This window comes from Oceanobacillus sp. FSL K6-2867, assembly GCF_037963145.1.
Classification (GTDB): domain Bacteria; phylum Bacillota; class Bacilli; order Bacillales; family Amphibacillaceae; genus Oceanobacillus.
The window spans coordinates 4,035,099-4,092,769 of sequence record NZ_CP150144.1 but is presented as its reverse complement, the minus strand read 5'-3'; the positions used below and the strand labels follow the sequence as shown (position 1 = coordinate 4,092,769).

The window sequence follows — 57,671 nt, the reverse complement described above, 5'->3', positions numbered from 1 at the left end:
TAATTACGTCGCCAGTCAATCCATTAAGGCACTTGATAGTATTAACAGTAGTATTATACTGCTGTGCAATACCCCACAACGTCTCCCCAGATTTCACTGTGTGGTATACAGCTCCTACACAACTGAAAATTAAAACACATCATCTTTGCTGGACTTAGAATCGATATTCATTTTCATGCTATCAATATCCTTCTCATTTTCCTTAGATCGATTTTCAGCACCTTTAGCAATCTCTTACGTTTCATTCTTTCATATCCAACAAGCTATCTAATTTGCCATTGTGATCAGCAAGCGAAACCTTAACTTCCATAAGGATCGTCATGAACTTTTCCATTTCCACTCTTCCTTATTGTCTGGCATGCTCGACCCCCTAACTATATTTTTCTGCATAAAAAAAGACACCTGTTAAGATGCCTTTTTTTGATCCACTAAGATATCTATTAAGCTTATAATTAATGAATCTAGCTTAGCAGTATTTAGTATTTTTCCTTTATCTAAATAATATCCGTATTCTCCAAGACAAATTAAAAGAACAGTAAATGCCATAGACAAGAAAGGTTATTTAGGTAGAACTGTTATGGATAATTGAAATAGATAAGCGAGCATTGCGGTATAAAATATAACTGTAAAGAGATTAGTATTATTACTTTCCTTGATTGATAAAATCTGTGCTTTTAAAATTTATAATTCAATATCCAATACGATGAATACATGAATAAAATACTAAAATGAAAAAATTTGGGGCATATCTGGAGCACAGGTGTTTTACGTTTTCTATTTATGATCCGTGCCCCAAGCGTAAACCCCAAGAATTTTCAATTCGTTTCAATCATTTATTGGGTGATTATTTCGTGGGTACATGCCAAACATCAAGCATTGAGCTTCATTAAATATTTAACCGCACTCACCAAATAAACACGCTTAATAATTTGTTAAATACTGCTCTCTTTCCCAAGGGTGAACAGTTGTTCTAAACATATCCCATTCGATTTCCTTCGCTTCAATAAAATGTTCAAATAAATGCTCACCTAGCGCCTCTACAAGTACATCATCTTTCTTTAATTCACTCAAAGCATCCATTAATGTCGCAGGCAAATCTTTGATTCCATTTGCTTCGCGCTCAGCTTTATCCATAACATAAATATTACGGTCAATCGATACTGGCGGCTCCATTTCATTCTTAATACCATTTAATCCGGCTGCCAACAATACAGAAAGCGCCATATATGGATTTGCAGATGGATCAACACTTCGAACTTCAATACGAGTGCTTAAACCTCTAGATGTCGGGATTCGAATTAATGGACTTCGGTTTGAACCAGACCAAGCAACATAACAAGGTGCTTCGTAGCCAGGCACTAATCGTTTATATGAATTTACAGTTGGATTGGTAATGGCAGTAAAATTCGTAGCATGCTCTAAGATGCCAGCAAGGAAATGAAATGCTGTGCCACTTAATTCCATATCACCATTTTTATCGAAGAACGAATTCTCTTTACCAGAGAATAAGGACATATTCACATGCATTCCTGAACCATTTACCCCGAAAAGTGGTTTTGGCATAAATGTAGCATGCAGGTTATGCTTTCTTGCAATGGTTTTAACAACCAATTTAAAGGTTTGAATATCGTCAGCATGTTTGATGGCATCAGAGTATTTAAAATCAATTTCATGCTGTCCTGGAGCAACCTCGTGGTGTGAAGCTTCAATTTCAAAGCCCATTTCTTCCAGTTCGAGAACAATATCTCTGCGACAGTTTTCCCCCAAGTCTGTAGGTGCTAAATCAAAATATCCACCATGGTCATTTAATTCAAGTGTAGGGTCACCATTTTCATCCAGTTTGAATAAAAAGAATTCAGGTTCAGTCCCAATATTAAACGCAGTGAATCCCAGCTCTTCCATTTTCTTTAAATTACGTTTCAGATTGTATCTAGGGCATCCAGAAAATGGTGTGCCATCCGGGTTATAAATATCACAGATAAAACGTGCAACTTTTCCTTTTTCTGATGTCCACGGGAAAACTACAAACGTGTCTAGATCCGGATGTAATCGCATATCCGATTCTTCAATCCGTACAAATCCTTCAATTGAAGAGCCATCAAACATCATCTTATTATCTAAAGCTTTATCTAGTTGACTTAATGGAATTTCCACGTTTTTGATTGTTCCAAGCATATCCGTAAATTGCAAACGAATAAACTTAACATTTTCCTCTTTGATTTGCTTTTTGATGGATTCCTTCGTAAACCTTTCTCCCATTATCATATCTCCTCCTAAAAAAATATATTGTAAGTATGCATTTGGGAAGCTTTTGCAAAATGCTTCCCATACATACTTAGCACCTGTTCCAGTGAAGCTTATACATTGGAATGAAATGTATGCTTCTTGATGAATGGCTTAGCTGCATCTATACAGTTGGGTAAATTGTTATATAAACTTAACTGCGAAAAAATCTTGAAAGCTCGCCTTGTCGTAAACTTGTTCTTCCTAGTCTGCCAACTTCATTTAATTCATTTTTTAATATTTTTCGAAGTTCTTTATCAGATATATCCGATTTCTTCTCAATCCTATCTTCTACGATTACCTCTCCATCAAGCAAAAGTTTTATCCCTGCTAAATTCAATCCTCTATCAAGAAGATTTTTAATTTCTAAAAGTTTATCAACATCATTGAAGGAAAACAAACGCTGATTACCAGAGGTTCGTTCTGGAGCGATTAAACGATTCTCTTCATAATATCTGATTTGTCTCGCTGTTAGTTCCGTTAGTTTCATAACAATTCCAATTGAGAACAAGGGCATCGAACGACGATCTTGATCATTCACAAGATAACCCCCTAAGCTTTTATGAAACCAGTATAAATTATGTAAGATACCATGTCAAACAAATGTGAGGAAACCTAACAAAAGCTTAAAAACAACCTTTCACACTCTTTTCTTCCCTATTCTGCAGATAAAAAACCTTTTTGGTGTAATACTTTTACAGATTCTTTTAAGGCAATTTTCACGTGAGAATAGGTTAGTCCACCTTGAACAAATGCTGTAAACGGCTCTCGAATCGGTCCATCCGCTGACAACTCAATGCTCGCACCTTGTATAAATGTACCAGCCGCCATAATGACTTGATCCTCATATCCAGGCATTTCACTGGGATATGGCGTAACAAAGGAATTTACTGGTGAATGTTGCTGGATTGCTTGACAAAAGGCTATCATTTGACTTGCATCTTTGAATGTAACTGACTGAATTAAATCTGTTCGTTTATCTTCATAGCCTGGTGATGTTTGAAATCCTGCTAGGTCCAAAAAACGCGCGGTTAACACCGCTCCCTTTAACGCTTCCCCAACGATATGCGGAGCAAGGAAGAAACCTTGGTACATTTCCTGAAGCATATTCATCGTTGCACCAGTTTCTTTACCAAGACCAGGAGCTGTTAATCGATTCGCACATTGATGAATTAAATCAGCTCGTCCAACAATATACCCTCCAGCTCGCACGATCCCGCCGCCCGGATTTTTTATTAATGAACCAGCCATGATGTCCGCCCCTACCTGAAGCGGTTCTTTATCTTCCACAAATTCACCATAGCAATTATCAACAAAAATAATTATGTTCTCATTGATTTCTTTTATAAAGCGAACCATGTCACCAATTTCGTCCACTGTAAAAGATGGCCTTTCATCATACCCCTTTGACCGTTGTATTCCGATAACCTTTGTTTTTTCGTTAATTGATTCTTTTACTTTTACATAATCGATTGAACCATTTTCTGTTAGGGAAACTTCATTATAATTAATATGGAATTCTATTAATGAACCCGCATTATTTCCTCGCTTACCAATCACTTCTTCTAATGTATCGTATGGTTTTCCAGTTATATAAACTAATTCATCATTTGGACGCAATAATCCAAATAAAGCTGTTGAAATCGCATGTGTTCCAGAGACGATTTGCGGGCGAACCAGTGCATCTTCGCCGCCAAAAACATTTGCATAGACTGCTTCTAAACCTTCTCGTCCTAAATCATCATACCCATAGCCACTTGTTGAATTAAAATGACTATCGCTAATTCGATTTTGAATAAAAGCATCGAGCACTTTTTTTTGATTTATTTCTACAGTCTTATTAATTTCTTTAAAGCGTTCGCTGCACTCATTTTCCGCTTGTGTTATCCATTTTTCTATCATATTTTGTTTCTCCTCTTCCAGCTGTTCGTTGTTCATCAAAAGCAAGTTTGCTTTTGATTATTGCAGGTAATGATTTAATGCATGATCTTTTCTTATATATCCTTGAATAAGATAGCTATTTTTCTCTTCTTCAAATAGTTTGCGTGTAATAATTGTTTCTTGGATCAGTTTATTAATTAAGCTCCCTTGATCGGGTTTTAATTCTACCGAATAGTGCTGCCATTGTTCTTTAAGCATATCTTCTACTTTTTGCAGCACTTGCTCATTATCATTTTGATTATAAGCACTTATAAAAAGGTATGGATGATTATCCGGTATAAAATCCCCGCTCACCATGTCTTTTTTATTATACAGTGTCAGCATTGGTAAGTGTTCTGCACCAAGTTCTTCAAGCAAGTGATTTACAGTATCCTGCTGCTCCACTCGGTTCGGATGGGATGCATCTACCACATGCAACAAAAAATCTGACTCAACTACTTCTTCTAAAGTTGACCGAAAAGATGCGATTAATGCCGTTGGAAGTTCCTGAAGAAACCCAACCGTATCTGTCATAAGCAGTTCGAATCCTGATGGCAAACGCACTTTTCTCGTCAAAGGGTCTAATGTTGCGAAAAGAAGATCCTCTTCAAGTGAATTACTCATCGTTAATCGGTTAAATAACGTTGATTTTCCTGCGTTTGTATACCCTACGATTGCAATTTGGAGAATCGCGTTATTTTTTCTTCTTTTGCGGTACTGGGTTCTTTGATTAACAACGAGCTTCAATCTTCGCTTAATATCATCAATTCGCTTATTGATATGCCTGCGGTCCGTTTCCAGTTTTGTTTCCCCTGGACCTCTTGTACCAATTCCGCCTCCAAGCCTTGACATGGCAACACCTTGACCGTGTAATCTTGGCAGCATATATTCTAGCTGAGCAAGCTCAACCTGCAGTTTACCTTCCTTGGTCCTTGCCCGCATTGCAAATATATCAAGAATAAGCTGGCTGCGATCAATAATTCTTACTCCAAGAAGATCCGTTAAATTTCTTAATTGTCCTGCCGAAAGTTCATCATTCGACAGGACGAGATCAATTTCTGTTTCTTCCATTACTGCAAGCATTTCATGCACTTTTCCCTCGCCTATATATGTAGCAGGATGGATACGGTTTCTATTTTGTGTCATTACCTTTTCTACCGTTCCGCCTGCAGTTTTACTAAGTGAGATTAATTCTTCTAATGTGGATTGAAATTGATCATCATTTTGTGTCTTTTGTTTGACTGCAATAATTAGTATTTTTTCTTTAGACATTTGTAACCTCTTTCTTTTGTCTCCTGCTTTTTAATCCCATCATATCAAAGAACGTAACTGAGATAAAATCACTATTCATTAATCTGTCTCTAACTGCAGATCATTTCCAGTAAGCTGAATCAAATCTTTTGTTGTATACGTACCTTGCTCTAAAACCCGCACTGCTTGTAATCGAATGGCCCGCTCAATTACATTTCTGACATACCTTGCATTAGAAAAGTTCCTATTCTTTTCATAGAGCTTTTTATAAAGATGATTTCGCAGTTCTCTTTCTGCTTCCATTGTAAGTTTGTATTCTCTGATGGAAGCCATTTGTTTTGCGATCTCCATTAATTGATTGACTTCATAATTTGCAAACTCAAGGATAAAAGGAAATCTCGATTCTAAACCAGGGTTAAACGTCAAAAAGCGGTCCATCTCATAGGGATAACCAGCTAAAATAAGTACAAAATCATCATGATTGTCCTCCATATGCTTTACTAATGTGTCAATTGCTTCTTTGCCAAAATCCTTTTCACCGCCCCGTGCCAAGGAGTAAGCTTCATCAATGAACAATACGCCCCCCATTGCTTTTTGAATGATTGCCCGGGTTTTTTGTGCGGTTTGACCAATATACTCCCCAACCAAGTCCGCTCTTTCAGCTTCTATAAAATGTCCTTTTGAAAGAATATTCATTTCATAATACATTTTAGCCAGTTTTCTAGCTACCGTCGTTTTACCTGTCCCAGGGTTTCCTTTGAAAAGCATATGCAATACTTGCCTTGAACTTTTTAGTCCCATTTCTTTTCGTTTTTCATTCATTAAGATGGTTGCATAAATTTCTTTAACTGTCTGTTTCAAATTATTCATTCCTACAAAGGAAGAAAAAGCTGTATCCACTTTGCTGAACGGACTATTTTCAATAGATAGTGGTTTTGAGTTAAGTTCAGTATCTTTTCGATCCTGCAAAACTATATTGATTTTTCCATTTTTATATCCCTGCATCTGTGTCACTGTGAAATCACCCCTTATTCAATCCCATTATACGCAAACAGGGAGATTTGCGTGACAATAGCCCATGATGAGGAATTCGAAATGCATTTGCAGATGTTTGAATATTATTTCAACCATATAATCAGGAAAACGGACGCTGCAATTAGCGTCCGTTTGAATAGCTATTCTTTATCCAATGTTACATTTTTAACTGGAGCAAAGGTTGAGATAGCATGTTTAAAAATAAGCTGCTGTTTACCATCCGTTTCAACTAAAACTGTAAAATTGTCAAATGCTTTAACTATACCCCTTAATTGAAAGCCATTTGTTAAGATTACAGTCACTGAGATATGATTTTTTCTCAATTGATTTAAGTATTGATCCTGAATATTGACTGATTGAGCCATCAAACTTCCTCCTCTTTTCTATCTGTATGTATTAATTCTATCATTTTTTCAAAATTCCTGCTAATTCCTTGAAAATTAATGAAAAATCTTTATCGATTGTAGAGGGTGTTACAGAATACCAAGAGATATTCATTTTATTTTTAAACCAGGTATATTGTCTTTTGGCATATCTTCTGGAATTTCGTTTTAATAATTCTATGGTTTCGTCCAAGCTTTGTTCGCCTTTAAAATAGCTGATCCATTCTTTATAGCCAATCGCTTTCATCGATTGACAATCAGCATATCCTTTATCGTATAGCTTTTTTACTTCTGTAAGCAAACCTTCTTCAATCATCTGGTCTACCCGCTTGTTTATTCGTTCATACAGTAACGTTCTTGACATTTCTAATCCAAGTAATATGGGATTATATGGAGACTCCATTACTTGATTTTTTTCATAATCGCTCATTGTCATTCCAGTTGTTTCATAGATTTCTATTGCTCGAATGACACGACGATGATTATTTGGATGAATTTTTTTTGCTTGCTCTGAATCGATTCGCTCCAGCTGCTGATATAGTGACATAATTCCTTCTGTTTGTGCTCTTTCCTCCAGCTTTTTCGAGAGTATCGGGTTCCTCTTGCGTTCGGAAAAATTATAGTCATAAAGTGCTGCTTGTATATACAATCCACTGCCGCCAACAATAATTGGCAGTTTTCCACGTGCTGTAATATCTGTTATGTATTGCTGCACCAGCTCCTTAAAATCAGCTGCAGAGAATTCCTCATCCGGTTCTCTTATATCAAGCATGAAATGCGGAATACTTTGCATTTCCTCCTGCTTAATTTTCGCTGTACCTATATCTAGCCCTTTATATACTTGCATGGAGTCTCCGCTGATAATTTCACCATTAAATCGCTTAGCAAGCTCAATACTCAATTTCGTTTTACCAACAGCGGTCGGTCCCATAATTGCAACTACATTTTTTTTCATAGTATTCCCCTACATTACATTTTTATTCATAGGCTGTATATGCCTTTAACATCCATACTTCTTTCTCTAGCTGTCCTTGTAGTGTTATTAACAAATCTGATGTTGGTTCATCATTTGAATCCTCAGCAAGCGGGATTCCTGCTTGTTTAATTTCGGATATGATTTGAGTGAAATCATGAATTAATTGTTGAATGATCTCCTTCTCTTTATCATCTGCATTCGCTTCCTCCAATGTTGATTCTTTTAAATACTTGCTCATTGTAGCAAGCGGCTTTCCCTCAATCATTAAAATCCGTTCCGCGATTTCATCCATATCTGCCGCAAATCGAGTGTACAATTCCTCCATCTTTTCATGCAGCTGAAAAAAATGTCTCCCTTGAACAAACCAATGGTAGCGATGTAATTTAACATACATAACAAAGTAGTTTGACAGTAATTGATTTAAAAAATTCACTAGCTTTTGATTATCCAATTTACCCACACCTAAATTGTATTTGCATTGATGCATAGTATTAGCTTTGTCAAGGAGTGGGCAAATTATACATTTTAAATATAATCCTGTACGGATATAGCAGTATGGAATATTAATTCGAAAACCATAATATATTGACTCAATTTACTTACCAAACTATGCTAATATCCAAGTATGTTGGACTTCACTTTTTTCATATGAACAATATATAGACTTCTAACTAACTGCTAAGGTATGAGTAAGTCCCGCCGTCCGGGATTGCTTCGGGCAGATGCTTTCCGTGGGCACGGCCTCAGCCGAAAACCACTTCCTGCGAGTCTTCAGACACGTGCTATTCCCACAGGACAAGGAATGCTTCGTCAGCATTTAGATCCTATTTTCAAGGAGTCACCGCCCTACGCTCACCCCGACTGGTTAGAATGAAAACTTTGTTTATGTTGCTGCTGTGGAAGGTAGCAAAGCAAAAGTGTGTTTCCGGAGCGGGCATACGCACAACCCGTAATTGCACAATCCGAAGTTTCTTTCAAATACGGCGAACTAAATTTGGGTTAGTTACATAACTCGCTTGAACATTTTTTCCAATTCATACGTTGAAAAGTGAACGATGATTGGTCTGCCGTGTGGACATGTGAATGGATCGGTTGTTGTCCGCAAATCTTCCAGGAGTCGAAACATTTCTTCTTGCTTTAGATAATGGTTTGCCTTGATGGAACGTTTGCAGGACATTAAAATTGCTGCTTCCTCACGAATCGATTCAATATTTAATTTCTCTTCATTCATAATTTGCTCGACCATCTCACGTATAATCTCTTCCTCAAATCCTTTCGGAAACCAATTCGGATGTGAGCGGATTACATAGGTTTGATTCCCAAAAGCTTCGAAAAATAAACCTACTTTTTCAAAGCTCTCTTTATGTTGTTCAATAAATATTGTTTCTGGTTTTGAGAATTCAAAGGTCATTGGTATGAGCAGTTCCTGAGATTCATTGATGGGCTTACCTAATTTCCCTTTAAAGAATTCATATTTGATTCTTTCCTGTGCAGCATGCTGATCAATCATATATAGCCCGTTTTCATTTTGTGCCAAAATGTAAGTGCCTTGCAGCTGTCCAATTGGATACATAGTGGGTACACGTTGTTTGGCCTCTTCTCCTGGTTGTACTTCATCTACTTCCTGTTGTAATTCCTTTATTTCTGGAATAGGAGAGCTACTCTGTTCAGCTTCTTTTTCGCTTGTTGTATATTTTTCCACGTTTTCTGAAGAAAGAGTTTCCGGATCTCTAATCTCCTGGACTGTCGGATTAAAAGTTATTTCCTGTTCTTTTGACTGCCAGCCACGACTTTCAGACTCTTTATCGACTATAGGTTTATCAAAATTTATTACATGCTGAATCGAGTGCTCTTTCGGCTTCACTTTTCTTTCCATTTCTGGAATTAACGTGATTTCCCGAAACTTTTGCTTAATCGTTTCTTCTATCGCTGTAAAGAGTTCCCTGTCTTTACTAAATCGCACCTCTAGCTTCGTTGGATGAACATTCACATCAACAAGTATTGGATCCATTTTAATTGATAAAACAACAATAGGTGACCGCCCTATTGGCAGAAGCGTGTGATAGGCACGAATAACCGCTTGGTTCAATGCTGCGCTTCGTATATAGCGTCCATTAATTATTGTAGAAACATAGGCCCTAGAAGCTCTTGTTACTTCAGGCTTTGCAATATAGCCCTCTATTGAAAAATCGAGTGTCTCATGCTTAATTCGAAGCATCTTCTTAGCAATATTCATTCCATAAATTTGCGAAATTACTTGCAGAACATCGCCGGTTCCAGCTGTTCTGAATAAGCCTTTTCCATTATGAGTAGCCTCAAATCGTATTTCTGGATGAGAAAGTGCTAATCGATTCAGCAGGTCTGTTATATGGCCTAATTCCGTATGCAAGCTCTTCATATATTTCAGTCTAGCCGGCGTGTTGAAGAAAAGGTCCTCCACTGTAATTTCAGTTCCCTTGCGAGCATCTGATTTTTTCTTTTCCAGTAACTTGCCACCCTCTAGTGACAAAAATGTACTTGCAGCATCACCTTGTGAGGTTTTAATGGTTAGTCTGCTGACAGATGCTATACTTGCTAAAGCTTCTCCACGAAATCCCAAAGTTTTCACATGAAATAAATCCGTCTCGTTTCTTATTTTACTTGTAGCATGCCGGAGGAACGCTTTTGTTGAGTCTTCTTCGGACATCCCGTCACCATTATCCCTAATTTTAATCTGCTGTAAGCCAGCTTCCACGATATCAATTCTAATCCATGTACTGTTTGCATCAATGCTATTTTCGACGAGCTCTTTGACGACAGAAGCCGGCCGTTCAACAACCTCTCCTGCAGCGATTTTATTCGCGAGGTTCTCAGACATTTGTATAATCGTCATGCAAACAATCCTTTCTTATTGCTTCACCATTTTTTGCAGTCTGTACAATTCATTCATTGCTTCCATTGGTGTCATTTCAAATAAATTCAAGTCTTTTAATTCTGTTGCAACCGTATGCTGCTTAACAGGCTGTCTTTCCTTATTCACAGGTGTCTTCTCCTCAACAAAGAAGCTTAATTGACCAGCTTCTATTTTTTCTGTATTCGGTGTTGGATTAACATCACTTTTTTCCAACTGCTCTAAAATAACAGTAGCCCTCTCGATCAAAGCATCTGGCAGCTCTGCAAGCTTCGCAACATGGATACCATAGCTTTGATCTGCTGCACCTTCTTTAATCTGATGAAGAAATACAACTTTTCCTTCATTTTCTTCTGCACGAACATGAATATTTTTAAGATTCGATAATGAATTTTCCAGTTCCGTCAGTTCATGATAATGGGTTGAAAATAATGTTTTGGCATGAATATTATTATGGATATATTCGACAATCGCTTGTGCTAGAGCCATCCCATCATATGTACTCGTGCCACGTCCGATTTCATCCAATAGGATAAGACTTCGTTCTGTTGCATTGGCAATGGCATGATTCGCTTCAAGCATCTCAACCATGAATGTGCTTTGTCCTGAAACCAAATCATCTGCTGCACCTATCCGTGTAAATATTTGATCAAATATGATTAAATCTGCTTCTTCGCAAGGCACGAAACAACCGATCTGCCCCATAATAGCAGTTAATGCCAGCTGTCGCATATATGTGCTTTTACCAGACATATTAGGTCCAGTAATTAACAATATATGCTTATCCTCATCCAATGTAATATCGTTCGGTACAAACGAGCCTTCCTTCATGACCTGCTCCACAACTGGATGTCTTCCACTTTTAATCATTAAACTTTTATTTCCAAATGTTGGACGCTTATAGTTATTTTCTTCACTAACTGTTGCAAACGCTTGTAGAACATCAATTTTACTTACAACATCTGCGAGCTGTTGAAGCTCAGGAATATGTGCTTTTATTTTCTCTCTAATTTCAATAAACAACGTATATTCAAGATCTACACTTTTTTCCTCTGCTTCCAGAATAAGAACCTCTTTTTCCTTCAGTTCAGGAGTGATGTACCGTTCTGCATTTGTTAATGTTTGTTTTCGTTCATATCTTCCTTCAGGCAATAGAGGAATATTGGCCTTTGTCACCTCGATATAATAACCAAATACACGATTATAGCCTATTTTTAGAGATTTAATATTGGTTTCTTCTCTTTCCTTTTGTTCAAGTTCCGCAATCCAGGTTTTCCCGTTTTTAGATGCATCACGGTAAGAATCTAATGTTTCATTATAGCCATGCTTAATAATCGATCCTTCTTTAATGGATATTGGCGGATTATCTACAAGACTAGCATCTAATAATTTGACAAGATACTCTGGGTAGACAAGCTGTTCTGCAAGTTTGCTAAGCTCCTTTACTTGAAATTGCTCTAATGTATTTTTTAACTCTGGAATCTTTTGCAGTGACACTTTTAATTGAATTAAATCTTTAGCATTTACGTTGCCGAATGCAATTCTTCCAGCTAAACGTTCAAGGTCATAAACAGACTTTAAGACCTCGCGCAATGTATCACGCTCCATAAACCCTCGATAAAATCCCTCAACCGCTTCAAGCCGTGCTTCGATTTTATTACGATCAAGCAACGGCCGCTCCAGCCATTTTTTTAGCATTCGTGATCCCATTGCGGTTGCAGTTTTATCTAATACCCAAAGCAGGCTTCCTTGTTTGCCTTTTTTCATAATTGTTTCCGTTAATTCCAAATTTCGTTTGGAATACATATCAAGAGACAGATGGTCCTTTAATTTAATAACTTCTGCAGGCTGAAGATGGTCAAGAGATCTTTTTTGTGTATTTTGGATATAATTCAAAAGACGACTAAATGCTTTCATTAAACGTTCATCATTTAGGTTCTCACTTAGATTGCGATATTCCGCACTAAATGTTACTTCATTTTGATAGGAAAGCGTAACATTTAATCTTTCCTTCAACTGGTTCTGCATTTCTTCCGGTAAATTTGAAGAAATAACAATCTCTCGAATCGGCTGGTTATACAGTTCATGGATAACCGAATCCCATCCACCTGTTATTAAAGCAAGGTGATTTTCCCCTGTTGATAAATCATTATAGGCAATTACAAACGATCCATCCTTAAAGTGGGATAGACTGGCAATATAATTGTTTTCTCCTTCTTTTAGCATGTTGCTTTCCATTACCGTACCTGGTGTAATGAGTTGTACAACCTCTCTTTTCACTACACCCTTTGCGGTTTTTGGATCTTCTACTTGTTCGCAAATAGCCACTTTATAGCCTTTTTCAATTAGTGTTTTTATATAATTTTCAGCGGAATGATGGGGAACCCCACACATCGGAATCTCTGCTTCGCTTTTTCCGCCACCTCGTTTTGTAAGTGTTATTTCAAGCTCTCTAGCAGCAGATATTGCATCCTCATAAAACATCTCATAAAAATCACCCAACCGGTAAAATAGGAATGCATCTTTATACTCTGCTTTTATTTTCAAGTATTGTTCCATCATCGGTGTAACCTTAGCCATCGTAAATCCTCCAACTGCCCAAAAATATTCTTCTGCAATTATAGCATAAATTAAGCACGATAGTTGAAATGAAAAATTTATAACTGTTCATCTAACGTCGTTAATCGATTACATTATTTTTATCCTTATAAAACTGTAATGTATCACATCCTATAATAAAACAACAAAAAAAGCGAGAGTATTATCCCTCGCAATTTTTTAATCCTTCTTATGGAAAAAATCTGGCTTAACATCCTTCGCTTCATCTTCCGTCATTTCGAATTCCCATGCTTCATCATCATCGTCATCCAACTTATCCCAATTTGGATTTACCTTTACATATACTTTTGTATCGCCAATAATTTGGACAATAAATTCACGCTCAACTTCAACTGTGACTTTATTTCCTTTACTAGCGATCTTGCATTCCAAACAATTTGGCTGTTGAATGACTTTAGCAATCACATCATATTCGTCATTGATTGATTTCTCATCTTTAATAGACAGTGGGATGATATCACTATACGTCACTCTTTCGGTAACCACTTCCGTTTTCGTGTTGTCATTGTAAGAATACCAAACATTTATATCGTAGCTTCCGTTAATTTCTACCGTGTCCTCCGATTTTTTCTTCGCATTATATAAATGATTGATAACCCAGCAGCCTAGAATGCTTGAAGGGCTATGCGATGGAGAAATAGAATGGTTATCCTGCGTGAACTTTCTTCCTTTTCCACAGACTGCTTTTGTTATGATTTCTCTATATTCTTTATCAAGAAAAGTCATGATTACTCTTACCTCCTCTTTTTTCATAGTCATTTTATGCAAGACAAATACCTAAAGTGCATAGCATTTCATGAAAAGCAGGATTAGTAGGGCTTTAAGTGCTTTATTTATTATTTTTTTACGTTCTGGATTGTTTCATTAGTCTATTCCATTTCCGTATACTTTGTGAACTTTACAATCTAATCCCATATAAAAACCAGGCATAAAATTTTGCCTGGTTTTTTAATTAATAGCTGCAACCGGAGTTATCTTTTATTTTAGATCCTGTTTCGCCTGCAAGGACATCCCCACCGGTGGATTCTATAACGTTATTCGTCACTTCACGTGCAATTGTTTTTGAAACGAGCTGTAAAACATCGTTAACAACAATTTGCGTTTCTTTAAATTCCTGTACAACTGGTATGCTGTCAATCTCTTCTTGAAGGCGATCAATCTCAGCTTCAATTCGTTTTAATGCTTCTCTTTTTTCATATGCTTGAAAATTAACAGCCTGTTTCTGCAAGGTTTTGATTTTTTGAATTAGCTTTTGAACCTTTTGATTTCCATTAAGCTTTGCTTCCACCTGCTTGAAACGATCAATTTCTTCAGTATTGGCCAGCATTGATGCTAGCTTTTTTGCCTCATCTAGTACTTCCTTGCGATTATATTCAGCCATTTTAATTCACCTCAACTGTGTTTTCAACCATTACGCCATCTAATGACCATGTTTTTGCTTCTGTAATGTTAACTTCAACAATTTTACCAATGGATGATCTTGGTCCTTTAAAGTTTACAAGCTTATTTTTCTCTGTATATCCTGCAAGAACATCTGGATCTTTCTTACTCTCGCCTTCTACAAGCACTTTAACCGTTTTCCCTTTATACTGTTTCATCGACTCAGCAGACTGTTTATTAACGAGCTCATTCAAACGATAGAGACGTTGTTTTTTAACCCCTTCAGGAACATCGTCTTTCTTCCTTGCTGCTGGAGTACCTTCCCGTGGTGAATAAATATAGGTATAGGCTGCTTCAAAGCCTACTTCCTCCATCAATGTCATTGTCTCTTCAAATTGCTCTTCTGTTTCATTAGGGAAACCAACAATAATATCCGTTGTTAGTGTTACATTCGGAATTGCTTTACGAATTTTGCGGACTAATTCAAGATATTCTTCTCTCGTATATTTACGATTCATTTTTTTAAGAATTTCACTGCTTCCAGATTGTACAGGAAGGTGAATGTGATCCAATAAGTTACCGCCTTGTGCTAACACTTCGATTAAGCGGTCATCAAAGTCTCTAGGGTGAGAAGTTGTAAAGCGCACCCTTGGGATATCAATTTTGTGAATGTCATTCATTAGGTCACCAAGACCGTATTCAATATCCTCGAAATCTTTTCCATACGCGTTTACATTTTGACCTAGCAATGTTACTTCCTGATAGCCTTGTGCAACTAAATGGCGCACCTCTTGAATGATATCCTGCGGACGACGACTTCTTTCTTTGCCGCGTGTCATCGGAACAATACAGTAAGTACAGAATTTATCACAGCCATACATAATGTTTACCCATGCTTTAATCTTACCATTACGTACCTTTGGAAGGTTTTCAATAACATCCCCTTCTTTGGACCATACTTCTACAATCATTTCTTTTCCAAACAGCGCCTCTTTCACTAGCTGTGGCAGACGGTGGATATTATGAGTTCCGAAAATAAGATCAATATGCTGGTGTTTCTTTAAAATTCGATTTACTACAGATTCTTCTTGAGACATACACCCGCAGACTCCTATAATCAGGTCAGGTTTTTCTAATTTCAGCGGTTTTAAATGCCCGATTTCACCAAATACTTTATTCTCTGCGTTTTCACGAATTGCACACGTATTTAACAAAATAATGTCAGCTTCATTCGTGTCTGCGGTAGCCTCATAGCCCATTTCAGTTAAAATACCAGCCATTACTTCCGTATCGTGTTCATTCATTTGGCAGCCATAGGTACGAATTAAAAATTTCTTCCCTTTTCCAATATCGGCTACATCTTCTGGAATAGCAAAATCATAATGAATTTGTACCTCTTCATTCCGACGCTTTCTCGCCTTCTTAATATCAGGAGATTGTGGTTCATAACTTGTCTGGAAATATTTTGAGATCATTTCATCACTTGACGTATTTTTAATCCGTTCTATGTTAGTATCTACTTGATTAATTTGAGCTTGTTGTTTACGTTGTTCTTCGTTCATCAAGAAACTCCTTTCAGGTCAATTTCACATTATGTATAGGTATACAATAGTAAAGTATAAAGCTTCTAACTAAATTTAACAATACTTCTAACTAGAGAGCAAATAAAAACCTTCCTAACAATAATAGGAAGGTTACTAAATTCGTCACACTATCTTGGTTCAACTATTAACTTAATGGCCGTACGTTCTTCATTGTCAATTAAAATATCCGTAAATGCTGGGATACAAATTAAATCCACTCCGCTTGGTGCGACAAACCCTCTTGCAATGGCTACTGCTTTTACAGATTGATTAAGTGCTCCTGCACCAATCGCCTGAATTTCTGCTGTGCCACGCTCCCTTAAGACATTCGCAAGTGCGCCTGCTACTGAATTTGGATTTGATTTAGCTGAAACTTTTAATACTTCCATTACTAGTACCTCCTTCATGCGCTAATGTAGTTATATTGCTACTATATTCGTGGAGATGTTAGCTTATTCCCTATTATGCATCTAAGATTCTAAGAATTCAATTAATCAACCGAAGAATGGGTGATCTTCATTGATAATAATCCGTTCTATCTTAATTGCTTTACCCGAATTATCATCAATTGTAACAACTATTCCATTTAATTGTGTTCTACCCGTCTTTGTTATTTCGAAACGTACTGGAAGAGATGTTAAAAACCGTTTAAGTACCGCTTCCCGGTCCACTCCTAAAATTCCATCATAAGGGCCAGTCATCCCGACATCTGATATATATGCAGTTCCGCCTGGTAAAATTCGTTCGTCCGCAGTTTGAGTATGTGTATGTGTACCGACAACTGCACTTACTTTTCCATTTAAGTACCATCCGATTGCCTGCTTTTCGCTTGTTGCTTCTCCATGAAAATCAACAAAAATAAGATTCGTTCTTTTTTTAGCTTCTTCAATTAATTTATCTGCTTTTTTGAACGGATCATCAATTGCCGGAAGAAATGTTCTTCCTTGAAGATTGATAACAGCTACTTCTTTTCCATTAATATTAATATAGACGATTCCTTTTCCCGGATTATTTTCCGGAAAATTAGCTGGCCGAATCATGTATTTCGCATCATCAATAAATTCAAAGATTTCTTTTTTATCCCAAGTATGATTACCCATCGTAATTACTTGAGCTCCCCATTCCAAAAATTGTTTATAAATCTTTTCTGTAATTCCTTTACCAGAAGCAGCGTTTTCGCCGTTAATAATTGTCATATTCGGGCGATATTTTTCCTTCAATCGAGGCAAATATTCTTGAACCATGTCACGCCCTGGTGAACCAACAACATCACCAATAAATAAAATTTTCATCGTTCTATCATCCTATCGTTTATAATAGTATAAGTTTTTCACATTGAAAGCTGATTGTCAAAAAATAGCACGAGTATTAAGCGTCTGAACTACACTAGCTGATGTTTTATTTCATTGCATTAGGCACGTAAAAGAGCACAGATACCGTTTAAGATATCTGTGCTCTTTTTTCTTATTTCGCATATTCAACTGCTCTTGTTTCCCGAATAACTGTCACTTTAATATGACCAGGATAATCGAGCTCTGATTCTATCCGTTTTCGTATATCACGTGCTACGCGAACAGATTCAATATCATCAATTTCATCAGGCCTTACCATAATTCGAATTTCTCTACCAGCCTGTATAGCGAATGATTTCTCTACTCCTTCAAAGGACTCGGAAATTTCTTCAAGCTTTTCTAAACGTTTGATGTAATTTTCAAGTGTCTCACTTCTTGCACCTGGTCTTGCAGCAGACAACGCATCGGCTGCGGCTACCAGTACTGCAATAACTGAAGTAGCTTCTTCATCGCCATGGTGGGATGCAATCGAATTAATGACAACCTCATGCTCTTTGTACTTGATTGCCAGCTCTTTCCCAATTTCAACGTGACTGCCTTCCACTTCGTGATCAATCGCCTTACCAATATCATGAAGCAATCCAGCTCTTTTCGCTAATGTCACGTCCTCACCAAGTTCTGCAGCGAGCAATCCAGACAAGTAAGCAACCTCAGTTGAGTGTTTCAGTACATTCTGTCCATAGCTTGTACGATATTTTAGACGACCAAGTATTTTTACTAGATCTGGGTGTAATCCATGTATTCCAACTTCAAACGTTGTCTCTTCTCCAACTTCGCGTATATATTCGTCAACTTCTCTTCTGGCTTTATCGACCATCTCTTCGATTCTTGCTGGATGAATACGACCATCCTGTACCAGCTTCTCTAATGCCATTCGAGCTGTTTCTCGCCTTATTGGATCGAAACCAGATAATATAACCGCTTCTGGTGTATCATCAATAATCAAGTCAATACCTGTTAACGTTTCTAAAGTTCGTATGTTACGACCTTCCCGACCAATAATACGACCCTTCATTTCATCATTCGGAAGGTTAACGACAGAAACGGTTGTCTCTGCAACGTGATCAGCCGCACAACGCTGTAAAGCTAGAGAAAGGAGGCTTTTCGCCTTCTTGTCCGACTCTTCTTTCGCTCTATTTTCAGCTTCCTTAATCATTACAGCAGCTTCATGTTTTGTTTCTTTTTCGATTCGTTCTAAAATAATCTGCCTAGCCTGGTCCGTTGTATATCCTGAAATGCGCTCAAGCTCAGTTTGCTGCTCTTGTTTCATAGCTTCCACTTTGCTTTCCATTTCTTCAATTTGTTGTTGTCTGTCTGTCAGAGATTGTTCTTTCTTCTCTAACATTAATTCACGCTTGTCTAATGTTTCACTTTTTCTGTCCAGGTTTTCTTCTTTTTGCATCAGACGGTTTTCCTGTTTTTGAGCTTCCATTCGACGCTCACGTAACTCTTCTTCTGTCTGCTGACGAAGCTTGTGATTTTCATCCTTTGCTTCAAGAAGCGCTTCTTTTTTAATCGCATCTGCATTTCTGCGAGCTTCTTCCATCTTTTGTTTTGCGAAGGTTTCCGCACTGGAAATTTTAGCTTCTGCAATAGATTTACGTATCAGATAACCAACAACAATACCGACGATCAGAGCAAGCAAAATGGAGATGATTAAAAGAATAATGTCCATGATTTCACCTCCTATTGCTATAAAGTTGTACAATTCATATTGTCGGCATGTAACATTCTGAATGCATTAAACATTAAAGTAACTTTATAATAGAATTATAAAATTATACATCTTTAATTTTAATTGTGAAAACAGCTAATGTCAAGAAAACCCATGGCTATATGTATAAAAACTTTCCAAATTGTGGTTCGGTCTCTGAAATTATGAATAAATCGGTATAATAATGCTGATTCTATTTTTCACTTTTCCAGCAAAATAAAAAACCTTGATCATGCGATAAACAACCGATCAAGGTTTTATATGCTTACATATCCAAAGTTTCCTGCTCAGTTGTTTCTTTGCTGTCACTCGATTTCTCTTCTGCTTCTGTACCATCATCGTCCAAGTTATAGTGCTTACGAATTTCGCCATGAATTTCATTCGTGATTGCTTCATTTTCTAATAGGAACTGCTTTGAGTTTTCACGGCCTTGTCCCAGTCTTTCTCCCTTGTAGGAATACCATGCACCACTCTTAAGCACTACATCCAGTTCAGAACCGATATCAAGAATTTCTCCTTCTTTCGAAATTCCTTTACCATACATAATATCGACTTCAGCTTGTTTGAATGGTGGTGCTACTTTATTTTTAACAACCTTAATTCTAGCTCTATTTCCAACTGCATCATTTCCAGCTTTCAATGTTTCTGCACGACGTACCTCTAAACGAACAGAAGAATAGAACTTAAGTGCACGTCCACCTGGCGTTGTCTCCGGGTTTCCGAACATAACGCCTACTTTTTCGCGAATTTGGTTAATGAAAATCGCCGTTGTTTTTGACTTATTAATTGCTCCGGAAAGTTTTCTTAACGCTTGTGACATTAATCGTGCTTGCAACCCAACATGTGAGTCCCCCATGTCACCCTCAATTTCTGCTTTTGGCACAAGTGCAGCTACTGAGTCAACAACAATAATATCTACAGCACCGCTTCGTACAAGTGCCTCTGCGATTTCCAGTGCTTGCTCACCTGTGTCAGGCTGCGATAAAAGCAATTCATCGATATTTACACCTAAGGCTCTCGCATAAATTGGATCCAACGCATGCTCAGCATCAATAAAAGCAGCTTGTCCGCCTTGTCTTTGTGCTTCAGCAATTGCATGGAGTGCAACGGTTGTTTTACCTGATGACTCCGGTCCATATATTTCAATAACTCTTCCACGCGGGTATCCACCAATACCTAATGCGACATCCAACGCTAGCGATCCACTAGGGATGGTTGCTATTTTCTGTGCTTCATTTTCACCGAGTTTCATAATGGAGCCTTTACCAAATTGTTTCTCTATTTGTCTCAAAGCCATATCTAAAGCTTGTTTTCTATCACTCAACGAAACTACCTCCTTGATTTATCTATATTCATCATACATGTTTTTTCGGCATTTGCCAAGCAAAAAACGAATAGATGTTCCTATATTTTCGAAGTAAAAATTATCCATGATTCGTATTTTTAACACATTCAAACAGCTAAACTATTATTTCTCACTAAAAACTGCTCTATTTTATGATTTTAAATAATTAAATAAAAGCTCCAAACCTTTCAAACTTGCTCTTTTCCGAATGGCAGAACGTGCGCCATTAAACAAAAATGATTCTACTTCTTTAAAACCATTCACATCAGAAATAGCAATATAAACTTTCCCTGCTGGCTGGCCTTCTATTTCATCAGGTCCTGCTACACCTGTAAAACTGATTCCAATTTGTGAAGCAAACTTCTTTCGAATCTGTTCTGCCATCTCAACTGCACACGCTTCACTGACAGTGCCATTCTCCTGAATCGTTTGCTCAGCTACACCGAGAATATTTTGTTTGATTGCTGCATCATAACATACTAGCCCACCAGGGCACACACATGATGCTCCGCTTACAGATATAATTTTTTCGGTAAACATCCCACCAGTTAAACTTTCAGCAGCGGCAATTTTTTTATTTTCACTCTGCAGCAGCTGCACAATGACTTGTTCGATTGTCTGATCATTTTCCCCAAAGAAGTGATCACCGACCCTTGCTAAAATCTGCTCTTTTGTTTTTCCGAGCAGTTCATCAAGCAGCTTCTCAGATGCCCCTTTTGCTGTTAATCGGATAACGACTCCGTCATCCTGAGCAAGCGGTGCAATGGTTGGATTAGTTTGTTCAAGAATTAAATCTTTTAATTCATGCTCCAATGTTGACTCGCCAATACCAATAAATTTCAGCACTAGTGACTTTATCATCTGCTCATCACCAGTCAAATTACGCAAGAACGGCACAATTTCGTCCGTTGTAATCCGTTTCATTTCTCTTGGAACTCCCGGAAGGAAATACCATACCTTTCCTTCCAGCTCTATTTTCATTCCCGGTGCCATTCCTGCATTATTTTCCAATACAGTGCATCCTTTAAAAATTCGTGCTTGCTTGCGATTGTTTGGAGTCATCTTTGAAGTATGATTCTTAAAATACCTTTCAATTTTATCGAGTGTTGCTTGATGCTCCACCATTTCCAGCTTACTTACCTGCTGGAAAGCCTCTCTTGTTAAATCATCATCGGTTGGGCCGAGACCGCCAGTAACAATAATAATATCGGATCTATTTTGTGCTTGCAAAAACGCCTCTTCAACACGGTTTAAATTGTCTCCTACGACAGTATGATTATAGACATTGATCCCATACTGTGCCAGTTGCTGGGATAACCATTGTGCATTCGTGTTCGCAATTTGTCCAAGCAACAACTCTGTACCAACTGCCACAATTTCTGCTTTTAATTGTTTCATTCGTTCGACTCCTTCATCACATGCCAGTTTTTAACGAAATAATCAACACCGGATATTACTGTAAAGAACAATGCGATATATAACATAATCATACCAAACGGAAAATCAATATATGCAAAGGGAAAGTTATGGAGCAATAAAACTGCAATAGCTATCATTTGTGTGGCTGTTTTCAATTTACCCATTTTTCCTGCAGCAAGTACAATTCCTTCACCCGCAGCAACGAGGCGTAATCCAGTTACTGCAAATTCCCTGCTTATAATAATGATAACAACCCAAGCTGGTGCTAACCCCATCTCAATTAACAAAATAAGCGCAGCTGAAACAAGCAATTTATCTGCTAAGGGGTCCATAAACTTTCCTAAATTGGTAACTAAATTATATTTTCTTGCATAATAACCATCAATCCAATCCGTGCCCGCTGCGATAATAAAAATTAAGGCAGCTACAAAATGTGCAACCGGTAAATCTGCAGCTCCGATATCCCATGTCCCCCAGTCCAAAGGCAAGCTAAGTAAAAGGATAAAAATTGGTATCATCATAATACGTGATAATGTGAGTCGATTTGGTAAATTCATTTGTTTGTTTCCTCCTAAATTTTTAAATTGATTGATAAAACTGATATAAAAACCCTTCCACATAGGTAAAGGGAAGGGTTTTATCACACATTAGCGGGGCTGTAATACCTCACATCTAAAATACGAGGGAACCAATAGAAGTGATGGTGTGGGGGAATAAAACAGCCCGTAAATTCCTGATTTTGTTCAAGGGCCAGCGTATCTCCCTTGTTGCAATAACATTCAGTGAGCCAAAAGGACGCCTAACTGAAAGTGGTTTCACTTTGTCTATGGTATTCAGTTTCTACAACAACCTGCCATATAAACTTTAACGCGCAATATTTAAATTCAAGCGCTGATGTACATACTGTTCAGCATCAGCAGGGTACTCCAGCTCAACACCATTAATAGAGATTTTTAAAGCAGGAGCGTACCCCACATTAAAGGAAATTGTTTCTGCATCACTGATATCAATTTCTTCCGGCGATTCGTCAGCTGAAAAACTGCTATTATAAAATGACTCTCCACCTTCTTCTCGGATTTCTAACCATGTATGATGTTCAGAATCAGCAGATTCCAATGTAAGAATTATTTCGTCACCGCCATTTGTCATTTCGATTGTAGAAACCGGCTGAGAACCAGTTCCTTCCTCTGTAACATTAAACTCAGGCTCTGTTTGAGCATCTGATTCTTCCTGAGAGTCCTCTTCGTTTTCTTCTTTATTTGCATTTTCAGCTGAACCATCTGCTTTGTTTTCAGCATCATCATTCCCTGAACCTGTATCATTCGGATTTGTAATAATCACATTATCATCTGGTTCCTCTACTGGATTTGCTGAATCCCCAGCCATATTTTCCCGAATAAACCACCAAGCAACAAAGACAATACCTATAATCAATAAAACTACAATAATAGTGGGGATTAGGGAAGCTATGCCACCGGAATTCTTCTCAGTATGATTTTCTTTCCTTGTCCGCTGCATTCTTGTATATTGTACATTCTCTTCTTCTGTACTTGGAATTTCTTCTTTATGTTCTTCTAGTAATTCATTGGGATTTAACCCTACTGCATTTGCATATTCTTTAATAAATGCTCTTGCATAGAACTTGCCAGGCAAAATATGCAAGTTTCCTTCTTCGATTGCCACTAAATATCTTTTTTGAATTTTTGTCGTTTCCTGCAGACTATCCAAAGATAACCCACTAGCAAGACGTGCCTCTTTCAGCTTCGCCCCTACATCCATATATAACACCTTCCATTTTATAGGTAGTTCAAAAAGTCTGGCACAAAGGACACCTCAGTTGAACTTCGACCAAACTGCCGACACGTCCAGTGCCGAACGTCGAAGTTATCACATCCTTGGAAGCTCCAATACTCAAAACCTCGCTGCCTTGAGTTTTTGGTCCTTTTTATCCAACTTTTTCAACATGAACTTTTAGAAATCAAACATTGAAAAGCCATTATTATTACTGAACTGATCTCGCTCTACCGGTTCATATGTAATCTCTTCATTTACATCTGTGCGTAACTCAATAATATAATCAAAGTCGTCCATACTATACTCTGTAGACTGCACAAAGACATCTGGATGCTCAACTACTTTAACCGTGGGCAGCTGCATAATTTCGCGGATTAATTGCCAATGTTTCTCATTAGCCATTCTTTTGGAGAGAACCCCATCAATAATATATACATTATCTTGATTATATTCTCCCTCAATTAATTGATTACGAACTGTTTGTTTAATCATTGTACTTGATACAAACAACCAGCGTTTACTTGCACAAACACTAGCAGCTACAATAGATTCCGTCTTGCCCACTCGGGGCATTCCGCGAATCCCGATTAGCTTATGACCATCTTGCTTATATAGCTCTGCCATAAAATCAACAAGAAGTCCCAATTCATCTCTAACAAATCGAATCGTTTTCCTGTCGTCGTGGTCAGTATGTATATATTTCCCATGACGAACTGCCATTTTATCTTTAAGCTTAGGTTTCCGTAATTTAAATAATTTAATCGTATCCATTGTTTGCAGAATGGACTTTAAACGCATTATATTTTCATCGTGTTTGGATAAGAGCAGCATACCTCTTCGGGCATTCTCAACACCATTTATTGTAATTATGTTAATCGAAAGCATCCCTAATAAAGAAGAAATATCCCCAAGTAAACCAGGACGGTTAATTTGAATTTCGTATTCAAGATACCATTCTGTCCTATCCATAATAAGCCCCTTTATTTTACATACTTTATTTATATTAAGCAATTGATAGCTCGGATAATAATTTATTACATATATTCCACATTAGTAACAGTTAAAACATTAAGCTTGATACACCACATTGATAACCTTTAAACCTCTATAAGTAATATAACATTATTTTCATTTTTTCTAAATAGCAATTACCATAGTTTTCATATAATTTTTAGCTTATACATAAAAAAGCCATATAGTAGATACTATATAGCCCTTTATTCTATAAGATTTACAATCGCCGGCTTCTTATTGCTGTTTTTGGACAAGCTTAATCATTATATTTGCAATAGCTTGCTGCTCTTGTTCAGTTGCAGCGTTCCATAGCTCTTTTAAAACCGCTTCCTCGCTGTTTTTAGCATCAACGCTCTGAGCAAGATAATCACCTACTTCAGCAGCGACCGCTGACATTGTTTGCTGATCCATACCTTGCTGCTGCGCTTGCTGAATTCGATTGGCCAAAAAACCTTTCCACGTATCAAAATTATCTAATACAGACATTAGTGAGCCTCCTTCATTCATAATATCTTGCATAGTATATGAAGGTTGGCGTAATTTATACAGCCAAATGAACAAACAAACAACACATAAAATAAAATGTCTAACACCTGGACGCCCTACCAGCCTCCATTTATATTAATAATTTCTCCCTGAATATAGGCTGACCTTTCATCAAGCAAAAAACTGACCGTTTGAGCTACCTCGCTGGGCTGGCCTGCTCTGCTCATTGGAATTTCATCTATAATTGCTTGCTTTTCTTCTTCCGTTAAATGATGATTCATCTTCGTTTCAATGTAACCTGGACTTATCCCATTAACAGAAATCCCAGAAGGGGCTACTTCCTTCGCCAAGGCCTTTATAAAGCTGTTTTGCGCACCCTTAACAGAAGAATAGATGACTTCATAACTAGCACCAACATTTCCCCAGATTGAAGTAATCATAATGATATTTCCTTTCCTGCTTGCTATCATTGGCGGCAAAAGATGTTTGGTAATCATCCATGGTGCTTTCACATGTAATGCTAACAGCGTATCCATAGCCTCTTCTGAAGTATCCTGCAATAATCCGTAATAAGCAGTGCCGCCTGCAAAGATAATACCATCCACTGGAAAGACCAGCTTTGTTAAGAAATGCTTAATCTCATCTTGATTGCTTAAATCTGCCTGAATCACAGCAAGCACTGATTCATTCGTTAGACGTTCCCGCAGCAAATCAATGCCAGTTCTATTTTTATGATAATGCAACAATAATCGGTAGCCATCCAGAGCAAGACGTTCAGCGATTGCGTATCCAATATCACCGCTTGCTCCGATAATTAATATATTTTTCCCCATCGTCTCTTCCTATCCTTATGAGGCACTTATTGTACATACTGCTAGTCGTTCCTCAGCAATCCATACTTTTAAGAAATCCTGTGCATCTTTTAGTGATAGTGCCTGAATTGCAGGAATAACTTCAAACAAATTAATTCCCAGTGTATGGTAATGGATATATTTATTCGCAATAAATTCAAGTGAATTCATCGCACGCAACAATTGACCGATTTTTTTCTTTTTCATACGTTCAAACACTTCATCTGTTAACACATAATTTTTCGTTGATAATAATTGTTCCTTTACTTTAGCTGCAAATTCCTCCGGTTGAGCTGCATTACTGCCAATCATCGAATATCCAAAATTCCTCTCAAGGTTTGTTTCAAAATAAAAACTATCGTCGATTAAATCTGCCTTGTACAATTCTTGATAAAATTCCCCTCCAGTAGAAAAGAAATGACTTAGCATCATGCTTCCTAGTAGATCTTTTCTTAAAAATTCAGCTTTGTCGAGGTGAGAATTGGAATCTTTAATCCCAATTGTACATTTGGGAATCGATACTGGCATTTGAATCGTATTTTCCTTCATTGCAACTTCTCGCGGCTCCGCAGGAAAATCTCGCCTCAATTCAGCCATTTTTTCAAAAGTCTTTTTCTGCTGGTTTGATGTTATCATTTCCATCATCGGCTCCACTTCAAAATTTCCCACAACGAATAGCGTCATATTTTCCGGATGATAAAACGTATGATAGCACGTATACAGATCCTCTTTTGTTATAGAAGTAATGGAGTCCACTGTACCTGCAATATCGACTTTTACAGGATGATTTTGAAACATGCTTTTAATTGTACCCATAAAGGCCTGCCAATCCGGTTGATCATCATACATTTTAATCTCCTGTGCAATAATCCCCTTTTCCTTTTCCACTGACTGATCAGAGAAGTATGGATCCTGTACAAAGTCTATTAGTGTTTCCACATTCTTCTCGATTTGACTTGTTGCTGAAAATAAATAGGCGGTCTTCGTAAATGATGTATAGGCATTTGGCGATGCACCTTGTTTGCCGAAATCAGCAAAAACGTCTCGGTCTTCTTTTTCAAATAGCTTGTGCTCTAAAAAATGTGCTACTCCTTCTGGAACAGTAACTTCATCTGTTTCACCTAAAGGAACGAACGTTTGATCAATGGAACCATAATTCGTTGAAAAAATGCCAAATGATTTAGTCATTTCTGGCTTCGGCAGTAAGAACACTGTTAATCCATTAGCGAGTTTTTCTGAATAAAGTGTTTCTCCAATACTTTCATAGGTTTCTTTATTCATCCTGATCCCCTCCTTCATTCGTTAATAAGTACACAGTATCTTCTTCGATTTTGCTTGCAACATGAACGATTTCTTCTTTCGTGACATTTTTAATGCCTTCAAGCAATTCATCTGGTGTCATCAGACGATTTCCAATAACTTGCTGATATAGTATTTCAATTAAGCCTTGCGGATGGTCCATCGTTTCTTTTAACTGATTAATAATTAAATCCTTTGTCTCATTCAATTCTTGTTCTGTAAAATCACCGTCTTTCATTGCTTGCACTTGCAATCGAATGATATCTCTTGCTTTTTCAAAATCATTTGGGGCGATTCCACTAAAAACAAATAATAATCCTTTATGACTTTCCAGCCTTGAAGAAGCATAATAGGCCAGACTATTTTTTTCTCTGACATTTATAAATAATTTCGAGCTTGGAAAGCCTCCGAACAGCCCATTAAAAACTTGCAAGGCAAAGTAAGCATCATCTTGATATGTCGTATTCGTACGATAACCAATATGCAGTTTTGCTTGCTGTACTTTTTGCTTCTCGATTATTTCCTGCTGCTCTTCCACCGATTTTCTGACAGGCGTTGCCGATTCGGCTCTAACTACCTGCTCCGTTCTTTGCATTGTATCCATGATTAAATGCTTCACTTTTTCTTCAGCAAAATCTCCAAGTACATAGATATCCATCTTATCTTGTTCAAGCATTTGCTTATAATAGCTGAACAAATCTTCATTAGTTAAGGTATTTAAATCTTCTTCATAGCCATGTACATGCAACTGATAAGCCTCTTCACTGCACATTTCATCAATCAGGCGCATATTCGCATAACTCATTTTATCATCTTGAATCGCATTTATTTTTTGTTTTAATGTACCGATTTCACGTTTAAAAACGGCATCATCGAACCCATTTGCGCCTGCATTGGGATGAAAGAGCACTTCGCTGAATAGCTGAATTGCTTCATCCATCACGTTCGATGCGTCAGGGACGAATTTTTCATTTGCAAACTCAAGACGAACGGTAATAATGTGATTTTCTCCCTTTTTACTACCATCTGCAGTTAAAACTGCGCCATATAAATCAGCTAACTTTAACTGCATTGAACTTCTATCTGGATAAGTTTTTGTTCCTTGCTTCAGAATATAAGGAAGCAACGCTCGCTTTGTAATCGTCTCCTTCTCCAATTTAGCTTTAATTTTCGCTACAATATTAATCGTTTTAAACTTTTTCGTTTGAATAAAATGAAGCTTAAGACCTTGTTCGTCAAAGCGATTCTCTTGAATTGTATCCATTGGCACCCTCCGATAATACATATTCTTATATCTCCTCAAATATCTTGCACAAATTTACCATTTATCATCCATTATACGGTAAAAAAAACTGACTTGCTATGCTAAGCAAGTCAGTTACTGTTATAACATTTATATTCTTATCTGCTGCCTTTAATGTATGGCTCACCATTCGCTCGTGGAGCATCAGCACGTCCAATAAAACCTGCCAAAGCAAGAATTGTTAGCACGTATGGTGCGATTAACAAGAATATTTGGGGTACATCCTGTAAAATTGGAATGTTCGATCCAATAACACTCAGACTTTGAGCGAAACCAAAGAATAATGCTGCTCCCATCGCTCCAAGAGGATGCCATTTTCCGAAAATAACAGCTGCAAGTGCCATAAATCCTTGGCCAACAATTGTAGAATGAGAGAAATTAGATGCGATTGTAAGTGCAAATACCGATCCTCCTAATCCTCCTAGAGCTCCAGAAAGAATAACTGCGATATAACGCATTTTACTGACATTAATTCCGTTTGTATCAGCTGCCATTGGGTGTTCCCCAACAGCACGCAGCCTTAAGCCAAATGGTGTTTTGTACAATACAAACCAAGCAACAAAAGCTAAAATAATAGCCAAATAAGATGTAATATAAATCCCTTGGAATAAGATTGAACCAAGTACTGGTATTTTTGATAGTAAAGGTATGTCTGTTGTATAAAATGGTTGAGCAACCATATCTGTTTGCCCTTTCCCATACCATTGTTTTGTCAGATAAACCCCTATACCGAGTGCGAGCATATTAATCGCTACACCACTAACAACTTGGCTTGCGTGGAAAGAGACCGATGCTACGGCATGAATAATAGAAAAAACAGCTGAAACGGCCATCGCTACGAGAATAGATACCCAAGGCGTCCATACTCCAAGTACATCTGAAAAAGTTAAATTAAATACAATTCCAACAAATGCACCCATCACCATTAAACCTTCAAGACCAATATTTACAACACCAGAACGTTCACTAAAAACGCCGCCTAATGCCGTTAAGATTAAAGGAGCTGAATAAAATAACGCTGTAGGGATAACAGATTGCAGTATTTCAATCATTTATTTCCCCTCCTTTTTAAAGCGGACGATTACCCATCTAATAATGTAACTAGATGCTACAAAGAAAATGATTAGCGCAATGATAATATCTACAAGCTCTGTCGGAATTCCAGCTCCTGTTGGCATTTCACCAGCTCCTTCTTTAAGTGCACCAAACAAGAAAGCTGCAAAAACAACTCCGATCGCAGTGTTGGCTCCTAAAAGCGCAACAGCAATTCCATCAAACCCTAAATTAGAAAATCCTGCCGTTACGGATATGTTTCCATAGGTTCCTAGCCCTTCCATTGCCCCCGCTAAGCCTGCAAACATACCAGCAATAACCATCGACAATATAATATTTTTACTTACATTCATCCCAGCATAGCGTGAAGCATGCTGATTAAATCCAACTGATTTTAGTTCATAACCAATCGTTGTTCGTTGAATAATAAACCACATAATGACAGCTGCAAATAATGCGATTAAAATACCATAATGAACACGTGAATAGAAAGTAAGGCTTTGCATCCACTCGGAAGCAAGTGTTGCTGACGGAGCAATTGAATCAGTTGTCGTAAGTCCATCTGTTAATACTTTTCTTATAATTTCATTCGTTGTAAATAAAGCAATATAGTTCATCATAATTGTTACGATTACTTCGTGAACCCCAAGTTTCGCCTTTAAAATTCCTGGGACAAAAGCCCATAAACCACCAGCAACTGCTGCTGCAAGAATTGCAAGCGGTAAATGAATATACATTGGCGCATCAATTGCTATTCCTACCCAAACTGCTGCTAACCAGCCTACAATAACCTGTCCCTCTGCACCGATATTAAACAACCCGGTACGAAATGCGAATGCGATAGAAAGCCCTGTAAGAATATAAGGAGCAGTTCTTCTAATCGTTTCGCCAATAGTATAGGAATCTCCAAATGCGCCATTCCATAATGCAGTATAGCCATCAATCGGATTAAAACCAGAAACCAGCATGATGATTGCACCAGCAATCAATCCCATTAAAACAGAAACGATTGGTACCAGCAGTGTAAACAATTTATTGGATGGCATTTGAATCACCTTCCTTAACCTGACTTCCAGCCATCAACAGTCCAAGCTCCTGTTCAGTCGTTTCTTCTGGCTTCACTTCAGCAACAATTTTCCCATCAAACATAACTGCAATTCGATCACTGACGTTCATAATTTCATCTAGTTCAAAAGAAATTAATAGAATTGCCTTTCCTTTATCACGTTCTTCAATTAATTTTTTATGAATAAATTCAATAGCACCTACATCCAGTCCTCGTGTCGGCTGGGCAGCAATCAATAAATCAGGTGATCGATCCACTTCGCGACCAATAATTGCTTTTTGCTGATTACCGCCAGAAAGAGCCCTTGCCTTCGTGAGGACGCTCGGCGTACGAACATCATATTCTTTAATAATCTTTTCTGCTTTCTCATAGATTGCTTTGTAATTCAATACTTTTGCCTTCGAATAAGGCTTCTTATAATAGGTTTGCAGCACAATATTTTCACCAATAGAATAATCCAGCACAAGTCCAAATCGATGCCTGTCCTGTGGTATATGACCAACACCACTCTCTGTTACCTTTCTCGGACTCTTATTGGTAATGTTTTTATTTTTAAGCTTAATACTTCCCGATACTGCTTGGCGCAGTCCCGTTATTGCCTCAATCAATTCTGATTGTCCATTACCGTCTACACCGGCAATTCCGACAATCTCTCCAGCACGAAGCTCAAGATTCAGGCCTTTAACTAATTCTACTTTTCTTGAATCTTTTACAACTAGATTTTCTATCGTTAAAACAGTTCCCTGAGGCTCCGCTTGCTTCTTCTCTGTTTTGAAATGTACTTCTCTACCAACCATAAGTGATGCCAATTCATTTGTGTTTGTCTCCGCAACATTTACAGTGCCGATTCCTTTTCCTTTGCGAATAACCGTACACCTGTCACAAACTTCCATTATTTCCTTAAGTTTATGTGTTATAAGAATAATAGATTTACCTTCCTTAATAAGTGAACGCATAATCTCCATTAGTTCATTTATCTCTTGAGGTGTTAATACTGCAGTTGGTTCATCAAAAATAAGTACTTCGGCTCCACGATACAAAGTTTTTAAAATTTCTACACGCTGTTGCATACCGACTGAAATATCACTTACTTTTGCATCTGGATCGACCTTCAGTCCGTAGCGGTCGGAAATTTCCTTAATATCTTTCCTGGCTTTTTCAACATTAATAACACCCGTTTTTTTAGTTGGTTCACTTCCGAGAACTATGTTTTGAGTCACTGTAAATGGCTCAACAAGCATAAAATGTTGGTGCACCATCCCAATTCCAAGATCATTCGCAATATTCGGGTTCGTAATATTTACCTTTTTACCTTTAACACGAATTTCTCCTTGTTCCGGCTGGTATAAACCAAATAACACATTCATCAATGTGGATTTTCCAGCACCATTCTCTCCTAGCAGTGCATGAATTTCACCTTGTTTGAGCTGGACTGTAATATTATCATTTGCTACGATTCCAGGAAATTCCTTGCGTATATTCAACATTTCAATTACATATTCCACCGGTTCTCACCCCTTTGTTAACCTTATTATCTTGGCTGCTCACTTTGTTATAAAATTATCAAATAAAAAGGACTATTAGTACAACCTCTATTAATAATTAATATTAATCCTCTTTAGTTGAAAATTTTATTTAACATGATTGAAGAAGGCTAAAAGCGATTAGCCTTCTTCTTTATTTATTAAAGTGCATCTAAAAATGATTCTAATTCTTCACGTGTCTGAGGTACTTCTACATCTCCGTTAAGAATTTTTTCTTGCCATTCATTAACAGCATTCTTAATATCTTCAGTAAATGCATCTGCATTTGTTTCAGCAATTGAAATACCGTCTTCTTCTATCCCGAATTCTAAGTGTTCTCCACCAGGGAATTCGCCTGCTTGCAGCATTTTACCAACATCCTGTACAGCAACATCCACTCGCTTTACCATGGAAGTTAATGTTACGTTATGGTCGCCAATTTGGCCTTCTTCATGCTGGTCAGCGTCTACACCGATTACCCAGATTTCACGATCAGCGTCATTTTGTTTAATATCTTTTGCTTGGTTAAATACACCGTTTCCAGTTCCACCAGATGCATGGTAAATAACGTCAACATCATTACTGTACATATTGGATGCAATTAATTTACCCTTTGCTGCATCATCAAATGTTTCAGCATACTGAACATCTACTTCAATATCAGGATTTACAGATTTTGCGCCTGCAATAAAGCCTGCTTCAAATTTTGTGATTAGAGGGGAATCAATTCCGCCAACAAATCCAAGTTTATTTGATTTTGTTTTATTGGCTGCTGCAACACCAGCTAAGAAAGAGCCTTCGTGCTCTTTAAATGTAACACTAAGTGCATTTGGAGCTTCTACAACATCATCTACAATTGCAAAATACGTATCCGGAAATTGTTCCGCGGCTTTTTGAATATCCTCTTTTAAAAGGAAACCAGTCCCGAAAATTAAGTTGTACTCATCCCTAACAAGTCGCGTGATGTTTGGCATAAAATCTGCTTGGGATGCGGATTGCGCATAATTGAATCCACTACCTTTTGATAATCCATTCTCTTCTCCCCATGCTTGGATACCTTCCCACGCAGACTGGTTAAATGATTTATCATCTACCCCACCTTGGTCTGTTACCATTGCAATACTGTAATCCTCTTCAGATGATGCATTATCTGCATTATCCTTATTGTCGTCTGAGCCCGTTGTGTTGTCCTCATTTGAACCGCTTCCACATGCAGCTAAAACAATTCCAAGACTAAGCAATAAAGTAAACAATAGAATAAACTTACGATTCTTCAATTTAATGCCCCCTAAATAATTGAGATAGGTAAAACTAAAATTCGAACAAAAATCACCGTAAACCCTTCCTATTCCTGCCCACCACCTCCTAAAAATTCAGTTTTTTCCAGGTGTTATACACGCTTTCTCAGAACATGAAAGCTGAAAATGTCTGAACGAAAATAATTGGCTGAATATAGGATGGCTTCATCTTTGCTTGTATAATGAATCTGTTTCAGCAAAAGAAGTGATTGATCTGGTACACAGTCTAAAATACTATAGATTCGGTCATGATAGCTGATTGGTTCTATGTATGTAACAGCGTACGCAATACGTTTATTCGCATAATCTTCTAAAAGTTCAAAGATAGAATCTTCCTCATGGACTCGATCAAGCGGTATCAAATTTTCCGGTACCTTATCAATACAAAATACGACGGGCTTATTATCAGCAGTACGGACTCTTTCAATTTTAGCCAGAGTATTCACTTTTCTTGGGGAAAATTTTGCTTTATCTTCATCTGTTGCCTCAATTAACTCTGTAGACAAATATTGTGAGCCAGCGATTTTACCAGATTGTTCAATCATCTGAGTAACACTGCTCAGCTCCTCAATACCTGATGAAAAAATCGGTTTCGAATTTACAAAGGTACCAACCCCGTGCCTTCGCGTCACGACATTGTCTTCTTCAAGAATGCGCAGGGCTTCTCTTAACGTAGCTCTGGAAACGCCTAATTGTTTTGACAATTGATACTCTGATGGCAGTTTTTCTTTTTCTCTATATTTGCCGTTTTCAATATCTTTTGTTATTTCGTCGATGACTTGTAAATATAAATGCCTTGAATCCGTTTTAATCGACACAAAATCCCCTCTTTCCTCTAACTGCAATCCAAGAGATCTGACCTCTGACGTATGACTATTTTGTCCGTCATTTATCTTACCATTATTAGTTGAATAAATAAATAGAAATAGGATAAATTCCTTAAAAAAATCAACAAATTGTGACAAGTAAACGATGAATGTCCGAATACGGAAGAAATTCCATTTCTTTAACTTTCTTTACCATTAAAATAAGACAGGTGAATTTATTTTCACCTGTCTTATCAATTCAATACAATTTAACATACTTTTATTTTGGTTTTACTTAAAATAAGAGTCACTATACTACATTGTTTTTTCTTCTGCTGCCTGCGAAACTAACACAGTTCTTGGTTTGCTTCCTTCATATGGCCCAACAATACCTCGGGCTTCCATTGCATCAATCAATCTTGCTGCCCGGGTATAACCAATTCGGAACCTCCGTTGCAGCATGGAGACACTGGCACTCTGCATTTCAATAATCATCTGTACTGCATCTTCATATAACTCGTCATCTACTTCTTCTACTGCATCATTTATATCTTCAGGGATCATTTCTTCCTGATAGGAAGCTTTCTGCTGTTCTATACAATGGTTAACAACTCGTTCTACTTCTTCATCAGATAAAAATGCTCCCTGTACACGTGTTGGCTTAGAAGAGCCTACAGGCATGAACAGCATGTCCCCTCGTCCAAGCAGTTTTTCCGCTCCACCTGAGTCGAGTATCGTCCTTGAGTCCGTCTGGGAAGAAACACTAAATGCAATCCGAGAAGGGATATTTGCCTTAATCACACCTGTAATAACGTCAACTGACGGGCGCTGTGTAGCGATTATTAGGTGAATACCTGCTGCGCGAGCCATTTGAGCCAATCGAGTAATGGAATCTTCTACATCATTTGAAGCGACCATCATTAAATCGGCAAGCTCATCTACAAGAACAACAATGTAAGGTAGTTGTGGCTGCATTTCCTCTGAAGCTATATTATATTTACGAATATATTCGTTATATCCTTCAATATTACGTGTTCCAGTATCAGAAAATAAATCATATCTTCTTTCCATTTCAGAAACTACTTTTTTTAATGCACGTGATGCCTTTTTAGGATCTGTCACAACCGGAGCAAGCAGATGGGGAATTCCATTATATACATTCAGTTCCACTTTCTTTGGATCGATCATCATCATTTTAACTTCGTGCGGTTTTGTACGCATTAAAATGCTCGTGATAATGCCGTTAACGCAGACACTCTTCCCACTGCCAGTTGCACCAGCAATCAATAGATGGGGCATCTTGTTTAACTCTCCAACCACAGCCTCACCAGATATATCTCTTCCTAATGCATAAAGCAGTTTCGAGGATTTACTATTCCACGTTTTATCGAGTACTTCTCGTAACGATACCATCGCAACTTCTTGGTTTGGTACTTCGATTCCAACTGCAGATTTCCCAGGGATCGGCGCTTCTATCCGTATGTCCTTGGCCGCTAATGCTAGTGCTAAATCATCGTGCAGACTAACAATTTTACTCACCTTAACACCAGCTTCTGGATATACCTCATATTTTGTGACGGCAGGTCCCACGTGCACTTTTGTAATTCTAGCCTTCACACCAAAACTTTTAAATGTTTGTTCAAGCTTTCGAACAGTAGCTTGTATTTGTGACTTTTCCTTTTGCTGTGAATTATGAGCTGGATCAGCCAGTAAATTAGGTGACGGCAGTATATATTCCGGATTTTCTGTTTCTGTCATTGCCATTTCCGGAACATCATCCGCTTCTGCAGCTTCTGTCTTTTCAGCTTTTTCTTCTTCAAGTGGTGCTTCATGAACAGGCGCTTTTTCATTATCGTTTGCCGCATAAGCAATATCCGTAAAATCATTAATTACTGGTTCCTCATGCTGTACAGCTTCAATAACCGCATTGTCTTGTAATTTCTGTTCTTCTTTCTGCTGCTTTTTAGCCGCTCGTACATCCTTCCATTTGACAATCTTTTCTTCCGTACTCTTTTTTATTCTTGAAAAAAACTTGGAAAATAAGTCGCCAATGGATATATCGGTAATAAATATAATACCAATTAATATAGAAAAAACAGCAACGATTTTAGAACCAGCTAATGAAAATAAAAAATTGCAGAAAGTAAAAAGTACAGCTCCAAACATTCCTCCACCTGTTTGTACTACCGTACCAGCGCCACTAACGTAGTCTAAGAAATTATTCCAGGTAGTACCGATAATGGATACATTTCCAGCTGTAACTAGCAAACTCTCAATTGTTTGTATATGTGTTAATAGTAGAATACCTGCAAAAAGAATATAAAATCCTACCATTTTTCTACTCCAGAAATCGGGATATTTTCGTTTGATCAATAGCCGAACTCCAGTAATAAACAAGAAAACAGATGCAATAAAATACCAAATTCCCAGGAAAAATTGGAAGAAATGTTCCATCCAGCCAGGTATTGCACCATCGCTTATTGCACTTGCTCCGCTCCCGAAGATGGATAAAAAGATAAACAGCAGCCCTAAAAGTTCCAACCTCATAGACCTTGTCTTTTTAGCGCTTTTTCGCTTTCTTTTTTTCGCCATTTTTTCACCTCTATCTATTCAAGCATATATGAATAGTAAACCCTTGCCAATAAAATGGCAAGGGTTTACTAACTATCCCAATTATACCATAAAAGTGAATTTCATTCAGTTGGGATTTTTCTTTTTATGCTAAATATCAGCTTACTTGGATATGACACGAATCCCTGCTGTCATCACATTCCATCCCTTGATTTAACCAAGAGTACTGCCAGGAGAAAATTCATCCCGCAAATAATCTTGTGGGTCAGTCGAAACAAGCTGCTGAATTTGATAGGAGCCATCCTTCGTTTTTTTTGCATATATCATTCTGCCATCATAAGCGATATGCTCCATATTTGAGTATCCTTCCTGATCTACGGGAAAGATATCATGCTGAGTTAACGGCGTATACAAAATCATTGTATGACACCACCTTCTGCACCGTCGTTACTTGCAATAAATGTTGTTAATTTACTCATGGCCTCTTTTACACCACCCACCTGATCAATTAATCCATATTCTACTGCGTCTTTTCCGATTACATTTGTACCAATATCCCTCGTTAAATTACCTTTTGCAAACATTAGATCCTTAAACTTCTCTTCTTTAATGTTTGAATGCTCGATAACAAATTGAATGACCCTTTCTTGCATTTTATCTAAATATTCGAAGGTTTGGGGTACTCCAATAACTAAACCAGTTAATCGAACCGGATGAATCGTCATGGTTGCTGTAGGAACAATGAAGGAATAGTCGGTGGCTACTGCTATCGGCACTCCAATCGAATGCCCGCCTCCAAGGACAATGGATACTGTCGGTTTTGAAATCGAAGCAATCATTTCAGCAAGAGCAAGACCCGCTTCAACATCTCCTCCAACTGTATTCAACAGAATAATTAGCCCTTCAATTTTTGGATTCTGTTCAATAGCAATAAGCTGCGGTAATAAATGTTCATATTTAGTTGTCTTATTTTGAGGCGGCAGCTGGATATGGCCTTCCACTTGACCAATAATTGACAGGACATGAATATTTGAATCAGGTGCTTGTGGAATATTAGACTGACCAAGCTGTTGGATTTTCTCAACAATTGATGATGCATTTGGCTGTTTGTCTTCTTGATTTTCATTTTCTTCTGGATTGTTATTCATTTACGAACACTCCTTTTTAAAAACTCGCTATAAAGGTAGTATGAACGTAAATATACAAAAAATACCGGCTAAAAACCTTAGCCGGTATTGTTATTTATCTAATAGAAGCTTCAACTTATTCATTTCTTCATCTGTTAAAGGAACCAGTGGCAGTCGTACACCGCCTGTCTCAATTCCTTTCAATTGCAGTGCTGCCTTAACAGGGCTTGGACTTGGTGCTGCAAATAGTCCATTCATAATCGGGAGCAATTTACGATGCAATGCTGCTGCTTCGTGAACCTGGCCATTTTTAAATTGCTGAACCATTGACTGCATTTCATTACCAATAACATGTGAAGCAACTGAAACGACTCCATCAGCACCAATTGCCAGCATTGGAATCGTTAATCCATCGTCTCCACTGTATACACTGAAACCATTCGTTGTATGTTCAATAATTTCTGCAACCTGGTCGAGATCACCACTTGCTTCTTTCATGGAGACGATATTATCAATTTGACTTAAATTAATAACGGTTTCTGCAGTCAAGTTTACTACTGAACGACCCGGTATATTATAAAGCATGATAGGCAAACTCGTTTCCTTGGCAATCGCAGCAAAATGCGCATACATTCCACGCTGATCAGGCTTATTATAATATGGTGTCACAAGCATAATCCCGTCAACACCGCATTCTTCAGCTTTCTTTGTCAAATCAATAGATGCCTTCGTGCTGTTACTTCCTGTTCCCGCAATAACGGGGACTCGCTTATCTGCTTTTTGTACAACATACTTAAACAGTTTCATTTTCTCTTCCGTGCTTAATGTCGGAGATTCTCCTGTCGTTCCTGCTATTACAAGTGCATCCGTCCCATTATCAATTAAATAATCAATTAATACGCTCGTCTGTTCAAAATCAATTTGCCCGTTGCTATCAAATGGAGTAACCATCGCCGTCAGTACTTTGCCAAAATTCATGAATAATCACCTTTCTTATCTAAATTTTGGTTTATCTTTGAAGTTCATTTATATGACTGAGATCAAAAACTTCATGCAATGCATTTACCGCTGTAATAAGATCGTTTTTATGCACAAGAACCCAAATGGTTGTATGGCTGTCGGCGGATTGTAAAATTTGTACACCTGAATTTGTCAGAGCCTGAACAATTTTGGAGGCTACTCCTGGAACACCAGTCATTCCTGCCCCAACAGCCGAGACCTTCGCACAACCCTCTGTTACTTCTGGATAAAACCCTAATACTTCTAGGATATGAACAGCTTTCTCTGTTAGTGCTTCAGGAACCGTATAGATAACACCTGTTGGAGAAATATTAATAAAATCAACCGAAATACCGGCTTCAGCCATTGCCTTAAAGACTTCTGACTGTAATCGGTAGGCAGATTCCTTTGTCTTTACTTTGATTTGTGAAATAGATGACATGTGAGCGATTCCCGTAATCATCCGATCTGGAATGTCGACACCCATTTCCAAAACTCTAGATGAAGTAACTAACGTACCCAGATCTTCAGAATATGTTGATCTAATTCTCATTGGAATCTTTCCTTGCATGGCAATTTCTACTGCTCGAGGATGGATGACTTTTGCTCCTTGATATGCAAGATTGCATATCTCTGTATATGTGACGATTTCCAATGGCCGTGCGCTTTTCACGACACGGGGATCTGCAGTCATAATACCATTAACATCCGTAAAAATTTCAATTCTCTCCGCATTTAGAGCAACCCCTAATGCAGCTGCAGTTGTATCGCTTCCTCCACGGCCAATTGTTGTAATCTCACCAGTATGGCTTTGTCCTTGAAAACCTGCTATCACGACAACATCATGGTTTTCCAATTCTTTTAAAATACGTGTTGGGTTTACCTCTTTAATCCGAGCCTTATTAAAGTCTTCTGACGTTAAAAACCCTGCTTGTGAACCAGTTAATGCGGTGGCAGAAATGTGGGACTTCTGCAGCTCATTTGAAAGAACAACAGAAGATATAATTTCACCACAAGACATAAGCAGATCCAATTCCCTGGCTGAATTTTGATTATTTGGATAATCAACAAGCCCCAATAACGTGTCTGTAGCATATGGATCCGGCTTTCTTCCTAATGCGGAAACAACAACAACTAATTTATAACCTTTTATTAAAGCATCTTTAATATGTTTGATGACATATTCTCTGTTTTCTTCTGATTGAACAGAAGTTCCGCCAAATTTTTGAACCAATATTTCCATCATTACACCTCTATTATTACCAAATACCGGATGCTTAAAAGGTCACCAAACAGAAGGAACTGTATTTACATACAGATTCCCTCGTTTGGTTTCTGATTAAACATTCCTCTTAATTGTGAACATTTATAGCCAATTATTTTTTATTAAAGATTGCGCAATCTGAACCGTATTTAGTGCAGCGCCTTTAAGAAGATTGTCAGATACAACCCAAAGATGGAATCCTTTAGCATTATCGATATCATGACGAACGCGGCCGACAAAAACCTCTTCTTTATCTGCAGCACTTAACGGCGTTGGGTATGTCTGTGTTTTTGGATTATCCTCAAGCACTACTCCATCAGCAGCTTCGAGCTGTTTCCAAATATCCTCAACACGAACATTATCTTGCTCAACTTCTATATAAACACTTTCTGCATGGGAAGTAAAGAATGGCAGCCTTACACATGTAGCAGCTACAGATAGGTCAGAATCATGCAGAATTTTCTTCGTTTCATTAATCATTTTCATTTCTTCAAACGTGTACCCATTATCTCCAAAAACATCAATTTGCGGTAAAGCATTAAATGCAATTGGATAATGTTTTTCATCACCTGAAACCGGAAGTAAGTTTGCTTCCATCTCCTCGCCGTTCAAATGCTGGTTCGATTGTGTCTTCAGTTCTTCAACCGCCTGAGCTCCAGCACCAGAAACTGCTTGATACGTGGATACAATAATCCGGTTAATCCCAAAGGCTTCCTTAATAGGCTTTAATGCTGCTACCATTTGAATAGTCGAGCAGTTCGGATTTGCAATAATGCCGTTATGCTTGGCGATATCTTCATTATTTACCTCAGGAACAACTAAAGGCACATTTTCTTCCATTCTGTAAGCACTTGTATTGTCAATTACAACCGCACCACGCTTAACCGCTTCTGGTGCAAGTGCCTTTGAAATAGAACCTCCAGCTGAGAATAGGGCAATATCCACATCTTCAAAACTTTCCGGTTTAGCTTCTTCAATTGTGACCTCTTTATTGTTAAATACTACTTTTTTACCCGCAGATCTTTTTGATGAGAGCAATTTAATTTTATTTATTGGAAAATTTTTCTCCTCTAATAATTGCATGATTTTTTGTCCGACTGCCCCTGTTGCTCCAACCACTGCGACATTAAATGCTGTCTTCTGTACCATTTACAATAACTCCCTCCAAAATCGTAAATATCTTTTTTCTCTCCTAGCTATTTATTTTAACATATTTTCATCCATATAAGGAATAATAATTGGTTGAAGTTGTTTTCCGTCTAATGCATATTTCACACTATCTACAAGGTAATCTAATCTAGCTGTTAATGAATTTGGTTTTTTATACGGGTCATCTTGGCCAAAAGGAATAAAATAAATGTTTTTGCTATTCATAAGGCGCATTAAGTTCATCCCATTCAACCCAAGTGCATCGTTGGTTGTTACACCAAGTAAAACCGGGTTTTGATTTCTCATTGTTGATTTTGCGGCCATTAGTACTGGGTTATCTGTTAATGCATTTGAAAGCTTGCTTAATGAATTTCCTGTAAGGGGGGCAATTACCATACAATCAAGCGGATATTTCGGTCCAAATGGCTCCGCTTCCGGAATTGTTTTGACGACCTTTTTTCCAGTAATTGTTTCTAGTTTTTCAATATGTTGTGCCGCTTTACCAAATTTCGTATCCGTGTTTTGCACTGTATAGGATACGATTGGAATAACTTCTGCCTGCTCCTTGATGAGCTTCTCAATCTGCGGGAAAACCTGACTATGTGTGTGATGGGATCCGGTTAAACCGAACCCGATACGTTTTCCTGCTAAACTCATTCAGATTCCCTCGTTTCATCTAATATTTGAGTGATTACATCCGCAAGTATTTTTCCAGCGGTTCTTGGTGCAACAATACCAGGTAAGCTCCTTGCTAAAATTGCCTTAATCCCCCGTTTTTCCGCAAATTCAAAATCTGTCCCGCCAGGTTTGGATGCTAAATCAATAATAATTCCATTCGGTGGCAAATTTTGAATGGCATCCTTCGTTACAACTTGAGCCGGAATCGTATTAATGAGTAAATCACATTCATGGGTATGATCAGAAAGCTTTTCCAACGGAATCGCATGTAATCCCATTTCGGTGATTCTAGCCAGATCTCTTATGCTTCTTGCACATACCGAAACCTTCGCCCCCAAGGCTGAAAACTTATTTGCAACGGTATTCCCAACTCTTCCGAACCCTACTACAACGACTCGTGAGGAATGTATCGTATAATCTGTTTCCTCAAAGGCCATCATAATTGCACCTTCTGCTGTAGGAATAGAGTTATAAATTGCTACATCATCCCTATCCAATAACGGTACCAATTTGATATTCGCCTCATCTGCAGCTGACGTTAAATAATCATTTGTTATTCCAGTAAAAACGAGCGTATTGTTCTTTAATTTTTTGAACCATGCTTTGTTAATCTTAATTTGTTTATCCGAGAATACGGTTTCTATTTTTCCGGACTTATCTGTACCTGTTATTGGTAATATAACCGCGTCTAACTTAGATGGTTCTAACTCTTCAAAATCCATTTGATTAGAACCTGTAAATCCTTGCTCTAATTTATCAAAGCCTACTAACATCATCGTTGTATCAGGTAATGTCTTTAGTTGCCTGATTAATTCTAAATAGCGTGCATCGCCGCCAATCACAGCTATAAATTGACTCATTATTGTTTAGACCCTCCAGACATACTTCCTGTTTTCATTTTCTTTATAGCTTATGTGAACGCACAGTGAGAGTGATTGTCTGTGTAAAAAAAGAAAGCAAAAAGGCAGATATTCTTTTAGAATATCCACCTTCAGCTTATCTGTCTTCTATTTTATTAGTAACAATCATTTTAGAACTGTATTTATTCCACGAGTGTAATTTCCACAACTTTTCTTCCCCAGCTATATGCTTGATCCTTTGTAGGTACATGAATATCTATTTTATTCCCTTTAATTGCTCCACCAGTATCACCTGCTACTGCATAACCATACCCTTCTACGAAAACCTTCGTTCCAAGTGGAATAACATTTGGATCTACTGCAATTACCTTTTCATGCGGATTTGCTTTTAGATTGATACCTGTAGCAGTTATTCCGGAGCATCCATTACAGTGAGCAGTGTAGGCTGTTGCTTCAACAGAAATTGTTCTACCGGCCGGTTGTGTTGATTCGTTTTCAGCTTGAACGGGCTCTTCCTCCAAGTCATCCGTTACAACCTCTTCCTCATCTGCTGCCTCTTCAGTCTCGATCTCTGGTTCTGGTTCTTCCACTTCCACTTCAGCTCTGTCTTCTGGTTCTTCCACTTCTATCGCTTTTACTTGTTCAGATGGCGCCTCATAATCTATGTCCAACTCAGCTGCACCATTGATAACTAGTTGTTGTCCAGTAATGATTAAATCTGAATTAAGGTTATTCCAATTTTTCAAATTCTCAACGGTGACATTATCGCCATATGTTCTACTAATTTCACCTAAATTATCTCCTTTTTCTACGGTGTAATACTCTGTTTCTTCCTCATCCAGCTTTAATATTTGTTTTGGATGTATCATGGAAGAATTGAGATTGTTTATATCCTTCAGTTTTTCTACAGAAGTATTATTATTATTTGCTATTGTCCAAAGGTTATCTCCTTTTTTAACTTCATAATCGGTTGCTGCTGACACTGTTGTCGCAGAAACCCCCATAATAATTAAACCAACAATTAGAGCTACTAACTTTTTCATTATGTAGTCCCCCTCGTTTTAATTACTGACAACGTAATCGTAACACGGGGACAAGTTGAATGCGGTTACGGCTTGTTTAAGAGTATATGTCTTAAATTACAAATGAAATATTTTTTGATTAATCAGTTCTATTTGCTCTATCACGTGCATACAATAGGGTAAGGATAGTTATGAATACAAGAATAGAACGGCTAGAACTGGTTAGCTGGTTGCAGAAATGAAAGGATTACCATCATGTCTTTATCGTTTTGTCTGCGGCTGTTTGTCCAGCTAAGCTATTTACAGCATTCAATTTTGCCTACTTAAAACAAAGCAGGCATCATCTATTTGATACCTGCTCTATCAACTGAATTATTCTAGTTTTTCAGTTTCAATCATAATCATATCTTCTCCGATTTTCTTGATTGAGTTCCAGCGGATTTTCGTTTCTTCTCCTTCTTTCACAAGTCCAAACCACTTATAATTTGGAATAATAAATGCTTCTATCTGCCCGGTTGTTTCATCAATTTCCAAATCTGTCTGGCCAAGCATCCCTAATCTTGTACCCTCATTAACATTGATTATTTCTTTATCACTCATATCCCGAAACCGCATGCACTCACCCTCTCTTTTCCTTTATAGTTTATATATATGTTGTTGAAAGCTAGCTATGAGTTTTATGCGAATGAAGATGTTTAAAAAGCCAGTCCCGCTATCAGCAATTAGTGGAACGACCATTCCACAAATCGATCTTATTTGGGTTTAGGCTCGTCACTTTATTACGGCACGGAATAAAAAACAGCTCTGCAAATACATTGGTATCACCTATCTGGAAGGTTACAAAAAATTCATGTATATAGAATAAAAAGTATATTTTTACTTACTTGATATATTTTATTGTCCAAAACAAAGAAACGAGCATTTTCCCTTCATTAAGGTAAATGCTCGTTTAAAATACGTAATCGCAAGTAAATAGTCATTCACTTAGTAATGCATAACATGCTTGACACAGGCTAAATGATATTAATAAACACTTGCAGGTGCAATTAATGCGGTTGAAGCTGGATTTTTGAATATCCTTTTGATAACTTGCTGAATGGAAGCATGATCTACTGCGTCAATTTCGCGAATAATTTCATCTAACGTACGATGGCGCTGTAATAACAGCTCGTTTCTTCCATTTCTTGACATTCTGCTATTTGTGCTTTCTAATCCAAGCATTAAACCGCCTTTCAATTGTTCTTTACTATTACGCAGTTCTTTATCCGTTAATCCTTTATTTATCAATGTCTCTACCGTTTGATTGATTGTATCCTTTAATACGGAAAGCTGCTCTTTCCCTGTACCTGCATAGATTGTAAGAAGCCCATTATCAAGGAACGTGGAATGGTATGAGAAAACAGAATATGCTAAGCCTTGTTTTTCACGGACATCTTGGAATAATCTGGAACTCATACTCCCACCAAGCACATTATTCATAATAATAAGACTGTAAATATGCTCATTCCCTAGTGGAAGACCTTCAAAACCAAAACAGAGATGTGCTTGCTCGGTATCTTTATTTCGTTCTATAGTATTTGCATGGAAAGATGGTTTTAAAATCGTTGACTTCTCTTCAGGTGTTTCATAGGCACCAAAATAATTCTCAATCGAATAAATAAAGGATTCGTCAACATTCCCCGCAACTGAAACCACTACATTTTCAGGTGTATAACGCTGTTTTATATACTCTCTCAATGTTTCTGGTTTAAATGATTTTAAATGTGCTTCCGTTCCAAGAATAGAATACCCTAATGGATGATCACCATAAGAGGCTTTCGCCAATAAATCATGGACGATATCATCCGGGGTGTCCTCATACATTTTAATTTCCTCAAATACAACCTTTTTTTCCCGTTCCATTTCTGCTTCCTCAAAGGTTGAGTTAAAGAACATATCTGCAAGAATTTCTAATGCATAATCCTTATGTGTATCTAATACTTTTGCATAAAAACACGTATATTCCTTGGATGTGAATGCATTTATTTGTCCGCCAATGGAATCAAACGCTTCTGCTATGTCCTGTGCAGTTCTCTTTTTTGTACCTTTAAAAAACATATGCTCTAGAAAATGGGAAATTCCATTATTTTCAACTGTTTCATTTCTTGAACCAGTCAAAACCCAAATACCGATTGTAACCGAACGAACTGCGGGTATTTTTTCTAACACAATTCGAACACCATTTTTACTAATGTGTTTATCTATCAATATTCTTCCTCCTAAAGTAACGAGATGTATCAAAAGGGCAAGCGCCTGTTTATGAACATAGGTACTCACCCTAGTAGAGACTGGCTTGTCTTTCTTTTTCTCATTCTTTCCCAGTTCATGAACACGCTCACAACTAGAAAAAGAATGGATTACCTTTCTTCACTTAGCAGCATATCAATCGTTCCTAATCTGTAATCATTTTCCCTTACTAATTGAATTAGCTCTTCTAATCCATTTGCAGTGGAAGCTGTAGGATGCATCAAAATGGTTGCCCCAGGATGAATTTTACCCTTCACCCGGTTAATCATAACAGAAACTGACGGATTCTTCCAATCAATCGTATCCACTGTCCAAAGAATCGTTTCCATGTTCAGACTTTCTGCCGAATAGACAACTTGGTCATTAAAGCTGCCGCTAGGTGGCGCAAACCATTTTGCTTCTTTGCCTGTGATTGCAGATAGGATTTGGTTTGTCTGACTAATTTGCTCTACCATAGCTTGGTTGGATAGTCTGGCCATGTCTGGATGGTTATAGGCATGGTTGCCAATAACATGATCTTGTTCATCAATCATTTTTACAATTTCCGAATTTTGCTGCGCCCATTTACCCTCAATAAAAAAAGTAGCCTTCACCTGATTTTCTTTCAAAATACGCAACATTTCCGGTATATGCTCTTCTCCCCAAGAAACATTTATTAAAAACGCAACCATATCCTTTTCTGGATGGCCTCGGTAAATCGGTGAGCCGTCTAGATCCTTTAAGCTAATTTCTGGAGGTATTTGATCAAATACAAGCTTAGATTCATCGAATGTGCCAGCTTCTTTCATTTTTTCATAGGATTTCTCGATGTTTACCTCCAAGCCATTTCGACCAGCCGTTTTTTTCCAAACCCGGTCAATATAAGCATCTTGCGGTTCCACTGAAAATAAATCCTTTTTCTCTTTTATTTCTTGATATAAAGCATCCTTTTGATTAATCACTTGAGATTCCATTGCAGCGAAATTTATAGTAAAAGGATTATAATCGATTTGAAATGCTGTCGTTAAAACTAATATAAAGACAAAAAGATTTACATATTTACGATAATTCCTCATAGATACCCCTCCCCTTACATTTCTATGCAATAGTAGGACAAGTATGAAAAAATATCATAGATGAAAATTCCAAAACCAGAAAGAAGCAGACTGAACACTTGTTTCATAATACATTTATTCTATGTACTAGTTTATCCACTATCCATTAAATAATGTTTTAAGACAAATAAAAAAAGAAACTGAAATCTCAGCTTCCTTCTTTTCCAGTTATCTTTTATTTTGCTTTTTCTGCTCTTTCCTTTTCTTCAAGCAATACAGCTTTACGGGAAAGATTTACTCGACCTTGGCGATCAATTTCTTTTACTTTTACCATAATCTGATCACCAATCGATACAACGTCTTCGACTTTATTGGTGCGTTCTTCTGCTAGCTCAGATATATGGACTAATCCATCTTTACCTTTAAATAGCTCAACAAAGGCACCAAATTTTTCAATACGTTTAACCGTACCTAAATACATTTGGCCTACTTCTACCTCACGAACAAGATCTTCAATGATTTTTTTCGCCTTTTCATTCATAGAAGCATCTATTGAGGAAATAAATACACTTCCGTCTTGCTCGATATCAATTTTAACACCAGTTTCATCAATAATTTGATTAATCTGCTTACCGCTTGGGCCAATAACATCACGGATTTTATTTGGGTTAATAGACATGGTTAAAATTTTCGGTGCGAATTCAGAGAGCTCTGTTTTTGGTTCCCCGATGGTAGCAAGCATGGAATCTAAAATTTGCAGACGTCCTTTTTTAGCTTGGGTCAATGCTTCTTCTAGAATTTCTCTAGATAAGCCTTCAATTTTAATATCCATTTGCAATGCTGTAATTCCTTCTGCTGTTCCGGCAACTTTAAAGTCCATATCCCCTAAAGCATCTTCCATACCTTGAATATCTGTCAAGATTGTGTAATCTTCTCCTGATTTAACAAGTCCCATTGCAATTCCAGCAACAGGTGCCTTAATTGGTACACCGGCATCCATCATCGCTAACGTGCTGGCACAAATACTTGCTTGGGAAGTAGACCCATTCGATTCTAAAACCTCTGATACGAGACGAATCGTATAGGGGAACTCTTTATCAGAAGGAACTACTTTTTCAAGAGCTCGCTCACCTAATGCACCATGTCCAATTTCACGACGACCAGGTCCTCTGATTGGTCCAGTTTCACCAACACTGTATTGTGGGAAATTATAATGATGCATGAATCGTTTCGTTTCTTCTAGATCCAAACCATCTAAGATTTGTACGTCACCTAAAGCACCTAATGTACAAATACTTAACGCTTGAGTTTGTCCACGTGTAAACAAACCTGAACCATGTGTTCTTGGAAGGACATGTATACGTGAAGAAAGTGGACGAATTTCATCCGGCTTACGCCCATCTGGACGAACTTTTTCTTTCGTAATAAGTCTGCGAACTTCTTCTTTTACCATTTTATCTAAAATGTTGCTTACCTGTTTAATTTCCTCAGGCTCAGCCTCTTCATATGCAGCTAATACTTCGTCCTTTACTTCTTTAATTGCATCTTCTCTTGCATGTTTTTCCTGCACTTGAATTGCCGCAATTAGCTTTTCCTTCGCTTCTGCTTCAATTTTAGCTTGTAAAGCTTCATCAAGTTCAAATAATGTAATCTCCGATTTTTCTTGTCCGGCAGCTTTAACAATTTCCTCTTGGAATGCAACCAGACGCTTAATCTCTTCATGACCAAACATGATCGCTTCCAGCATTACTTCTTCTGGCACTTCATTAGCACCAGCTTCTACCATATTGATTGCATCTTTTGTACCTGCAACCGTTAATTCAATGTCACTCTGTGCTTCCTGTTCCACAGTTGGATTAATAATAAATTCACCATTTACCCTGCCTACATGAACACCGGCAATTGGTTCAGCAAACGGGATATTTGAAACACTTAGCGCAATTGATGATCCAACCATTGCTGCAATTTCAGATGAGCAATCTTGATCAACACTCATGACCGTACTGATTACTTGAACTTCATTTCTGAAGCCATCTGGGAATAGTGGGCGAATCGGACGGTCAATCAAACGAGATGCCAAGATTGCCTTCTCGCTCGGGCGTCCCTCACGTTTAATGAATCCCCCAGGAATTTTACCTACCGCATATAAACGTTCTTCATAATTAACGGTTAATGGGAAAAACGGTAAATCCTTTGGTTCCTTCGATGCAGTGGCAACAGCTAGTACCGAAGTATCGCCGTAATGAACCATACATGCACCGTTTGCTTGCTTTGCTAGTTCTCCAATCTCTACAGTAAATTTCTTTCCAGAAATTTCAGTGGAGAAAACTTGTTTTTCTTCTGCCATTAGTCGTAGTGCTCCTTTCAATACAACATTCCTAATAAACAATATAGATATCACTCTACAAATAGGTTTCCTCCTTTAGAATAAACTAAAGATGTTAAGGAATCAAATGCGAGAAAGCCTTGATTCACAAGGAGAACCCCTATTAATACTATGTTTGGCTTTATGTAATCAAAATAGTCAATAATACGTGATAAGATATATAAACCAAATTCAACTTTATATATACAATTCATGCAGCTTACCGAACGAAAATATATTTTGATTGAATAGAAAAAGCAGGATTTCTCCTGCTTTTAAACTTATCGGCGTAAGCCAAGTTTTTTAATTAATTCACGGTAACGAGTAACGTCTTTGTTACGTAGGTAAGTTAGTAAGTTACGACGTTTACCAACCATTTTTAAAAGACCACGACGTGAATGATGATCTTTTTTGTGAACACGCAAATGTTCATTCAACGCATTGATATCTTCAGTCAGTACAGCGATTTGTACTTCTGGAGAACCAGTATCTGTTTCGTGAACCTTGTACTCATTAATAATCTCGTTCTTACGTTCTTGTGTGATAGCCATTTGGCGCACCTCCTAATAAAATATAATAACCCCAGTCTCCTAGCAAGCGTCGGAGTTACGATTTGCCAAGGGATGGTTTTACCTTAATAAGCATAACGCTTCTAATAGAAAAAATCAAGTGTTCGCTTAAGATTCTTTCATTATACTTTCTCCGTAAAATAGCTGCGAATATTCTTCTCGTCCAGCTCTATTTGCGCAACCAATGCTTCAGCACTATCAAATTTTTCTTCTTCCCGAATATATTTATGCCATTCAACTTGCAATTCTTCACCATACAGATCATTGCTATAATCGAAAATATTAACTTCGACGGATAAATCTTTTCTATCCGCTGTAAAAGTCGGGTTTGTGCCGATACTTGCCATGCCTTCATATACTTGACTCTTAAAGATCACACAAACAGCATAAATTCCTGGCTTCGGAAGCAGTGCTTCTGGCTGCAATTCTAAATTTGCTGTTGGGTAACCAAGTTTCCTTCCTCTTTGAGCCCCTTTAATTACAATGCCACTAAACTTCAGCGGGTGTCCCAGCAAGCGATTTGCCTCTTCTACTAAACCGCTCTGTAACAGTTTACGGATTCTAGTAGAACTTATCTTTTCATCATTGGATATTACTTTGTCAATCGTTGTATAACTGAATTGTCCACGAGCAAACTCTTTAATATTACCCATATTGCCTTGCCCTTTATGCCCAAATGAATAATCAAAGCCGCCAACTAAATGTTTGATATTAAGTCCTATTATAAAATGGTCAATAAAAGCTTGTGGTGATAATTGTGATAGTTCTTGATTGAATTTAATAATATATAGCCGATCTACATGAAGTTTTTGCAATAATTCTTGCTTTTCCTTCATCGGCGTAATATATTGCACATGCTCTGTCTCTTTTTTTAAAACGACTGATGGATGTGGATGAAACGTAATCACAGCACTTTCCATGTTTCTATTTTCCGCTTCGTCTACAGCTGTTTGAATCACTTGTTGATGTCCACGGTGAATACCATCAAAGAAGCCAATCGCACAAACTGTCTCCGGTAATTCCTCTAATACTAATGTATGTGGATAGGTTAATTCAATTGTTCTCATACTTTTCACCTGCACTTTATGATCTTTCACTGAATACGCGAACAGGTTTTATTTGTTCTGCTTTATCAGGATGATGTTGATAGATTGCTAATAGTTCATTGTGATGCAAGACCGCAAAAGGATCTTTGAGTTCGATATTCTTTGGTTCAGCAAGTTTTTGTCCATTTAGTATTTTTCGTTTCGTATCTTCATTAACATACAGACGATCCAAGTGAGTGATTCCATCCATAATCGGATGCAGCAAACTTTGCTGTTCATTCTGTTCGACCGCCTCTTCTATCATAGCAAATGAAACTGCATTTTTCTCGGAAAACGTCCCAGTTTCTGTTCGAACAAGTGCAGACATATGTGCAGGATAACCTAGTTTTGCTCCAATATCAACGCAGAGCGTTCGAATGTACGTTCCTTTTGAACAAACAACTTTGAAACGAACGGTATGTGCCTTCGGATTGATTGACAGTTTTTCTAATTCATAAATTGTGACTTCGCGCTTTGGACGTTCAACAGCCTCATTTGCCCGCGCGTATTCGTATAGCTTTTTTCCATTCACTTTTACAGCAGAATACATCGGAGGGATTTGAATAATATCACCTAAGAAATCATTAAGCGTTTTATCAATTACTGTTTCAGAAGGAAATTCCAATACTTCTTTTTCTTCAACCATGCTCCCGTGAGCATCTTCTGTATCTGTCGAAGATCCAAGTTTCACTTCAGCAATATACGTTTTTTTCGTATTTGTAAGAAAGGGAACTATTTTTGTAGCTTGCCCAATACAGATTGGCAATACGCCTTCTACTTCCGGATCAAGTGTACCTGTATGTCCTACTTTTTTTGTTTTAAAGTATCTTCTGCATTTCATAACACAATCATGAGAAGTATACCCTTTTGGCTTCCATAATGGTAAAATGCCTTCCATTGCACTAGCCTCCACTAAATTCTTTGTATGTATTCGGATATGGGAAAATCTGACCTGTTTCTACGTAGACAGGTCAGATTTTGATAATTATTCTTTATTTAAGTCTTTTAAAATCGAATCAATTCGATTTCCATACTCGAATGCTTCATCAAATTCAAAAGTAAGTTCCGGAGTTTTGCGCAGGCGGATGCGACTACCAATTTCAGAACGGATAAATCCTTTTGCTTTTGCTAATCCAAGTAATGTATCCTGTTTTTGCTTCTCATCCCCTAGTACAGAGATAAAGGCCTTCGCCTGTTGCAGATCACCAGTTACTTCTACATCTGTTACCGTAACAAAACCAACTCTTGGGTCTTTAATCTTTCTTGCTAGAATATCGCTTAGTTCTTTTTTCATTTGTTCAGCTATTCTGTTTGCTCTCAATTCAGCCATTTTATTCACCTCTAGAATAACGTGTTAAAGTCTTTCCACATTAGTAATCGTACGTTCGAGTTCGGTAAAACCATCAATCATTTCAAGAGCAGCATGAATTACCTTTTCTGTATGAACGTATTCTGTAGAAATTGTCACAATCCCAATTTTTGTGCGCTGCCACAGATCATGGTAATCCAATTCTGTAGCAGCAACATTAAAATTGTTCTGCAGCTTCGCAAGTATTTTTTTGATAATTGTTCGTTTAGCCTTTAGTGAATGCCCTTCATACATGATACATTCTACTTCAGCATAGACAATCATTTGCGCTCAATTTCCTGCATAACGAAAGCTTCAATAATATCGCCTTCTTTAATGTCATTGAAATTCTTGATTGTTATTCCACATTCATAGTTTTGCGCAACTTCTTTTACATCGTCTTTAAAACGTTTTAACGCAAGCAGTTCTCCTTCATAAAGGACAACCCCGTTACGGATTATTCTTACACCGGCATCACGTGTGATTTTGCCATCTGTAACGTAGCTTCCTGCAATGGTACCAATTTTAGATACCTTAAACGTTTCACGGACTTCTGCCTGTCCAATAACTTTTTCCTCGAACTCAGGATCAAGCAATCCTTTCATCGCTGATTCAATTTCTTCAATCGCGCTATAAATCACACGATGCAGACGAATATCTACTTTTTCAGATTCTGCTGCTTTTTTCGCATTAACATCCGGTCGAACGTTAAATCCGATCACAATTGCATTGGATGCGGACGCAAGAATAATATCAGATTCTGTTATCGCTCCAACTCCGGTATGAATGATTTTAATTTTCACACCTTCCACTTCGATTTTACGTAGTGAAGAAGCCAGTGCCTCAACAGATCCTTGTACATCTGCTTTTACGATAATATTCAGGTCTTTCATTTCACCTTGCTTGATTTGTTCGAACAAATCATCGAGGCTGACTTTCGTTTGCTCTCCACGGCTAGCAACCAGATGTTGTTGCTGGCGCGCTTCTCCAATTTGACGTGCTTTCTTTTCATCGTCAAATACAAGGAATTGATCTCCAGCCTGTGGCACATCATGCAGTCCAGTAATTTCAACTGGTGTAGAAGGACCAACTTCATTCACGCGCTTACCAATGTCATTAACCATTGCACGAACACGTCCATACGTATTTCCTACAACAATGGCATCACCAACACGTAAAGTTCCGTTTTGAACAAGTAATGTGGATACAGAGCCTCTACCTTTATCTAACTGTGCATCAATAACAGTACCAAAGGCATTTGCTTTCGGATTCGCTTTTAACTCTTCAACTTCTGAAACGAGTAAAATCATCTCTAGCAAATCATCAATACCTTGATTATTTTTTGCAGAAATATTCACGAATATCGTATCTCCGCCCCAATCCTCTGGTATCAATTCGTATTCTGTTAATTCTTGCATCACGCGATCTGGATTAGCTGCTTCTTTATCAATTTTGTTAACTGCAACAATAATTGGTACTTCAGCTGCTTTTGCATGGTTGATTGCTTCGACAGTTTGCGGCATTACACCATCATCCGCAGCTACCACAAGAATTGCTATATCTGTAACCTGTGCTCCACGGGAGCGCATGCTTGTAAACGCTGCGTGACCAGGCGTATCAAGGAATGTAATTTTTTTGTTATTAATCGCTACTTGGTATGCTCCGATATGCTGTGTAATTCCACCCGCTTCGCCCGCAGTAACTTTTGTATGGCGTATTGAATCAAGTGTCGTTGTTTTCCCATGGTCAACGTGCCCCATTATCGTAACAACGGCTGGTCTTTCAATTAAATCTTCTTCTTTTTCTTCAACGACATATTTATCGAAATCAGTATCTTCTAAAATAATTTCTTTTTCTACTTCTACATTATATTCGCCACAGATTAATTCGATTGCATCATCGTCTAAATCTTGATTTTTTGTTGCCATAACACCAAGAAACATTAATTTTTTAATAATTTCTGCAGGCTCTTTATTTAATTTAGTTGCCAGCTCACTTACTGTTAATGTATCGTTGTAAACAATTTTAGATGGTGTTTCTTTAACAGCTTTTTGTTCGTTTACAACCGGCTGATTGCCTTTTCTAGACCCCTTTTGTTTCTTCTTATATGGGTTCGTTTTTTGCTGCTGGCCTTTTGATTGAGAATGGTTTTTCCCTTGCTTAGCCGATGGATTGGAATTCTTTTTTGATTGATTATTTCCTTGACTCGGCTTTTTAATATCTGGCTTTGACTGTTTAGACTTATTCGCATTGAATTTTTCATCTAATTTGCGAACTGTATCATCTGAAATTGTTGACATGTGATTTGACACTTCAACATTTAAATCTGTTAAATAGTTAATTATTTCCTTGCTTGATGTATTGTTTTGTTTTGCATATTCATATACACGTATTTTACTCATACGTTCACCCCCGAATTTGATTACCCGAGTAACGATTTTATCTTCGTAGCAAACCCCGAATCTAAGATCGCAATCGCTACTCTTTGGGACTTTCCAATAGCATCTGATAATGTATCACGATCATCTGCTATTCTAAAAGGTACTTCATAGTAGTTACATTTATCTGTTAGCTTCTTCTTCGTCTGTGGTCCAATATCAGAAGCTATAATAACCAGCTTTGCTCGATTGGAGCGGATATCCTTGAGAATAGTTTCTTCACCTAGTGAGCATCTTCCAGCACGGTAAGCGAGACCAATCATATTTAAATAGCTATTTTTCATCGATTTTACCATTAATCAAAGTTTTAAGTTCTTCAAAAATAGCCGGATCCACTTCTGCATTTAAGGTACGGCTAAGCACATTCGATTTCTCTGCTTTTGAAATAACATCCAAATCAAGCGAAAGGTATGCACCTCGACCATTTTTCTTTCCACTAGGATCCACAAAGACCTCTCCTTCTTTGTTTCGAACGATTCGAATAAGATCCTTTTTTGGCTTCATTTCATTTGTTACAACACATTTTCTTTCAGGTACTTTTCTCTTTTTCACCATTTATGAGTCCCCCTTATTCAAAAAGATCCTCATTATTGTCAGAATAGGAATCTTGTGGTTCCGTTTTTAATAGACCCTCTTCTCTTGCTTCTGTTTCACTTTTAATATCAATTTTCCAGCCTGTCAGCTTAGCAGCAAGCCTTGCATTCTGACCTCGTTTTCCAATTGCAAGGGATAATTGATAATCTGGAACAATTACAGTTGTAGCCTTTTCTTCTTCATTAACTAATACTTCTATAACTTTAGAAGGACTCAGTGCATTCGAAACATAAACAACTGGATCTTCTGACCACTCAACAATATCAATTTTTTCTCCTTTTAATTCATCAACGATTGCTTGCACACGCTGGCCTCGCTGACCTACACAGGAACCAACTGGATCTACTTCTGGATCTTGTGCGTATACGGAGATTTTAGAACGGTCACCGGCTTCTCTCGCAACCGATTTGACTTCCACTGTTCCATCAAATATTTCAGGCACTTCCATTTCAAATAAGCGTGTTAAAAGTCCAGGATGTGATCTTGAAATATAAATTTGTGGTCCTTTGCTCGTATTCTCCACTTTCGTTACAAATACTTTTAAGCGATCATGTACATGATATTCTTCTGTTGGCATTTGTTCAGCCTCAGCCAGCTTTGCTTCAATTTTGCCAAGGTTAACATAGACAAACCGTGAGTCTTTTCGTTGAATGATTCCCGTCATAACATCTTCTTCACGGTCAATATATTCAGAGAAAATAACCCCTCGTTCTGCTTCCCTGACTCGCTGTGTAACAACTTGTTTTGCCGCTTGTGCTGCAATGCGACCAAAATCCTTCGGTGTTACTTCAACCTCAATAATATCTTCAGCTTCATAATTAGGATCAATCTTTCTTGCTTCATCAACCGAGATTTCAAGTTGTGTATCTTCGACTTCTTCTACGACTGTTTTTCTAGCAAAAACACTCATTTTACCTGATGCTTCATTAAGTTCAACTCGAACATTTGTAGCAGATTTAAAGTTTTTCTTATAGGCAGAAATCAAAGCGGCTTCCAATGCTTCCATTAAAATTTCCTTTTCAATTCCTTTTTCCTTTGCTAAATTATCAATCGCATCAAACAACTGATTGCTCACCAGTTTTTCCCCCTTTTAAATTAGTAAAAAACTTGGTCGTTACCAAATTTTATAACGAAAGCCTTCGTACGTAACTGATTTCCTTAATAGAAAACTTGGCGTTCGCCAAGCTAGGCGAGTGCCTTAGTTGCACTTATGCAGCATAAAAAGTTTATACTTTCTTATCTGCCAGATTATTTAACGCTTATTATAATGTAACCGCTAATCGTGCTTTGGCTATTTTATCAAATGGTATTTCCACCTGTTTTTTACGTGTTTTTACTTTGTATTCAATTGTAGCTATATTGTCATGGAAAGCTTTTAGAATACCCTCATACTGTTTTTCCCCTTCAATGGGTTCGTATAACTTGACGTATACATTTTTTTCGATGTTTTTCTCAAAGTCTTCTGTCGTTTTAAGCGGGCGTTCCACTCCAGGCGAGGAAACTTCCAGGAAATATGCTTCTTTAATCGGGTCGGCTTTATCCAGTTTTTCACTTAATTGTTCAGAAACTTCTCCGCATTCAGCAATATCAATACCGCCAGCTTTATCGATGTACACACGAAGGAACCAATTTTTACCCT

Annotated in this window: 54 protein-coding genes (2 of these 54 cut by a window edge); all 54 read right to left on the bottom strand. The window is 37.6% G+C overall.

Annotation, left to right across the window (positions count from 1 at the left end; all coding sequences use genetic code 11):
* A protein-coding gene (locus tag NSQ77_RS19785) for a LysM peptidoglycan-binding domain-containing protein (RefSeq protein WP_339227797.1) crosses the window boundary here: on the bottom strand, positions 1-97 show its 5' portion. The gene continues 29 nt to the left of window position 1, outside the view; only the first 97 of its 126 coding nucleotides appear in the window; its start codon is at positions 95-97; the stop codon falls past the left edge of the window.
* 824 nt (positions 98-921) lie between these two features.
* A complete protein-coding gene (gene glnA / locus NSQ77_RS19780) occupies positions 922-2,259 on the bottom strand; it encodes a type I glutamate--ammonia ligase (RefSeq protein WP_339227796.1) in 1,338 nt (445 codons plus the stop codon).
* Positions 2,260-2,437: 178 nt separating this feature from the next.
* On the bottom strand, positions 2,438-2,800 hold the full coding sequence (locus NSQ77_RS19775) for a MerR family transcriptional regulator (RefSeq protein WP_339231104.1): 363 nt from the start codon (positions 2,798-2,800) through the stop codon (positions 2,438-2,440).
* Positions 2,801-2,940: 140 nt separating this feature from the next.
* Positions 2,941-4,185, bottom strand: a complete 1,245-nt coding sequence (locus NSQ77_RS19770; protein ID WP_339227795.1) for a methionine gamma-lyase family protein — start codon at positions 4,183-4,185, stop codon at positions 2,941-2,943.
* A gap of 57 nt (positions 4,186-4,242) precedes the next feature.
* Positions 4,243-5,475: a GTPase HflX gene (gene hflX / locus NSQ77_RS19765; RefSeq protein ID WP_339227794.1), complete on the bottom strand. Its 1,233-nt coding sequence runs from the start codon at positions 5,473-5,475 to the stop codon at positions 4,243-4,245.
* A gap of 78 nt (positions 5,476-5,553) precedes the next feature.
* A complete protein-coding gene (gene spoVK, locus NSQ77_RS19760; RefSeq protein ID WP_339227793.1) occupies positions 5,554-6,468 on the bottom strand; it encodes a stage V sporulation protein K in 915 nt (304 codons plus the stop codon).
* Between the two features lie 161 nt (positions 6,469-6,629).
* On the bottom strand, positions 6,630-6,854 hold the full coding sequence (gene hfq / locus NSQ77_RS19755) for an RNA chaperone Hfq (protein WP_095308785.1): 225 nt from the start codon (positions 6,852-6,854) through the stop codon (positions 6,630-6,632).
* Positions 6,855-6,894: 40 nt separating this feature from the next.
* Positions 6,895-7,827 (bottom strand): tRNA (adenosine(37)-N6)-dimethylallyltransferase MiaA, encoded by a 933-nt coding sequence (gene miaA / locus NSQ77_RS19750; RefSeq protein WP_339227792.1) that lies wholly within the window; start codon positions 7,825-7,827, stop codon positions 6,895-6,897.
* Positions 7,828-7,849: 22 nt separating this feature from the next.
* Positions 7,850-8,299, bottom strand: a complete 450-nt coding sequence (locus tag NSQ77_RS19745) for a DNA starvation/stationary phase protection protein (RefSeq protein WP_339227791.1) — start codon at positions 8,297-8,299, stop codon at positions 7,850-7,852.
* Between the two features lie 552 nt (positions 8,300-8,851).
* On the bottom strand, positions 8,852-10,720 hold the full coding sequence (mutL, locus tag NSQ77_RS19740) for a DNA mismatch repair endonuclease MutL (protein WP_339227790.1): 1,869 nt from the start codon (positions 10,718-10,720) through the stop codon (positions 8,852-8,854).
* Positions 10,721-10,735: 15 nt separating this feature from the next.
* Positions 10,736-13,318, bottom strand: coding sequence for a DNA mismatch repair protein MutS (gene mutS, locus NSQ77_RS19735; protein WP_339227789.1), 2,583 nt, complete (start codon positions 13,316-13,318; stop codon positions 10,736-10,738).
* A 198-nt stretch (positions 13,319-13,516) separates the two neighbouring features.
* Positions 13,517-14,083 (bottom strand): outer spore coat protein CotE, encoded by a 567-nt coding sequence (cotE, locus tag NSQ77_RS19730; RefSeq protein ID WP_339227788.1) that lies wholly within the window; start codon positions 14,081-14,083, stop codon positions 13,517-13,519.
* A 226-nt stretch (positions 14,084-14,309) separates the two neighbouring features.
* Complete coding sequence (locus NSQ77_RS19725; RefSeq protein ID WP_339227786.1) at positions 14,310-14,738, bottom strand: YlbF family regulator; 429 nt, start codon at positions 14,736-14,738, stop codon at positions 14,310-14,312.
* A 1-nt stretch (position 14,739) separates the two neighbouring features.
* On the bottom strand, positions 14,740-16,299 hold the full coding sequence (gene miaB, locus NSQ77_RS19720; protein WP_339227785.1) for a tRNA (N6-isopentenyl adenosine(37)-C2)-methylthiotransferase MiaB: 1,560 nt from the start codon (positions 16,297-16,299) through the stop codon (positions 14,740-14,742).
* 149 nt (positions 16,300-16,448) lie between these two features.
* Positions 16,449-16,709: a stage V sporulation protein S gene (locus NSQ77_RS19715; protein ID WP_011066027.1), complete on the bottom strand. Its 261-nt coding sequence runs from the start codon at positions 16,707-16,709 to the stop codon at positions 16,449-16,451.
* A gap of 105 nt (positions 16,710-16,814) precedes the next feature.
* Positions 16,815-17,612 (bottom strand): TIGR00282 family metallophosphoesterase, encoded by a 798-nt coding sequence (locus NSQ77_RS19710; RefSeq protein ID WP_339227784.1) that lies wholly within the window; start codon positions 17,610-17,612, stop codon positions 16,815-16,817.
* 172 nt (positions 17,613-17,784) lie between these two features.
* Positions 17,785-19,347 carry a ribonuclease Y gene (gene rny / locus NSQ77_RS19705; RefSeq protein WP_339227782.1) on the bottom strand — a complete coding sequence of 521 codons (1,563 nt, stop codon included), beginning with the start codon at positions 19,345-19,347 and terminating at the stop codon, positions 17,785-17,787.
* 304 nt (positions 19,348-19,651) lie between these two features.
* Positions 19,652-20,710 carry a recombinase RecA gene (gene recA, locus NSQ77_RS19700; protein ID WP_339227780.1) on the bottom strand — a complete coding sequence of 353 codons (1,059 nt, stop codon included), beginning with the start codon at positions 20,708-20,710 and terminating at the stop codon, positions 19,652-19,654.
* Between the two features lie 171 nt (positions 20,711-20,881).
* Entirely contained in the window at positions 20,882-22,129 is a 1,248-nt protein-coding gene (locus NSQ77_RS19695; protein WP_339227778.1) for a competence/damage-inducible protein A, read from the bottom strand.
* The gene (pgsA, locus tag NSQ77_RS19690; RefSeq protein WP_339227777.1) at positions 22,126-22,707 is read right to left on the bottom strand and encodes a CDP-diacylglycerol--glycerol-3-phosphate 3-phosphatidyltransferase; all 582 of its coding nucleotides are present in this window, start codon (positions 22,705-22,707) and stop codon (positions 22,126-22,128) included. Before pgsA ends, NSQ77_RS19695 begins: the two co-directional genes overlap by 4 nt.
* 307 nt (positions 22,708-23,014) lie before the next feature.
* Positions 23,015-23,929: a helix-turn-helix domain-containing protein gene (locus NSQ77_RS19685; RefSeq protein WP_339227776.1), complete on the bottom strand. Its 915-nt coding sequence runs from the start codon at positions 23,927-23,929 to the stop codon at positions 23,015-23,017.
* Positions 23,930-24,121: 192 nt separating this feature from the next.
* A complete protein-coding gene (locus tag NSQ77_RS19680) occupies positions 24,122-24,913 on the bottom strand; it encodes a DUF3388 domain-containing protein (RefSeq protein ID WP_339227775.1) in 792 nt (263 codons plus the stop codon).
* 279 nt (positions 24,914-25,192) lie between these two features.
* Positions 25,193-25,444: a DUF3243 domain-containing protein gene (locus NSQ77_RS19675; protein ID WP_339227774.1), complete on the bottom strand. Its 252-nt coding sequence runs from the start codon at positions 25,442-25,444 to the stop codon at positions 25,193-25,195.
* A gap of 116 nt (positions 25,445-25,560) precedes the next feature.
* Positions 25,561-26,277 (bottom strand): SDR family oxidoreductase, encoded by a 717-nt coding sequence (locus NSQ77_RS19670; protein WP_339227773.1) that lies wholly within the window; start codon positions 26,275-26,277, stop codon positions 25,561-25,563.
* A 15-nt stretch (positions 26,278-26,292) separates the two neighbouring features.
* Positions 26,293-27,576 (bottom strand): pitrilysin family protein, encoded by a 1,284-nt coding sequence (locus tag NSQ77_RS19665; protein ID WP_339227772.1) that lies wholly within the window; start codon positions 27,574-27,576, stop codon positions 26,293-26,295.
* Complete coding sequence (locus NSQ77_RS19660; RefSeq protein WP_339227771.1) at positions 27,569-28,858, bottom strand: pitrilysin family protein; 1,290 nt, start codon at positions 28,856-28,858, stop codon at positions 27,569-27,571. Before NSQ77_RS19660 ends, NSQ77_RS19665 begins: the two co-directional genes overlap by 8 nt.
* Before the next feature lie 137 nt (positions 28,859-28,995).
* Positions 28,996-29,949, bottom strand: coding sequence for an ABC transporter permease (locus tag NSQ77_RS19655; RefSeq protein ID WP_339227770.1), 954 nt, complete (start codon positions 29,947-29,949; stop codon positions 28,996-28,998).
* On the bottom strand, positions 29,950-30,996 hold the full coding sequence (locus NSQ77_RS19650; RefSeq protein ID WP_339227768.1) for an ABC transporter permease: 1,047 nt from the start codon (positions 30,994-30,996) through the stop codon (positions 29,950-29,952).
* Positions 30,983-32,521, bottom strand: coding sequence for an ABC transporter ATP-binding protein (locus NSQ77_RS19645; RefSeq protein WP_339227767.1), 1,539 nt, complete (start codon positions 32,519-32,521; stop codon positions 30,983-30,985). The genes NSQ77_RS19650 and NSQ77_RS19645 overlap by 14 nt, the downstream gene beginning before the upstream one ends.
* A 179-nt stretch (positions 32,522-32,700) precedes the next feature.
* Positions 32,701-33,816, bottom strand: coding sequence for a BMP family protein (locus tag NSQ77_RS19640; protein ID WP_339227766.1), 1,116 nt, complete (start codon positions 33,814-33,816; stop codon positions 32,701-32,703).
* A gap of 113 nt (positions 33,817-33,929) precedes the next feature.
* Positions 33,930-34,655, bottom strand: a complete 726-nt coding sequence (locus NSQ77_RS19635) for a GntR family transcriptional regulator (protein ID WP_339227765.1) — start codon at positions 34,653-34,655, stop codon at positions 33,930-33,932.
* Positions 34,656-34,958: 303 nt separating this feature from the next.
* Positions 34,959-37,235: a DNA translocase FtsK gene (locus tag NSQ77_RS19630; RefSeq protein ID WP_339227764.1), complete on the bottom strand. Its 2,277-nt coding sequence runs from the start codon at positions 37,233-37,235 to the stop codon at positions 34,959-34,961.
* Positions 37,236-37,427: 192 nt separating this feature from the next.
* Entirely contained in the window at positions 37,428-37,634 is a 207-nt protein-coding gene (locus NSQ77_RS19625; protein ID WP_339227763.1) for a YlzJ-like family protein, read from the bottom strand.
* Positions 37,631-38,362 (bottom strand): ATP-dependent Clp protease proteolytic subunit, encoded by a 732-nt coding sequence (locus tag NSQ77_RS19620; RefSeq protein WP_339227762.1) that lies wholly within the window; start codon positions 38,360-38,362, stop codon positions 37,631-37,633. Before NSQ77_RS19620 ends, NSQ77_RS19625 begins: the two co-directional genes overlap by 4 nt.
* Positions 38,363-38,452: 90 nt before the next feature.
* On the bottom strand, positions 38,453-39,319 hold the full coding sequence (gene dapA, locus NSQ77_RS19615) for a 4-hydroxy-tetrahydrodipicolinate synthase (RefSeq protein ID WP_339227761.1): 867 nt from the start codon (positions 39,317-39,319) through the stop codon (positions 38,453-38,455).
* A gap of 31 nt (positions 39,320-39,350) precedes the next feature.
* Positions 39,351-40,583, bottom strand: a complete 1,233-nt coding sequence (gene dapG, locus NSQ77_RS19610) for an aspartate kinase (RefSeq protein ID WP_339227760.1) — start codon at positions 40,581-40,583, stop codon at positions 39,351-39,353.
* A 123-nt stretch (positions 40,584-40,706) separates the two neighbouring features.
* Positions 40,707-41,753: an aspartate-semialdehyde dehydrogenase gene (gene asd / locus NSQ77_RS19605; protein ID WP_339227759.1), complete on the bottom strand. Its 1,047-nt coding sequence runs from the start codon at positions 41,751-41,753 to the stop codon at positions 40,707-40,709.
* Positions 41,754-41,804: 51 nt separating this feature from the next.
* A complete protein-coding gene (gene dpaB / locus NSQ77_RS19600; protein WP_339227757.1) occupies positions 41,805-42,410 on the bottom strand; it encodes a dipicolinate synthase subunit B in 606 nt (201 codons plus the stop codon).
* Positions 42,407-43,291 carry a dipicolinic acid synthetase subunit A gene (dpaA, locus tag NSQ77_RS19595; RefSeq protein ID WP_339227755.1) on the bottom strand — a complete coding sequence of 295 codons (885 nt, stop codon included), beginning with the start codon at positions 43,289-43,291 and terminating at the stop codon, positions 42,407-42,409. Before dpaA ends, dpaB begins: the two co-directional genes overlap by 4 nt.
* A gap of 182 nt (positions 43,292-43,473) precedes the next feature.
* Positions 43,474-44,334 (bottom strand): LysM peptidoglycan-binding domain-containing protein, encoded by an 861-nt coding sequence (locus NSQ77_RS19590; RefSeq protein WP_339227754.1) that lies wholly within the window; start codon positions 44,332-44,334, stop codon positions 43,474-43,476.
* Positions 44,335-44,685: 351 nt separating this feature from the next.
* The gene (locus NSQ77_RS19585) at positions 44,686-44,928 is read right to left on the bottom strand and encodes a YlmC/YmxH family sporulation protein (protein ID WP_339227753.1); all 243 of its coding nucleotides are present in this window, start codon (positions 44,926-44,928) and stop codon (positions 44,686-44,688) included.
* Between the two features lie 408 nt (positions 44,929-45,336).
* Positions 45,337-46,560, bottom strand: a complete 1,224-nt coding sequence (locus NSQ77_RS19580; protein ID WP_339227752.1) for a pitrilysin family protein — start codon at positions 46,558-46,560, stop codon at positions 45,337-45,339.
* Positions 46,561-46,709: 149 nt separating this feature from the next.
* Positions 46,710-47,654 (bottom strand): polysaccharide deacetylase family protein, encoded by a 945-nt coding sequence (locus NSQ77_RS19575; protein ID WP_339227751.1) that lies wholly within the window; start codon positions 47,652-47,654, stop codon positions 46,710-46,712.
* A 214-nt stretch (positions 47,655-47,868) separates the two neighbouring features.
* The gene (locus NSQ77_RS19570; protein ID WP_339227750.1) at positions 47,869-49,980 is read right to left on the bottom strand and encodes a polyribonucleotide nucleotidyltransferase; all 2,112 of its coding nucleotides are present in this window, start codon (positions 49,978-49,980) and stop codon (positions 47,869-47,871) included.
* Positions 49,981-50,279: 299 nt separating this feature from the next.
* The gene (rpsO, locus tag NSQ77_RS19565) at positions 50,280-50,549 is read right to left on the bottom strand and encodes a 30S ribosomal protein S15 (protein WP_067730023.1); all 270 of its coding nucleotides are present in this window, start codon (positions 50,547-50,549) and stop codon (positions 50,280-50,282) included.
* 140 nt (positions 50,550-50,689) lie between these two features.
* Entirely contained in the window at positions 50,690-51,634 is a 945-nt protein-coding gene (locus NSQ77_RS19560) for a bifunctional riboflavin kinase/FAD synthetase (RefSeq protein WP_339227749.1), read from the bottom strand.
* A gap of 16 nt (positions 51,635-51,650) precedes the next feature.
* On the bottom strand, positions 51,651-52,550 hold the full coding sequence (gene truB / locus NSQ77_RS19555) for a tRNA pseudouridine(55) synthase TruB (RefSeq protein WP_339227747.1): 900 nt from the start codon (positions 52,548-52,550) through the stop codon (positions 51,651-51,653).
* A gap of 87 nt (positions 52,551-52,637) precedes the next feature.
* Positions 52,638-52,982, bottom strand: a complete 345-nt coding sequence (gene rbfA, locus NSQ77_RS19550; RefSeq protein ID WP_095308708.1) for a 30S ribosome-binding factor RbfA — start codon at positions 52,980-52,982, stop codon at positions 52,638-52,640.
* Positions 52,983-53,006: 24 nt separating this feature from the next.
* Positions 53,007-53,285 carry a DUF503 family protein gene (locus NSQ77_RS19545; protein WP_339227746.1) on the bottom strand — a complete coding sequence of 93 codons (279 nt, stop codon included), beginning with the start codon at positions 53,283-53,285 and terminating at the stop codon, positions 53,007-53,009.
* Positions 53,282-55,402 carry a translation initiation factor IF-2 gene (gene infB, locus NSQ77_RS19540; RefSeq protein WP_339227745.1) on the bottom strand — a complete coding sequence of 707 codons (2,121 nt, stop codon included), beginning with the start codon at positions 55,400-55,402 and terminating at the stop codon, positions 53,282-53,284. Before infB ends, NSQ77_RS19545 begins: the two co-directional genes overlap by 4 nt.
* 20 nt (positions 55,403-55,422) lie before the next feature.
* Positions 55,423-55,722 (bottom strand): ribosomal L7Ae/L30e/S12e/Gadd45 family protein, encoded by a 300-nt coding sequence (locus tag NSQ77_RS19535; RefSeq protein ID WP_339227744.1) that lies wholly within the window; start codon positions 55,720-55,722, stop codon positions 55,423-55,425.
* On the bottom strand, positions 55,712-55,993 hold the full coding sequence (locus NSQ77_RS19530; RefSeq protein ID WP_339227743.1) for a YlxR family protein: 282 nt from the start codon (positions 55,991-55,993) through the stop codon (positions 55,712-55,714). Before NSQ77_RS19530 ends, NSQ77_RS19535 begins: the two co-directional genes overlap by 11 nt.
* Before the next feature lie 13 nt (positions 55,994-56,006).
* The gene (gene nusA, locus NSQ77_RS19525) at positions 56,007-57,107 is read right to left on the bottom strand and encodes a transcription termination factor NusA (RefSeq protein WP_339227742.1); all 1,101 of its coding nucleotides are present in this window, start codon (positions 57,105-57,107) and stop codon (positions 56,007-56,009) included.
* Positions 57,108-57,294: 187 nt separating this feature from the next.
* A protein-coding gene (gene rimP, locus NSQ77_RS19520) for a ribosome maturation factor RimP (protein WP_339231101.1) crosses the window boundary here: on the bottom strand, positions 57,295-57,671 show its 3' portion. Its footprint extends 94 nt past the window's final position; 377 of the gene's 471 nt are visible here — the last part of the coding sequence; the start codon falls outside the window, past its right edge — the gene reads right to left on this strand; it ends in the stop codon at positions 57,295-57,297.

What these genes read in the sequence shown, in the direction of transcription:
- NSQ77_RS19670 (WP_339227773.1), bottom strand. Translation starts at nt 26,277, where the DNA reads ATGGGGAAAAATATATTAATTATCGGAGCAAGCGGTGATATTGGATAC.
- asd (WP_339227759.1), bottom strand. Translation starts at nt 41,753, where the DNA reads ATGGTACAGAAGACAGCATTTAATGTCGCAGTGGTTGGAGCAACAGGG.
- dapA (WP_339227761.1), bottom strand. Translation starts at nt 39,319, where the DNA reads ATGAATTTTGGCAAAGTACTGACGGCGATGGTTACTCCATTTGATAGC.
- NSQ77_RS19710 (WP_339227784.1), bottom strand. Translation starts at nt 17,612, where the DNA reads ATGAAAATTTTATTTATTGGTGATGTTGTTGGTTCACCAGGGCGTGAC.
- NSQ77_RS19530 (WP_339227743.1), bottom strand. Translation starts at nt 55,993, where the DNA reads ATGGTGAAAAAGAGAAAAGTACCTGAAAGAAAATGTGTTGTAACAAAT.
- glnA (WP_339227796.1), bottom strand. Translation starts at nt 2,259, where the DNA reads ATGGGAGAAAGGTTTACGAAGGAATCCATCAAAAAGCAAATCAAAGAG.
- NSQ77_RS19660 (WP_339227771.1), bottom strand. Translation starts at nt 28,858, where the DNA reads ATGGATACAATTCAAGAGAATCGCTTTGACGAACAAGGTCTTAAGCTT.
- hflX (WP_339227794.1), bottom strand. Translation starts at nt 5,475, where the DNA reads ATGTCTAAAGAAAAAATACTAATTATTGCAGTCAAACAAAAGACACAA.
- NSQ77_RS19695 (WP_339227778.1), bottom strand. Translation starts at nt 22,129, where the DNA reads ATGAAACAATTAAAAGCAGAAATTGTGGCAGTTGGTACAGAGTTGTTG.
- NSQ77_RS19590 (WP_339227754.1), bottom strand. Translation starts at nt 44,334, where the DNA reads ATGAAAAAGTTAGTAGCTCTAATTGTTGGTTTAATTATTATGGGGGTT.
- NSQ77_RS19770 (WP_339227795.1), bottom strand. Translation starts at nt 4,185, where the DNA reads ATGATAGAAAAATGGATAACACAAGCGGAAAATGAGTGCAGCGAACGC.
- infB (WP_339227745.1), bottom strand. Translation starts at nt 55,402, where the DNA reads ATGAGTAAAATACGTGTATATGAATATGCAAAACAAAACAATACATCA.
- NSQ77_RS19715 (WP_011066027.1), bottom strand. Translation starts at nt 16,709, where the DNA reads ATGGAAGTATTAAAAGTTTCAGCTAAATCAAATCCAAATTCAGTAGCA.
- rny (WP_339227782.1), bottom strand. Translation starts at nt 19,347, where the DNA reads ATGGACATTATTCTTTTAATCATCTCCATTTTGCTTGCTCTGATCGTC.
- mutS (WP_339227789.1), bottom strand. Translation starts at nt 13,318, where the DNA reads ATGGCTAAGGTTACACCGATGATGGAACAATACTTGAAAATAAAAGCA.
- truB (WP_339227747.1), bottom strand. Translation starts at nt 52,550, where the DNA reads ATGGAAGGCATTTTACCATTATGGAAGCCAAAAGGGTATACTTCTCAT.
- NSQ77_RS19570 (WP_339227750.1), bottom strand. Translation starts at nt 49,980, where the DNA reads ATGGCAGAAGAAAAACAAGTTTTCTCCACTGAAATTTCTGGAAAGAAA.
- miaB (WP_339227785.1), bottom strand. Translation starts at nt 16,299, where the DNA reads ATGAACGAAGAACAACGTAAACAACAAGCTCAAATTAATCAAGTAGAT.
- NSQ77_RS19685 (WP_339227776.1), bottom strand. Translation starts at nt 23,929, where the DNA reads ATGGATGTAGGGGCGAAGCTGAAAGAGGCACGTCTTGCTAGTGGGTTA.
- NSQ77_RS19680 (WP_339227775.1), bottom strand. Translation starts at nt 24,913, where the DNA reads ATGGATAGGACAGAATGGTATCTTGAATACGAAATTCAAATTAACCGT.
- rpsO (WP_067730023.1), bottom strand. Translation starts at nt 50,549, where the DNA reads ATGGCTATCACACAAGAACGTAAGAACGAGATTATTAATGAGTACAAG.
- hfq (WP_095308785.1), bottom strand. Translation starts at nt 6,854, where the DNA reads ATGGCTCAATCAGTCAATATTCAGGATCAATACTTAAATCAATTGAGA.
- NSQ77_RS19650 (WP_339227768.1), bottom strand. Translation starts at nt 30,996, where the DNA reads ATGCCATCCAATAAATTGTTTACACTGCTGGTACCAATCGTTTCTGTT.
- NSQ77_RS19585 (WP_339227753.1), bottom strand. Translation starts at nt 44,928, where the DNA reads ATGCGGTTTCGGGATATGAGTGATAAAGAAATAATCAATGTTAATGAG.
- dapG (WP_339227760.1), bottom strand. Translation starts at nt 40,583, where the DNA reads ATGGAAATATTGGTTCAAAAATTTGGCGGAACTTCTGTTCAATCAGAA.
- NSQ77_RS19620 (WP_339227762.1), bottom strand. Translation starts at nt 38,362, where the DNA reads ATGAATAACAATCCAGAAGAAAATGAAAATCAAGAAGACAAACAGCCA.
- mutL (WP_339227790.1), bottom strand. Translation starts at nt 10,720, where the DNA reads ATGACGATTATACAAATGTCTGAGAACCTCGCGAATAAAATCGCTGCA.
- NSQ77_RS19665 (WP_339227772.1), bottom strand. Translation starts at nt 27,576, where the DNA reads ATGAATAAAGAAACCTATGAAAGTATTGGAGAAACACTTTATTCAGAA.
- NSQ77_RS19725 (WP_339227786.1), bottom strand. Translation starts at nt 14,738, where the DNA reads ATGGCTGAATATAATCGCAAGGAAGTACTAGATGAGGCAAAAAAGCTA.
- dpaA (WP_339227755.1), bottom strand. Translation starts at nt 43,291, where the DNA reads ATGAGTCAATTTATAGCTGTGATTGGCGGCGATGCACGCTATTTAGAA.
- NSQ77_RS19560 (WP_339227749.1), bottom strand. Translation starts at nt 51,634, where the DNA reads ATGAGAACAATTGAATTAACCTATCCACATACATTAGTATTAGAGGAA.
- cotE (WP_339227788.1), bottom strand. Translation starts at nt 14,083, where the DNA reads ATGACTTTTCTTGATAAAGAATATAGAGAAATCATAACAAAAGCAGTC.
- NSQ77_RS19775 (WP_339231104.1), bottom strand. Translation starts at nt 2,800, where the DNA reads ATGCCCTTGTTCTCAATTGGAATTGTTATGAAACTAACGGAACTAACA.
- NSQ77_RS19655 (WP_339227770.1), bottom strand. Translation starts at nt 29,949, where the DNA reads ATGATTGAAATACTGCAATCTGTTATCCCTACAGCGTTATTTTATTCA.
- NSQ77_RS19625 (WP_339227763.1), bottom strand. Translation starts at nt 37,634, where the DNA reads ATGATTTTGTATACGCCGTTAACTCAGCATGATATCTTTCCCGTAGAT.
- NSQ77_RS19675 (WP_339227774.1), bottom strand. Translation starts at nt 25,444, where the DNA reads ATGTCTGTATTAGATAATTTTGATACGTGGAAAGGTTTTTTGGCCAAT.
- dpaB (WP_339227757.1), bottom strand. Translation starts at nt 42,410, where the DNA reads ATGAGTTTAGCAGGAAAACGTATCGGGTTCGGTTTAACCGGATCCCAT.
- NSQ77_RS19535 (WP_339227744.1), bottom strand. Translation starts at nt 55,722, where the DNA reads ATGAAAAATAGCTATTTAAATATGATTGGTCTCGCTTACCGTGCTGGA.
- NSQ77_RS19575 (WP_339227751.1), bottom strand. Translation starts at nt 47,654, where the DNA reads ATGAGGAATTATCGTAAATATGTAAATCTTTTTGTCTTTATATTAGTT.
- pgsA (WP_339227777.1), bottom strand. Translation starts at nt 22,707, where the DNA reads ATGAATTTACCAAATCGACTCACATTATCACGTATTATGATGATACCA.
- miaA (WP_339227792.1), bottom strand. Translation starts at nt 7,827, where the DNA reads ATGAAAAAAAATGTAGTTGCAATTATGGGACCGACCGCTGTTGGTAAA.
- NSQ77_RS19545 (WP_339227746.1), bottom strand. Translation starts at nt 53,285, where the DNA reads ATGATTGTCTATGCTGAAGTAGAATGTATCATGTATGAAGGGCATTCA.
- rbfA (WP_095308708.1), bottom strand. Translation starts at nt 52,982, where the DNA reads ATGGCTGAATTGAGAGCAAACAGAATAGCTGAACAAATGAAAAAAGAA.
- NSQ77_RS19630 (WP_339227764.1), bottom strand. Translation starts at nt 37,235, where the DNA reads ATGGCGAAAAAAAGAAAGCGAAAAAGCGCTAAAAAGACAAGGTCTATG.